Source organism: Bradyrhizobium sp. Kon58 (assembly GCF_055807455.1).
On record NZ_JBVVOT010000046.1, the window covers coordinates 1 to 43929 of the forward strand.

Genomic DNA, 43929 nt, shown 5'->3' on the forward strand with positions numbered 1-43929 from the left:
ACCCCGGCAGAGGCCTTCTCCTCTCAACTGTTGCACTTCGAGTGTGAATCCACCTCCTGGCTTTCGCCAGGACGACGGCGGAGAATTCGTTGGGCCCCTGCGCTCGCAATGACGAAGGTCAATCCTTCCGAAACACGATCGACGCCATCCAGCCCGTCATCAGCGCCATGGCAGCGGTGACGAGGCCGTAGATCAGCCCGTTCTGCCGCGCGGTGGTGGCGACGAACTGCTCGAAACCAACCTTGACGATCTCGAACGCGGTCTCGGTCTTGCCGATGAACGCGCCGTCGGCGAACAGCTTGATCTCGACCTCATAGGTGCCGATCGGCACCTCCGCCGGCAGTGGAATGCCGGTGCGGAACAAGGTCGGCGTCAGGAATGTCACCGCGCTCGGATCCTCGCGGTAGAGACCGCGCTGGGTGCGCAGGCGGATGAAGGCGGAGCGGAACGCGTCGTTCGGCACCACGTCGGCATAGTCGCCGCTGACGCGTTGGGTCAGCAGCACGTTGTTGAGCCCGATCTGCTGGCGCCGCGCGATCTCGGGCGAGGTGATGACATCGAAGGAGCGGTTGGCGAATAGCGCGAGATAGCTCGGCACCTCCAGGAACTGGCGGTAGTCGGTGTTGATCCAGATCCCGAAAGTGCGCTCCTTGCGCCGCGTCACCATGTCGGCGCGCGGGCCCATCACGGTGACGACGAGATCGTAGGTCTTGCGATCGACGGGCGTGGAGGCGTCCTTCTCGACCGAGCCGAACAGCACCAGCTCCTCGCCGGAATAGTTCGGCGTCACCGTGACGCGATGGTTGGAGACCGACACGATCAGCCGCTCGGCGCGTGCGGCGGAGCCGAGCAGCAGGAAGAGCAGGACCGCGAGAGCTATACGCATCATCCATTCACCCCCAGCTCGCGGATGGTGAAGAGGTCTTCGGGCCGGATCACCAGCTCGATGGCGAAGCGGACGCCGACCGAGAGGATCAGCAGGCCCAGCAGCAGCCGCAGCTGCTCGCCGCGGATCTTCTGGCCCGCGCGGGCGCCGAATTGGGCGCCGGTGACGCCGCCGACCATCAGGATCAGCGCCAGCACGGCGTCGACCAAATGATTGGTCACCGCATGGAGCAGGGTCGCGAACAGCATCGTGACCAGCGTCAGGACCATCGAGGTGCCGATCACCGTCGAGGTCGGCACCCGCAGCAGGTAGATCATGATCGGCACCAGGATGAAGCCGCCCCCGATGCCCATGATGGCGCCGATGAAGCCGATCAGGATGCCGACGATCACGACCGGAATGACCGAGAGGTAGATCTTGGAGCGCTTGAACCGCATCTTCAGCGGCAGGCCATGGATCCAGTTATGGGTCCGGCGCGGCGGCACCGCGCCGCGCCGGGTCCGCATCAAAGCGCGCAGGCCTTCGGAGAACATCAGGCTGCCGACGGTGGTGAGCAGCACGACGTAGGAGAGTGCGATCATCAGATCGAGCTGGCCGAGCGCGCGCAGCTGCGTGAAGGTCCACACGCCGAGCGCGGTCCCGGTCACGCCGCCGCACAACAGCACGCTCGCCAGCGCGGGGTCGATGGCGCGGCGCCGCCAATAGGCGAGCGCGCCGGAAAAGGACGAAGCGGCGATGTGGCTCGCGACGGAGGCGACCGCGACCGCCGGCGTGATGCCGATGAAGATCAAAAGCGGCGTCATCAGGAAGCCGCCGCCGATTCCGAACATGCCGGAGACGAAGCCGACCGCGGCGCCCATCGCCAGCACGAGGAAGACGTTGACCGGAAGATCGGCGATCGGGAGATAGAGCTGCATCGAGGGACCACGCTTCCGGCGAGACGGATCGATTGCGCGGAATGCTCGCAGAAGGGCAGAACGATTGCCGCGCCCCTCAATAGCGGAATTCGGCGGCAGGCGGGACCAGGAATTTCGGGCGTGGTGAATGGCTGCGGTGAGGAGGGTGATCGAGGAAACCGTGGCTCCTCCCATGTCGTCCTGGCGAAAGCCAGGACCCATTATCCCGGCTGGTTGCTATCGCAGCAGGCTGTGGCCACAGCGTCCTTCAACTACGATCGCTTGTGGTAATGGGTCCTGGCTTTCGCCAGGACGACCAGGCGAGATTTTTCGTCAGAGACGATTGAGCGACCGCTCTCAGCGCACCGCCGACGCCGCGCGCTTGGCGGCAACCGGCTTCGGCGCAGGCTTCGCGTTGGCCTGCGGGGCGCTGTCCCAGCCGCCGTTCGGGGCCGCAACGTTGACGGCGTCGTCGGGCTGCGGCTCGGCGCTGAAGGTCTGGATCGCGAGCTTGGCGGCGGCGAGCGATTGCGGGTCGAGCCGCTTGGCGACGTCGTCGCGCTTGGTTGCTGCGTCCGCGTCGCCCTGGGCGGCGGCGAGGGTGAACCATTTGTAGGATTCGGCGAGGTTCTGTTCGACGCCGATGCCGCGGGCATAGAGGATGCCGAGGTTGAACTGGCTGTCGGCGACGCCGCGGTCGGCGGCCTTCCGGAACCACAGTGCCGCGCTCTTGTAGTTGGCGCCGCGTCCGCCGCCATCGGCGTCGAGCACCGCGAGATTGTGCATCGCCTTGGCGTTGCCGCGCTCGGCGGCTTGCGTGTAGTAGCGGCGGGCGATGTCGGCGTCCTTCTTCACGCCGAGACCCTTTTCGTAGAGCGTCCCGAGGCGGAAGGTCGCGGGCACCACGCCGGCCTGCGCCGCGCGGTCGTACCATTTGGCGGCTTCGTCGTAATTCGCGGCCACGCCCTTGCCCTCGGCAAAGCGCACGCCGATCTCGTAGGCCGCGGTCGCATCGCCCTTCATCGCGGCGGTGCGCAAGCCGGGGCCACCGATGCCGTCAGGCAGCTTTTCGGCCGGCGGCACCTGGATCATCGCGAGTTTCGCGCGGCTCGTGCCCGACAGCGCGCCGGTGACGTCGCTGGAGGCCGGCTGCGGCGCTGCGGCAGGCACCGGCGGAATTTCGACCGAGGCCGAGTTGCCGGAATTGGCGGCAGCAGCCGGCGCGGCATTGTTCTGGGATTGCCGCCCGATCGGGGTCGGCGAGGTCATCGACGGCGTGACCTGCTCCGGCGTGGTGGGCTTGTTCTCGACCGGCGGCGGCGCCTGCGGCGCGGGTGCGGGCGACGAATTCTCCATCGCCTGCGGCGACGGCGACGGGCTGCTGCCATCGAGCAGGTTCATCGCCATCTTGAAGGTGCCGAGCACGATCACGACCACGCTCGCGCCGACCAGCAGCGAGCGGATCTTCGAGGTGATGGTCGAACCGCCGTCCTTGTCGCTGGCCTTGCCCTTGTCCTTGGAGCGATCGGCTCCTGCCTTGGCGCCACGAGCCGGCTTTTCCGGCTGCGCGGCGGCGGCCTGAGCGGCGCGGCGCGCGGCAGCGATGAAGCTCGACGACGACACCGGCTCCTTGGGCGCGGCCGGGATTTCGCTGATTGCGCTTTCGGACGCGGCAATGCGCTCCGACGGCGTGGCGATGCGTGCACCCGGCCTTGTGCCCGGCTCGAGCGGATGATCCGGCGGCAGTTCCGGCGCAAGCGCGGTGCGCGTGAGCGCCGTATGCGGCTCCAGGATTTCGCTGATCGCGCGTGGCGGAAGCGGCGGCGCCATCGGCATCGGCGGCGGCGCTGCCGGCGCGGCGGCATGGAATTCGCGCGGCGCGGCGGCGAAGGCGGCGTGCGCCGCCTGCGCGGCCGCAGGATTGGGCAGCTCGGGCTTCGGATCGTATTTCGGGTGCTGCTGTTGCTGCGGCCGCGGCTCGTGCGCCATCGGCGCGGGTGCCATGGGAGCGGCCATCGGCATCGGCATCGGCTGCGCCGCAGGGGCGGGCGGCGCGGTGCGCACATTGCGAAGATCGCCCTCGATCATCGAGAGACGATCGACGACGTGGCCAAGGGCGTTGTGGACGGCCTCCAGCGAATCCTGGGTGGTCCGGTTGGTCTCGGCCTGGCTGAAGCGGATGTCGGAGAGCTCGCGCTTGACGAGATCGACCATGCCGGAATCGGCAGGCGGCGCGGAGTTGCGGCTCTCGGCGAGCGCGGAATAGGTCGCCTGCTGCCGCTCCAGGTGCCGCAGGATGTCATGCAGCCCGTCCTCGACGCGGCTGAAATTGCCGTTGCGCGGATCGGAGGCGGCCTCAAGCCGCTCCAGCAGATACGAGACCCGCTGTTCAAGATGAGCAAAGGTCGAAGCCGAGTCGTTGCCGACCTGCATGCGATCGAAACGGTCCGACAGGGCGCGGATCGCGCTTTCGAGCTGCTCGCTGCTCTCGGATGGCTGAGGACGCTCGCGCGTTTCCAGAGCGGCGGTGAGCGCCGCGATGCGCTGCTCCAGCACCGCAAAACTGTCGCCTTGGCCGGACGAACGGGTGACCTGGTCGACCTTGGACGACAGCAGCTGCACATCGTCGGAGAGCCGTGCCAGCGCTTCGTTGGAGGCGACGTTGGAGACGATGCCGCGCAGCGCCGAGATCGCGCCTTCGAGCTGGCGGACCGTCGAGGGATCGTCATTGGCGCGCAGGATCAGATCGAGCTTGGCGCCGAGATTGCGGATCGCCTCGTCATAGCCGGTGAGCTGCTCGGCCGGCGTCAGCGTGCGGAGCACCTGCTTGATCTCGGACAGCGCGTGCTCGATGCCGGACAGGACCTGACCATCGGTGCCGTTGGAGCGGGTCTCGTCGATGCGCCGATGCAGCGAGCGGATCTCGTTCTCGATCGATTCGATCGCGCGGCGCGGCATCGCCTCGGTGATGGCGTTGCGGATCTCCGCAAGCTCGCTGCGGAAGGTGTTGATCGCCTGCTCGGTATTGTCGGGTCGCTGCAGCGATTCGATCTGACTCGTGATCTTGAGCAGATGGCGCTCGAGCGCAGAGAAATCCGGCCCCGGCTGCGGTGGCGGCGGGGCGTAGGCAGGCGGCGCGGGGGGTGCGTAAGGAGCTGCCGCAGGCGCGATCGAGGGTGCTGCGCGCGGCGGCATCTGCCTGGGTGTGAAGCCGTCGAGCTCGCTCTGCCGTGCGGTGATCTCGGCGACCGCGACGTCGAACGAAGCGGGGCTCAGGGGCGGTGAGCTGCGATAGACCTGCGCTGCCGCGCGCTCGACCGCATCGGCCTGGCGCTGGCGCGTTTCAACGGGGGCCTGCCGCGGTGCCGGAGCCTGCTGCGGCTTTGAGATTTGCGACAGCCTTGCATCGAGCCGCGAGATCGCGTCGTTGAGCTGGCGCGCAACGCCTTGCTCGCGCGAGACGTCCGGTCGCGAAGTGTCTTGTCGCGAAGGATCTTGGCGCGAAGAATCTTGCCGCGGCGCCGGCTTTGAAATTCGTTCGATCTGCTGGGTGATGGCGTCGAGCCGCTGGTGGATGTCGGCGACTTCGCGGCTTTCCTGGCTCGGCACGTGACTTGGCACGTGACTTGGTACGTGACTCGGGACTTGGCTCGGAACGTGCTGGGCTTGCGGACGCTGGTCGTAAAGTCCGCGAAAGTTCGGCGGAGCGGTCTCGCCGAGCGTGGAGTTGAGCCAATCGTTGAGTGACATTCCGGCGCGACGCGCAGCAGCTTCGGCCCGCTCCCGGACGGATGGATCGATGCCGTCAACACTCCACGATACGCGCGAATTCATGACTCTGTCCGGTTCCGACTCCGGCGCCCCACCCGGCGCCTCCAGTCTCCCCTCGCGTGCCGGTTGAAAGACAATCGGATTTGGCGCGGGTCGTCTGCCTCGAAAACCGACTTTTGTCTGTTACGGTAAATAACGGGTTAAGGAACCCGTTGACGGTGTCTTAAAGTTGGGCGGGGGCGCTGTGCTCCCCAGTCCGTCGGATGCGATCGGAATCTCGCATTGCCAGGAACTCTCCGGGTGCTAGCAGCTCGGAACTTCAGCGACCAAAGGATGGCTCAGAATGGCTGGTCTGACCGAAGAAGAAGTTCGCAAACGCGCTTATGAGATCTGGAGGGTGCCGGCGAGCCCAGCGGGAAAATGGACACCTTCTGGTACGAGGCCGAAAGCAACTTCTGGCCGAACGCTCGGAGCAAGGCGAGGTGCCGCCCGGAATGACTGACAATTTGCCGAGCTAGGTGCTGTACCCAAACCGTCAATGGCATTGGACTTAGATCCCGATCGGCGTCCAAGGACACGCGGCAGGAGTTTGTGGCACTCTTGTCGGTTCTCGCATCGGGCCTTAATTCCTGCCCAGACGACACCGGCGAAGGAGATCAGTCCATGCAGCGGAAAAGTTGGGCCTCGTACGAGTGCCCCATGGCCCGCTCCGTTGACGTCATCGGCGACTGGGGCAGTTTGATGATCCTGCGCCAGGCCTTCGGGGGCACGACCCGATTCGACGATTTCCAGAAGGAGCTGGAGATGTCGCGGAATCTACTGACCGCCCGCCTGAAGAAACTCGTCGCCTCTGGCATTCTCGAACGCCGGCCCATCACCGAGGAAGCGCGGCGGCACGAGTACGTTCTGACCGAGATGGGCGAGGATCTCTTTGCGACCATCATCGCACTTCGCCAATGGGGCGACCGATGGCTATTCCGGCCCGATCCGCCCCCCATTCGAATGCTTGACGGCATCGACGGCAGCGAACTGGAGCCGATGAAGGTCCGCTCCTCCCTTGGGCGCGAGATCACGCTTGCCGATATTCGCTTGCACCGGCGCGCCGCGGGCAAGCCGAAGGCTCGGGCCGGCAACCTCTAGAGCTTTATCGGTTCTAGAGTCTCGTTTGACGCGTTTTCTTCACGCAAACCGGCCTCCATTTCGCTCGAAAACGCTCTGGTTCACGCCGGCGCCGCGACGAGGGCTTGCCAACGATCATTCATGTCAGTAAAAGTTCAATAATGAGACTAACAGGTCAGGCGACCTAGCGCGAGGAGTATGAAATGCGGGCAGCGTACATCAACGGCTACGGCGACAATTCGGTGGTCACCTACGGGGAGGTCAGCGACCCCGTTGCGGGCGCCGACGAGGCAATGATCGAGGTTCGGGCCGCCGGTGCGAATCCCGTCGAGGTCGCCATGCGCCAGGGTCTGTTCCATGCCGCCTTTCCATTCAACTTTCCGCAGGTGATGGGCTACGACGTCGCGGGCGTTGTTGTCTCCGCGCCCTCGGGCGCGGCGTTCAAGGCAGGTGACGAGGTTTACGCCCGCCTGCCTAACCGGCGTCCCGGCGCCTATGCCGAGCGCGCAGCCGTTCCACTGAATCTCCTGGCCCACAAGCCGCGCACCCTTTCGTTCGAGGAGGCGGCGAGCCTGCCGACCGTCGCCTTGACCACCTGGCAGGCATTTGTGGAGCGCGCCCGGCTCAAGGCCGGCGAAAGCATCTTGATCCAGGCAGGGGCGGGTGGCGTCGGCGCCTTCGCCATCCAGCTCGCCAAGCACCTCGGGGCCTACGTCGTTGCGACGGGCGGACCGAACAGCCAGACGTTCATGGCCGGGCTCGGAGCGGACCGCACGATCGACTACACAACCGAAAGCTTCGAGGCTGCCGGCCCGTTCGATGTGGTCTATGACGGTGTGTGCGGTCCACTGACCGAGCGTGGCATCGACACCCTGCGCGAAGGCGGCCGCTATGTCGGTCTCGTGCGCACCGCCGACGCCCAGAGCTATCGCGAAATCGGCTTCCCGCCTCCCGTGGCCGAGCAAGCTTCGGCGGCCGTTCGACCGTTCATCGCGCGCGCCGCTGCCCGAAAGGCGGAGTTCCACGGCCCTCTCACCCGGCCGGACGGCGCTCAACTGGCGGAGATCGCGGCCCTGATCGACACCGGCGCCATCCGCGCTTCCGTGAGCGCGGCCTATGGCTTCGACCAGCTCGCCGCCGCCTACGAGCTTCTGGCCGGCCGACATACGCGCGGGAAGCTCGTCATCGTCCCCTGAGGCAAGGCTCCTTCAACAAGTCCGCGGAACGGAGGCAACCATGAGCGACATCCCCGCTAGGATCAGCATCGACAAGTCCACGCCGGGGTATTGGCGCGTGACCTTCAACAACCCGCCGATCAACGCGATCGACGATCGCACCTACGACGAGTTCTACGACCTGGTGGAGGAGATCGAAGCGGACGATGCGTTGAAGGTCGTGACCTTCGAGAGCGCCAACCCGGACTTCTTCATCGCTCACTACAGCACAGCCGAGCCCCACAGCCGGTTCGGCGCGCCACGCTGGATCGAACCGGCCACCAAGCTGGCTCAGAGTAACGTCCTCAGCATTGCAGTGATCCGCGGCCGGGCGCGCGGCGGTGGAAGCGAGTTTACCCTGGCCTGCGACATTCGCTTCGCCAGCAGGGAAAAGGCGATCTTCGGCCAGCCAGAGGTCGGATGCGGCCTCATCCCAGGCGGCGGGGCGCTTCAACGCCTGCCGATCCTGGTGGGCCGCTCTCGCGCCATGGAGATCATCCTCGGCAGCGACGATTTCGATGCGGAAACCGCCGAACGATACGGCTGGATCAACCGCGCCATCCCCGAGGCCCAGCTTGATGAGTTCGTCGCGAATTTCGTGCGGCGCATCCTGTCGTTCGACAAGCAGGCGCTGAGCACCTGTAAAGCGACGATCAACCAGCACGGGCTGCCGGACCCCGCTCAGCTGCAGGCGACGCAGGACACCTTCTTCACGACGTTCGGCTGGCCAGGCGCAGCAGAGCGCATGGCGAAGCTGCGCGCGCGAGGCATTGGATCCGCCGGCGACTTTGAGCTGAACCTCGGCCGCGAAGTCGGGAATCTTTAGCCGACAGCGGTCTCAGCCCTTGCCTTCCCGCTTGCCTTCCTCCAGCGGCACCACGGTGCCGTTTGCGCTCATCGCCGACAGCGCCTCGAGCGCCTCTTCGCAGAAATCGGCCACCATCTGCTCGTGCCGGGCGCCGAGCTGAAGCAGCAGCAGGTTACCGAGGTCGAGCACGCCGGAGGCCGCGCCTTCCGGAAAGCGCTTCTTCAGGATGCGCTCGTAATTCTCGTGGCGATCGCGGTGGTGCTCGAGCCGGGCCATCAGGTCGGTGCGCATGGGCTCGAGGCCGATGCTGTCCAGCGCATGCAGCCGCACCAGGAGGTCGTCCTTGATGGAGGGGGGCGTGCTTGGCCGCGCGGCCCAGTGCCGCAGCGCTGTTCGGCCCTCCGGAGTCAGCGTATAGATCAGCTTATTGGGTTTGCCGGTTTGTACGACCTCGCGGCCCTGGATGTAGCCGCGGTCCCGCAGCTTGGAGAGCTCGCGGTAGATCTGCTGGTGGTCGGCCTTCCAGAAGAAGCCGATCGAGGAATCGAATGTCTTGGCGAGCTCGTAGCCCGTCATCGGACGTTCCGTCAGGCATGCGAGGATTGCGTCGCCCAAAGCCATGACCCGGTCCTCCTGTTCTCGACCTTAACCATTTGCTTGACTTTATGCGCATCGGCGCATATGCGTCAATGTGCATATGAGGCGACCCAACAACGAGGGCAAACACCGCCCCGAAAACCCCAATGGAATCAACCTTCGCGCTACTGTGCATGGGGTTGTTTTCGCGTTTTTTTACGCAAGCCTTTAGGGAGGCACCCGAATGACCGGCCTCGAGTCCTGGTACGGCTACATGAAGTCGCATGATCAGGCAGCGCTCTGGGACCTGCTCCATCCCGACGCAATCTTCGAAAGCCCCGTCGTGCACGCGCCGCAGCGCGGCCGCGACATCACCTTCAAATATCTGGCCAGCGCCGAGAAGGTGCTCGGCGGCCCCGGCTTCACCTATGTCGGTGAATGGAAGAGTGAGAGCGGCGCCGTGCTCGAATTCAAGACCATCATCGACGGCATCGAGATCAACGGCGTCGACATCATCAGCTTCGACAGCGAGGGACGCATCACGCATTTCAAGGTGATGGTGCGGCCGCTCAAGGCGATCAACATGCTGCATCGCCTGATGGCGGAGCAGTTGGCCGCCGCCCAATCCTAATCCAGCATCATCACTTCAAGGCCTGCCGGGAGACCACCATGCCGATCTACAAAGCCCCCGTCGAAGACGTGAACTTCCTGCTCAACGACGTCTTCCAGATCGACCGCTACGACAATCTGGCCGGCTTCTCCGATGCGTCGAGCGACGTGCGCGAAGCCATTCTCGGCGAAGCTGCCAAGCTCGCCGAAGAGGTGCTGCAGCCGCTCAACCGCGTGGGCGATCTCGAAGGCTGCAAGCGGGCCGATGACGGCAGCGTCACTACGCCGAAGGGATTCAAGGAGGCGTTCAAGCAGGTCGCCGAGGGCGGCTGGCTCGGCCTGTCGGCGCCGACCGAGTATGGCGGCCAGGGTCTGCCGGTGACGCTCTCCCAGGCCGTCAACGAATTCCAGATCTCCGCCAACATGGCGTTCTCGATGTATGGCGGCCTCACCATGGGCGCGACCGCAGCGCTGATCGTCCACGGCACGCCGGAGCAGAAGCAGACCTATGTGCCGAAGATGGTGGCGGGCGAGTGGACCGGCACCATGAACTTGACCGAGCCGCATTGCGGCACCGACCTCGGCATGCTCCGCACCAAGGCGGTGCGGCAGGCCGACGGCAGCTTCAAGATCACGGGCACCAAGATCTTCATTTCGGCCGGCGAGCACGACCTCGCGCCCAACATCATCCACCTCGTGCTTGCCCGCGTCGAGGGCGCGCCCGCCGGCATCAAGGGCGTGTCGCTGTTCGTGGTGCCGAAATTCCTCGTCAATGCCGATGGGTCGGTCGGCGCACGCAACGGCGTGGTCTGCGGCTCGATCGAGCACAAGATGGGCATCCACGGCAATTCCACCTGCGTGATGAACTACGACAACGCCGTCGGCTGGCTGATCGGCGAAGAGAACAAGGGCATGCAGGGCATGTTCGTGATGATGAACGAGGCCCGCCTCGGCGTCGCCGTGCAGGGTCTCGCGCAGTCGGAGGTCGCCTATCAGAACGCGGTCGCCTATGCCCGGGATCGCATCCAGGGCCGCTCGCTCACCGGTGCCAAGGCGCCGGACAAGCCGGCCGATCCGATCATCGTCCATCCCGACGTGCGCCGCACGCTGCTGTCGATCCGCGCCTTCAACGAGGCCGCACGCGCTTTCGTAATGTGGACCGCGCTGAAGAGCGACGTCGCCCATCGCTCCGAGGATCCCAAGGACCGCCAGGCCGCCGACGATCACATGGGCCTGATGACGCCGGTGCTGAAAGGTTTCCTTACTGACTATGGCTTCGCCAACGCGGTGCAGGCGCAGCAGATGTATGGCGGCCACGGCTACATCGCCGAGCAGGGCATGGAGCAGTTCGTGCGCGATGCCCGCATCGCCATGATCTACGAAGGCGCCAACGGCATCCAGGCGCTCGACCTCGTCGGCCGCAAGCTGCCGCGCGACGGCGGCCGCGCCATCATGGCGTTCTTCGGCGAGGTCATGGCCTTCGCCAAGGAGAACGGCGGCGACGAGGCGATGAAGCCCTACGTTACTCCGCTGTCGGCCTCGCTCGGCCACCTCCAGCAGGCCACGACGTGGCTGATGCAGAACGCGATGGCCAAGCCCGACAATGCCGGTGCCGCCGCGACCGATTACCTGAATCTCTTCGGTTTCGTCGCGCTCGGCTATATGTGGGCGAAGATGGCGAAGGTGACGCAAGCCAAGATTGCCGAGAGCGGGACGACCCCCTATCTCTCGACCAAGCTCGTCACCGGCCGCTTCTTCATGGAGCGGATGCTGCCGGAGACCGCCGCCAATCTCGCGCGCATCCAGGCCGGCTGCGCCACCATCATGGAACTGCCCGCGGAAGCGTTCTGAGGATTCCGCCCACGAATGATAGCGACCGCGCAGCGGTCGTAACCAATAACTGCAATCAGGAGGCTCCCATGGCAGATGCCTATATTTACGACCACGTCCGCACCCCGCGCGGCCGCGGCAAGGCGGACGGCGCACTGCACGAAGTCACTGCGCTCGCGCTTGCGACCGTGCCGCTCAAGGCGCTCAAGGACCGCAATAACCTCCCGGAAGATTGCGTCGATGACGTCATTCTCGGCGTGGTCGATCCCGTCGGCGAAGCCGGCTCCGACATCGCGCGCTTTGCCGCGCTGAAGGCGGGCCTCGGCGAAGCCGTGCCGGGCGTGCAGATCAGCCGCTTCTGCGCTTCCGGCCTCGATGCCGTGAATTTTGCCGCAGCCCAGGTGATGAGCGGCCAGCACGAGCTGGTGATCGGCGGCGGCGCCGAATCGATGAGCCGCGTCGGCATCGGTGCCTCCGGCGGCGCCTGGCCGATGGACCCGTCGATGGCGGTGCCCTCATATTTCATGCCGCAAGGTGTCTCGGCCGATCTGATCGCGACCAAATACGGCTTCTCGCGTGACGACGTCGATGCCTATGCGGTGCAGAGCCAGCAGCGTGCGGCGAAGTCCTGGGATGAAGGCCGCTTCGACAAATCGGTCGTCCCGGTGAAGGATATCAACGGCCTCACCATCCTCGCCAAGGACGAGCATATGCGTCCATCGACGACGATGCAGTCGCTGGCGCAGCTGCAGCCGGCGTTCACGATGATGGCACAGATGGGCGGCTTCGATGGCGTCGCGGTGCAGTCGCATCCGGAAATCGAACGCGTCAATTACGTGCACCATGCCGGCAATTCGTCGGGCATCGTTGATGGCGCCGGCGCGGTCCTGCTCGGCAGCAAGGAAGCCGGCGGCAAGTACGGCCTGAAGCCGCGCGCAAAGATCCGCGCCTTCGCCAATATCGGCTCCGAACCCGCGATGATGCTGACCGGCCCGGTCGACGTCACCGAAAAGCTGTTTGCGCGCTCCGGCATGAAGAAGTCGGACATCGACCTGTTCGAGCTCAACGAGGCCTTCGCCTCCGTCGTGCTGCGCTACATCCAGGCCTTCGACATCGACAACGCCAAGATCAACGTCAATGGCGGTGCGATCGCGCTTGGCCATCCGCTGGGCGCGACCGGCGCCATGATCCTCGGGACCGTGCTCGACGAGCTCGAGCGCACCAACAAGGCGACAGCACTGGTGACGCTGTGCATCGGCGGCGGCATGGGCACCGCGACCATCATCGAACGCGTCTAAGGATAGCTGCCGTAGGGTGGGCAAAGCGAAGCGTGCCCACCACTGCTGTCTTCGCGAATGATGGTGGGCACGGCGCAAGAGCGCCTTTGCCCACCCTACGAGATCACCGTCAACCGCCGCGCCTGAGATCGGCTGCGGCACCGAGGAGCAACCAGCATGGCTTACAAGAATTTCAAGGTTGAGACCGATTCCGACGGCATCGCGCTCGTGACCTGGGACATCCCGGGCCGTTCGATGAACGTGCTCGACGAGACCTCGACCGCCGAACTCGACGCGATCGTCAAGGCAACCACGGCGGATGCCGCGGTGAAGGGCGTCGTCATCACCTCCGCCAAGGAAGCGTTCTGCGCCGGCGCGGACCTGTCGATGCTCGAAGGCATGAATCAGGCCTACGCAAAGGTCTTCAAGGAGCAGGGCGAGACGGCCGCGAACCAGATGTTGTTCGAGCAGAGCCGGCGCTTTTCGCAGGTGCTGCGCTCGATCGAGACCTCCGGCAAGCCGTGGGCGGCGGCGATCAACGGCCTCGCGCTCGGCGGCGGTTTCGAGATCACGCTGTGCTGCCACTATCGCGTGGCGGCGGAGAATCCCAAGACACGTCTCGGCTTGCCCGAGGTCAAGGTCGGACTGTTCCCGGGCGCCGGCGGCACGCAGCGCGTGCCGCGCCTGGTGCCGCCGCAGGACGCGATGACGATCCTGCTCAAGGGCGATCCGGTTACGATCGAGAAAGCCAAGGCGCTGAATCTGATCCACGCCATCGTTCCCGCCGCCGATCTGATCAAGGCGGCAAAGGACTGGATCAAGGGCGGCGGCAAGGCCGTCGCGCCCTGGGACGAGAAGGGCTTCAAGCTGCCGGGCGGCCCGGTGTTCTCCAAGGCCGGCATGATGATGTTCCCGGCCGGCAACGCGATCTATCGCCGCGAGACCTACGACAATTATCCGGCCGCACGCGCGATCATGAGCTGCGTCTATGAGGGTCTGCAGCTGCCGATCGACGCCGCGCTCCGCGTCGAGTCGCGTTACTTCACCTCGGTGCTGCGCTCGAAGGAAGCGGCCGCGATGATCCGCAGCCTGTTCCTGTCGATGCAGGAATTGAACAAGGGTGCGCGCCGTCCGAAGGATGTGCCGCCGACCAAGGTGAAGAAGATCGCCGTGATCGGCGCCGGCTTCATGGGCGCGAGCGTCGGCTATGTCTCGGCCCGTGCCGGCCTCGACGTCGTCCTGATCGATCGCGACCAGGAGAGCGCCGACAAGGGCAAGGCGCATGCGCAAAAGGTGATCGAGGAGCAGATCAAGAAGGGCCGCGCCAAACCCGGCGACGCAGAAGCCCTGCTCGCGCGCATCACGCCGACCGCGGACTATTCCGCATTGAAGGACGTCGATCTCGTCATCGAAGCCGTGTTCGAGGACCGCAAGGTCAAGGCCGATACCTTTGCCAAGGCGCAGGAGCATATGAAGCCGGACGTGATCTTCGCGTCCAACACCTCGACCCTTCCGATCACCTCGCTGGCGGAATCCTTCAAGGACCAGGGCAGGTTCGTCGGCATCCACTTCTTCTCGCCGGTCGAGAAGATGATGCTGGTCGAGATCATCCAGGGCAAGAACACCGGTGATCTCGCGATCGCGACCGCGCTCGACTACGTCCGGCAGATCGGCAAGACGCCGATCGTCGTCAACGACAGCCGCGGCTTCTTCGCCAATCGCTGCGTCGGCCGCTACGTCGCCGAAGGCAACGAGATGTTCCTCGAAGGCGTGCCGCCCGCGATGATCGAGAACTGCGCCAAGATGGCCGGGATGCCGGTCGGTCCGCTCTCGCTGTCGGACGAGGTCGCGCTCGACCTCGGGCTCAAGATCATGAAGGCGACGGAAGCCGACCTCGGCCCCAACGCCATCAATCCCGACCAGAAGAAGCTGATGGTGGAGCTGGTCGAGAAGCAGGGCCGTCTGGGCCGCAAGAACAGCAAGGGTTTTTACGACTACCCCGAGAAGGGCAAGGGTCAGAAGAGCCTCTGGCCGGGTCTCTCCGCGCTGCAGCCCAAGCAGCTCGATCCTGATACGCTCGACGTCGAGGAGCTGAAGCAGCGCTTCCTGGTGGTGCAGGCGGTGGAAGCCGCGCGCACTGTGGAGGACCACGTCATCACCGATCCGCGCGAGGCGGATGTCGGCTCGATCCTCGGCTTCGGCTTCGCGCCGTTCACTGGTGGCACGCTGTCCTACATCGACTTCATGGGTCCCAAGAAGTTCGTCGAACTTTGCCACAAGCTGGAGGCGAAATACGGCTCGCGCTTCACCCCGCCGAAATTGCTCGAAGAGATGGCGGCGAAGGGGGAAACCTTCTACGGCCGCTTCGCGCCGAAGAAGGCGGCGGCGTGATTCTCTGAACCCCTACCCGGGATGAAAAATACGAAAGGCCGGATCCTCGATCCGGCCTTTCGCATGTGCCTCAGGCCGCCTGGATCAGCCCTTCCTTCTTCATCGCTTCCTGCACCTGCGGCCGCGCCGCGACGCGGGTCTTGTAGGCGGCAAGGTTCGGCATCGCCGAGAGGTCGAACTTCATCCGGTCGCCCCAGGTCAGCATCGTGAAGAGATAACCGTCGGCGACCGTGAACTGCTTGCCCATGAGGTAGTCGCGGCCGGCGAGCTGGCTGTCGATGTATTTCAGCTTGCCCATGACCCGGTCCTTGAAGAAGGCCTTGGCCTCGTCGTTCAGGGCCGGCGCGAACATCGGGCCGAAGCTCTTGTGGACCTCCGAGGTGAGGAAGTTCAGCCATTCGAGCAGCTTGTAGCGCTCGGCGCTGCCGTGGGCCGGCGCCAGCGCCTTGGCTGAGGCCTGATCGGCGATCATCTGGACAATCACCGGGCCTTCGGTCACGATCTCTCCGCTATCGAGGCCCAGCGCAGGGACCTGGCCCTTGGGGTTCAGCTTCAGATAATCCTCACCGTTTTCGAGCTTCTTGGCCCGGATATCGACCTTGACCAGTTCATAGGGCAGGCCGGCTTCCAGGAGCGCGATATGGGGGGATAGCGAGCAGGCACCGGGCGAATAGTACAATTTCATGGAATTTCCTCCTCTTGTTGCTTGGCTCAGGCGAAAGAACGACTACATGCATCTGCTTGAAATAGTCAAGATTGATGCAGGTGCATCGAATAGGGTAAGAAGCGGGCGACGAGCTTGAGCGGGACCATGAAACGCAAACCATCGACCGAGGCGACCTCCGCCTGGATCCGCTTGATGCGGGTGCAGAGCCGCGTGCTCAATTGTGTCGAGCAGGACCTGAAGAAGGCCGGCTTCCCACCGCTGGCATGGTATGACGCGCTGCTCGAACTGTCACGGGCGCCTTCGGGCGAGCTCCGGCCGGTCGAGCTCGAACGGCAGATGCTGATCCCGCAATATTCGACATCGCGGCTGATCGACCGCCTGGTCGACGAGGGCCTCGCCTCGCGGCGTGAATGCAAGATCGACAAGCGTGGCCAGTTCGTGGAGATCACGGAAGCCGGGCGCGAATTGCAGAAGCGGATGTGGGGCGCCTATTCGGCCGCGATCGAGAAATATGTCGGTTCGAAGCTGTCCGATGCGGATGCCGTGAAGCTCAGCGGTCTGCTCGACCGTCTGGGCTGCTCGTGCGGCGAGATGAAACTGCCGCCTGCCCACGTCAACGAAACCACGCCGTTGCGATGATCGCGCGGCACACCAGCTCGTCCGTGCAGCCGGTGGCTGCGCGGACCATTCCTGTCACCCACGCGCGTTCGATCGAAGCGCTTTTGATTAGAGTCTGATATGGCGCGAGACCAGATCGATATGACGCCGTTGCAATCGCGTGACGAACTCGTCAAGTGGTTCGAGGAAGGCTGCAAGGACCCGTCCGAATTCCGCATGGGCACCGAGCATGAGAAGACGCCGTTCACGCTCGAAGGCCACCGCCCGGTGCCCTACGAAGGACCGCGCGGTATCGGCGCGCTGCTCGAAGGCATGAAGCTCCTGCTCGGCTGGGAGCCGATCATGGAGAAGGGCAACATCATCGGCCTCTACGACGTCACCGGCGGCGGCGCGATCTCGCTGGAGCCCGGGGGGCAGTTCGAGCTTTCGGGCGCCCCTGTCGAGAACGTGCACCAGACCCAGAGCGAGCTGATGGCGCATCTGGCGCAGGTGCGCGAGATCGCAACGCCGCTCGGCATTGGCTTCCTCGGGCTCGGCATGACGCCGTCCTGGTCGCGCGCCGACATCCCGGTGATGCCCAAGGGCCGCTACAAGATCATGACCAATTACATGCCGAAGGTCGGCCAGTACGGCCTCGACATGATGTACCGGACCTGCACGGTACAGACCAATCTCGACTTCTCCTCCGAAGCCGACATGGTCAAGAAGCTGCGTGTCTCGCTTGCGCTGCAGCCGGCCGCAACCGCCTTGTTCGCCAATTCGCCGTTCACCGAGGGCAAGCCGAACGGCTTCCTCTCCTTCCGGTCCGAGATCTGGCGCGACACCGACAATGCGCGCGCCGGCATGATGCCGTGGGCATTCGAGGACGGCATGGGTTTCGAGCGCTATGTCGACTACGCGCTCGACGTGCCCATGTATTTCGTCAAACGTGACGAGGACTACATCGACGTCTCCGGCTCCTCGTTCCGCGCCTTCTTCGATGGCCGCAACAACAATTTACCCGGGGAACGTCCGACGTTGTCGGATTGGGCCAACCATCTTTCGACGATTTTCCCGGAGGTGCGGCTCAAGCGCTATCTCGAGATGCGCGGCTCCGACGGTGGTCCGTGGGGCCGTCTGCCGGCGCTATCGGCGTTCTGGGCCGGGCTGCTCTACGACGATGTGTCGCTGGATGCCGCCTGGGACCTTGTGAAGCACTGGAGCGCGCATGAGCGTCAGGCCCTGCGCGACGACGTGCCGCGCTTCGGCTTCAAGTCGCGGATCAAGGACCGCTATCTGTTCGAGATCGCCAAGGAGTGCCTCGTTCTGGCACATGCCGGCTTGCGCCGGCGCGGCCGGATCGACCAGCTCGGCCGCGACGAGACCAGGCATCTGGAGCCGCTCGATCGCATCATCGATTCCGGCCGCACGCCGGCTGAGGAGATGCTCGACAAATTCAACGGTCCCTGGAACGGCTCGGTGGAACCAGCCTACGCGGAATACGCGTTCTAGACCAAGGGCCCAACGATCGGGACCCGAGCCGTTCATCGCCCGTACAGGTTTGCGGCGATCAAATGGCCGGCTGAAAAACCCGAGCGTCGTCAATAACTCGAAAGCTGTTCCGATGGGGAAGGGCCGCCTGGCCGCAATGGCAAGCGTCGTGGCCTGCGCCGCGCTGCTTTCGCTCGTGTTTGCGAGCTGGCCTGCGCGCGCCCAGACGGCGTTCGACCGGCCCGGCGGAGACTATTTCAGCACCCCGGTCACGTCGGGCGATCCGGAGGATTGCGCGCTGCTGTGCGAGCGCGACCGCCGTTGCCGCTCGTGGAGCTTCAGCTATCCTGACGTCGAAGGCGGCTCGGCGGTGTGCTGGCTGAAGAACACGGTGCCTGCGCGGGTGCCGGGAAGCTGCTGCATCTCCGGTGTGCGCGGCGCCGGCGTGATCGAGCCGCGTGTCGAAGGCGTGGAGACCTCGATCGACCGCCCCGGCGGCGATTTACGCAATTTCGAGATGAAGGACGGCGAAGGCGAAGAAGCCTGCAAGGCCGCCTGCACCGCCGACAACAAATGCCGCGCCTTCACCTATGCGCGCCCCGGTTACACCGGACGCGAAGCGCGCTGCTTCCTGAAAAAGGAAATCAAGCCGCCGCGGCGGAAGGCGGGCTTCACGTCGGGCGTGGTGCGGTAGGCACGCAGCTCTCACCACCGTCATTGCTTCGTCGCTTCGCTCCTCGCAATGACGAGGAGGGTAAAGCGGGCATGTCACTCGGCCGCGATCACCGTGATCTCGGGCCACAGCGCCTTCCAGCGTGCCGCCTTCGCCGCGTAACTGGCGGCTGAAAAATTCCGCGCCCGATTGGGGCGCACGATCAGCTTCGCGATGTCGTCGAACCCGTGCGGCGCGTAGACGTCGAAATCCCCACCGACAGGGCGAATGCCCAATTGCGTATTCTCCGTGAGGAAGCGGTCGATACCGTCGGTCGCGCGCATCAAGGGCGGATAGGGCAGACCGTGCTTGCCGGGATACCAAAGGTGCACGCGCGCCTGGTTGCGGATTTCGACCCTGGGACCGAGATGTGCGAGCTGCGCGTGCAGCTTGCGGATCACCGCGTCTTCCGCCTCCCATGAGATGTCGGAATCGAAATAGAACACGTCGTAATCGGCGATGCCATGATCGATCGGGCGGCCTGTGAGCACGTTCCACACCGTCTGCACCAGGCAGCCCGCGACGAGCCACGCATCCGGCAGCGCGAGGCGATCGATTTCATCGAGGATCGCTGCGTTGAACGGATTTCGCAGGGCGAGAGCCAGAAATTCGTCACGGATCATCGATGTCGCCCTCCCTCTCCCGCGTGCAGGAGAGAGGTGAGGACATTCCGGCCTTCAATGCACGGCGGTGAAAAACCGTGCCATGCGAAATCCGGACAGCCAGGTCCACACCGGCTGGCCCCGGATACCGAGATCCCAGGATCCGAGCACGGCATCCGCGCGGCCGACCAGATTGTCGATCGGCAGCATGCCGACGCCGCCGGAGCGCAAGGGCACGCGGCTGTCGGCGGAGTTGTCGCGGTTGTCGCCGAGCACGAAGAGATGGCCTGCCGGCACCGTCACTTCCTGCGTGTTGTCGAGCGGACCGTTGTCGCGCATCTTGAAGATCAGATGCGAGACGCCGTTCGGCAGCGTCTCGACATAGCGATAGGCGGGTTCGCTGCCGCCATTGTCGTCCTCGGCGGCGCCAACGCCGTCCGGCTTCAGCTCGGCGGGGCGGTCGTTGACGAAGAGCTGGCCCTGGCGCAGCTGGATGCGGTCGCCGGGCAGACCCACGACGCGTTTGACCCAGGCCTGCGAGCGGTCGCCGGGCCAGCGGAAGACCACGACGTCGCCCTGCTTCGGCGTCTCCGCGAACACGCGGCCGCTCTCGGGCAGGTTGATCTGGATCGGCAGCGACGAGGTGCCGTAGCCGTAGGGGAATTTCGAGGCGATCAAGGCGTCGCCGATCAACAGCGTCGGCTCCATCGAGCCCGACGGCACGTAGAACGGCTCGGCCAGCGCACCCTTGGCGATGAACACCGCGGCGACGATGCCGGCGAGCTGCACGAGCTGCCCGGCCCAACCGCTGCCGTTCCGCTTCGTGGTGACAGTTATCTTCTCGACGCTCATCCGCCTGTTCCACCCACCGTAATGCGTTCCATCAACAGCGACGGCTGGCCGACGCCGACCGGCACGCCCTGACCGTTCTTGCCGCAGGTGCCGATGCCGGTATCGAGCGCGAGGTCGTTGCCGATCATGCGGATGCGATGCAGGTCGGTCGGCCCGTTGCCGATCAGCATGGCGCCCTTCAGGGGCGCACCGATCTTGCCGTTCTCGATCTTGTAGGCCTCGGTGCATTGAAACACGTATTTGCCCGAGGTGATGTCGACCTGGCCGCCGCCGAAATTCGCGGCGAAGACGCCGTTCTTCACCGAGGCGAGGATCTCGGCCGGATCGCGGTCGCCCGCGAGCATGTAAGTGTTGGTCATGCGCGGCATCGGCACATGGGCATAGCCCTGGCGGCGGCCGTTGCCGGTCGGCTTCATGTTCATTAGCCGCGCGTTCTGGCGGTCCTGCATGTAGCCGACCAGGACGCCGTCCTCGATCAGCACAGTGCGGTTGGTCGGCGTGCCCTCGTCGTCGATCGACAGCGAGCCGCGGCGCGAGGCAATGGTGCCGTCGTCGACCACGGTCACGCCCTTGGCCGCGACCTGCTGGCCCATCAGGCCGGCAAACGCCGACGTCTTCTTGCGGTTGAAGTCACCTTCGAGGCCATGGCCGACCGCCTCATGCAGCATAACGCCGGGCCAACCGGCTCCGAGCACGACATCCATCTCGCCGGCGGGGGCGGGAATCGATTCCAGATTGACGAGGGCCTCGCGCAGTGCGCCGTCGGCGGCGTCGCGCCAGGACTTAGCTTCGATGAATTCGGCGTAGCCGGCGCGGCCGCCATAGCCCTTGCTGCCGCTCTCCTGGCGGTCGCCCTGACCGGCGACGACGGAGACGTTGACGCGCACGAGCGGGCGGATGTCGCGATAGCTCTCGCCGTCGGGCCGCAGGATCTCGACCACCTGCCAGGTCGCGCCCAGGCTGACGCTGACCTGCCGCACCCGCGGATCCTTGTCGCGCAGATAGGCGTCGATCTCGGCGAGCAGCTTGACCTTGGTCTCGAAGCCGGGGGCATCGAGCGGATTGTCGTCACTGTAAAGCCGCACGTTGGTATGCGCTGGAGGCGCGGCGAAGCTGCCGGAATAGCCACCGCGCACGGCCGCGACCGCGTCCGCGGCGCGAATCAGCGCCGGCAGCGACACGTCGGAGGAATGCGCGTAGCCGACCGCGTCGTCCTTGACGGCGCGCAGGCCAAAACCTTGCGAGGTGTCGTAGGTCGCCTGCTTCAGCCGCCCATTGTCGAACATCAGCGCTTCGGTCTGGCTGTATTCCAGGAACAATTCGCCGTCGTCGGCACCGGCAAGCCCGCGCGCGAGCTCGTGGCGCACCTGGTCGCGATCGAGATTGGCGCGGTCGAGCAGGGAGGTTGTGGCAGGGTTTGTCATGCGTCCGTCCATTATCGGGGGATGTGAGGCAAGATAATGGTTTCCCGGCAGTTCCGCGAGGGCGCCAAGTCTCACATTACGGAAACAATAGATTCGCGGGTCTAACCGCCTTCGCCCTACGGCAGCTTGTCATATCCCTCACCGAGCCCGTTGAGGCTGAGCGGGAAGCCGATGCCTTCTTCCGGGGTCTCGAAGATGATGAAGGTCGCGGTCTTGGCGGTGCGGAGCTGGCCGAGCAGCTTGTCGTCCATGACGACCTCGGCGACGCAGCCATTGGGCAGGCAGCGGACAAAGCCGGCGCGGCCGACATCCTGGTTGTCGAGCTTGAGGCCGAGGCCGGAGGGCAGGAGAACGCCGAGGGGGGCGACGACCCGCATCAGGCGGCTCTTCTGGTCGGCGGTCTTGAGAACGATCACGGTCAGGCCGGCGTTGGAGCGGTCTTCGGCCACCACGCTCTGGATCAGGGCACATTGCTCGGACTGGGCGCCCGGCGGGGTGTCGCAGCGGATCTGCCAGTCGCCATGGACGGAGCGCACCGCGCCCTGCGCATGGGCGAGGCCCGGAAGCGCAAGGACGACGACCGCCGCCAGCAGGGCGGCCAGCATCGTGGGGCCGCCAGCCTGGCTTTTAGCCCGCCTTGCCATGGATCTCGAAAACCCCATCGGGTCGGTCCCTCTGCTCGCCTGGGTCGCTCGCGTCAGGCGGACTGATACGGGAATGACGGCGTCTTGAAGGCGATTCGCAAGCAAATTCCACGCCGCCACGGCCGCCGTCGCCCGCACGAATCAGGTTCCTGTGCGGCTGTCTGCCAGTGCCTACCGCGGGCAATTCCGCTGTCAAGCGGCAGCATCCCGGGAAATGGTATTTTTGTCTGATGTTACTGGGAAATATCTTGCGGGTGATGGCTGACAGACGAGGCTCAAGACTGCATTGCGATAGATCAAGAATTATGGTTTGAGAGGCTTGATTTCGGCGTTCTAGCGATCTGGCCCCAATTCCTCTTAGAGGTATTCTTGCGCGGCGGTTTGTCAGACGGGGGATCGAATAAAGCGTTTCCCGAAAATAGGGGAATGCACTTGGGGTGATTTCGTTAGGGGAGCGCGAACGGCATGAAGATGTCGATGGGCCCGGTGGGCCGGCACTTGCTGGGATTGGCCGTAGCGGGTCTGACGCTGGCGACGGGCGGTGCGGCATTTGCCGAGCTCGGGCAACCGGCTGCGTGGGAGTGGACGCTTCAGCAGTCCGCTTCCCCGGTGATGGACAACATCGTCTGGTTCCACAATTTCCTGTTCGTGCTGATCACGCTGATCACGCTCTTCGTTCTGGCGCTGCTCGTGATCGTGGTCGTCAAATTCAACGCGCGAGCCAATCCGGTGCCGTCGCGGACCACGCACAACACGCTGATCGAGGTGGCGTGGACGCTCGTTCCGGTGCTGATTCTGGTCGGTATCTCGGTGCCGTCCTTCCGCCTCCTGTTCCTCGAGCTCGATGTGCCGAAGGCGGATCTGACCATCAAGGCGACCGGCAAGCAGTGGTACTGGTCCTACGCCTACCCGGATAACGGCAAGTTCGAGTTCGACTCGCTGATGGCCCAGGACAAGCAGCCTCGTCTGCTCGGCGTCGACAACGAGATGGTGGTGCCCGTCAACAAGGTGGTCCGGGTTCAGGTCACCGGCGCCGACGTGATTCATGCCTTTGCGTTGCCGGCCTTCGGCGTCAAGATCGACGCCATTCCGGGCCGGCTCAACGAGACCTGGTTCAAGGCCACCAAGACCGGCATGTTCTACGGCCAGTGCTCGGAATTGTGCGGCAAGGATCACGCCTTCATGCCGATCGCCATCCGCGTAGTGAGCGACCAGGAGTTCGCCTCCTGGGTCGAGACGGCGAAGAAGAAATACGCGAGCGGCGGCACCAGCACCTACGCCTCCACGGCCGGCCCGACGCAGTAAGCGCCGGGTGACGGGGTCGAGGAAACTGAAAGCGACATAAGGCGGGACCTCCAGAGGTCCGATCGGGACGCAAGGCAGGATTAGAAAATGGCAACGAGCGCAGCGGCACACGGCGATCACGCGCAAGACCACGGACATGACGAGCACGCCCATCCGACCGGATGGCGGCGCTACGTCTATTCGACCAACCACAAGGACATCGGCACGATGTACCTGATCTTCGCGGTCATCGCCGGCGTCATCGGCGCCGCGATGTCGATCGCGATCCGTGCCGAGCTGATGTATCCGGGCGTGCAGATCTTCCACGAGACGCACACCTACAATGTGTTCGTGACCTCCCATGGCCTGATCATGATCTTCTTCATGGTCATGCCCGCGATGATCGGCGGCTTCGGCAACTGGTTCGTGCCGCTGATGATCGGCGCGCCCGACATGGCGTTCCCGCGCATGAACAACATCTCGTTCTGGCTGCTGCCGGCCTCGTTTGCGCTGCTGCTGATGTCGACCTTCGTCGAGGGCGAGCCGGGCGCCAACGGCGTCGGCGCCGGCTGGACCATGTACGCGCCGCTCTCGAGCTCGGGCCATCCGGGCCCGGCCGTCGACTTCGCGATCCTGTCGCTGCATCTGGCGGGCGCCTCGTCGATCCTCGGCGCCATCAACTTCATCACCACCATCTTCAACATGCGCGCGCCGGGCATGACCCTGCACAAGATGCCGCTGTTCGTGTGGTCGATCCTGGTGACGGTGTTCCTGCTGCTGTTGTCGCTGCCGGTGCTCGCCGGTGCGATCACGATGCTGCTCACCGACCGCAATTTCGGCACGACGTTCTTCAACCCCGAAGGCGGCGGCGATCCCGTGCTGTTCCAGCATCTGTTCTGGTTCTTCGGCCACCCCGAAGTGTACATCCTGATCCTGCCCGCCTTCGGCATGGTCAGCCAGATCGTCTCGACCTTCTCGCGCAAGCCCGTGTTCGGCTATCTCGGCATGGCCTACGCCATGGTCGCGATCGGCGGGATCGGCTTCGTGGTGTGGGCGCACCACATGTACACGGTCGGCATGTCCTCGGCGACGCAGGCCTATTTCGTCGCCGCCACGATGGTCATCGCGGTCCCGACCGGCGTGAAGATCTTCTCGTGGATCGCCACGATGTGGGGCGGCTCGATCGAGTTCCGCGCGCCGATGATCTGGGCGGTGGGATTCATCTTCCTGTTCACCGTCGGCGGCGTCACCGGCGTGGTGCTGGCCAATGCCGGCGTCGATCGCGTGCTGCAGGAGACCTACTACGTCGTCGCGCACTTCCACTACGTGCTGTCGCTCGGCGCGGTGTTCGGAATCTTCGCCGGCTGGTACTACTGGTTCCCGAAGATGTCGGGCTACATGTACAATGAAGGGCTCGCCAAGGCGCACTTCTGGGTCACCTTCATCGGCGTGAACCTGGTGTTCTTCCCGCAGCACTTCCTCGGTCTGTCGGGCATGCCGCGCCGCTATGTCGATTATCCCGACGCGTTCGCGGGCTGGAACTTGGTCTCGTCGGTCGGCTCCTACATCTCCGGCTTCGGCGTGCTGATCTTCCTCTATTGCGTGATCGACGCCTTCGCGAAGAAGGTGCCGGCTGGCGACAATCCGTGGGGTGCAGGTGCGACCACGCTGGAATGGACGCTGCCCTCGCCGCCGCCCTTCCATCAGTTCGAAGTGCTGCCCCGCGTGCAGTAAACCAATACTCGCGGCGCCCGTGACGGGCGCCGCGGCTCGACAACGAAGCGAGTCAATCCAGTGTCCGTCCTCGACCATAACGCCATCGACATCAATCCCCGCATCTCCGAAGCGGAGGTTGGCGATTACATCGCGCTGCTGAAGCCGCGGGTGATGTCGCTGGTGATCTTCACCGCGCTGGTCGGAATGGCGATGGCGCCCGGGCATTTCCACCCGGTGCTGGCCTTCACCTCGCTGCTCTGCATCGCCGTCGGCGCCGGCGCGTCCGGCGCGCTCAACATGGCGCTCGAAGGCGACATCGACGCCAAGATGTCGCGCACGGCGAACCGGCCGATTCCGCGCGGCCGCATCACCCGTCCCGAGGCGATGACCTTCGGCATGACGCTCGCCTTCTTCTCGGTGATGACGCTCGGCATCCTCGTCAATTGGATCGCGGGCGCGCTGCTCGCCTTCACCATCTTCTTCTATGTCGTGATTTACACGATCGGCCTGAAGCGCTGGACCGCGCAGAACATCGTGATCGGCGGTGCCGCCGGCGCGCTGCCGCCGGTGGTGGCCTGGGCTGCGGTCACGGGCACGGTCGATGTCGAGCCGTTGCTGCTGTTCGCCATCATCTTCTTCTGGACGCCGCCGCACTTCTGGGCGTTGGCGCTGTTCCGCTCCGACGACTACGCCCGCGCCGGCATCCCGATGCTGCCCAACGTCGTCGGTCCCGACGCGACGCGGCTTCAGATCCTGCTCTACACCATCGTGCTGATCGCGGTCGCGGCCGCGCCCTGGGCGCTCGGCTATTTCGATGCCATCTACGGCATCGTCTCGCTGATCCTCGGCGCCGGCATGCTCGGGTTCGCCATCAACGTCTATGTCCGCCGCGAGCGCAGCCAATCGCTGCGGGCGACCCGCAAGCTGTTCGCGTTCTCCATCCTTTATCTGTTCGCGCTGTTTGCGACCTTGCTGGCCGAGGTCGTGTTCCGGGCGCTTGCGCCGATGGTAGGGGGCGCATGATCGCAGGAATGGCCGACAAACCCGAGAGAGATGGAATCGTCCTCACCGAGGCGCAGAAGAAGAGCCGTCGTCAGCGCTCGATCGCGATTGCACTCGCGCTCGGCGTGCTCGTGGTGCTGTTCTTCGCCGTGACCATGGTCAAGGGGCCGGCCGTGCTCGTCCGGCCGATGTAGGAAACATGGATCAGAAGCCGATCATATCGCGGGATCAGAGCCGGACGGCCACCAAGGGGCGCAGGCCTGCCAAGGGGGTTGGCCGCGATGTGGTGGTCGCCTCGATCTGCGGCGGCGTGGTCGCGCTGATGGTCGGCGCCTCCTACGCGGCGGTGCCGTTCTACAACTGGTTCTGCCGCGCCACCGGCTTCAACGGCACGACCCAGGTCGCGACCTCGGCGCCGGCCAGCGGCCCGATCGCACGGAAGATCGCGGTGCGTTTCGATTCCAACGTTGCGCCCGGCCTGCCCTGGAAGTTCGTACCGGAGCAGAGCGAGATCGAGGTCAATATCGGCCAGGTCGTGACCGTCTTTTACACTGTGACCAACCAGGCCGCGCGGACCACCGCAGGCCAGGCCGCCTACAATGTCGCGCCGCTGACGGTCGGGTCCTATTTCCAGAAGATCAACTGCTTCTGCTTCACCGAGCAGACCATGGCGCCCGGCGAGAAGCGCGAGATGCCGGTCGTGTTCTACGTCGATCCGTCGATTGCCGACGACCACGAGAACGACGGTCTCAACACGATCACGCTGTCCTACACGTTCTATCCGGTGAAGGATCCGGTGGTGAAGCCGCTCGCGGCCAGCGAAGACGACAAACGCAAGGGAAATCTCTGATCTCCGGGCTCACGCGCCGGGGTTGGACATAAGGGGATAAGTGCCTGACAGGCACGGGATTGAGGAGCGAGACCGCAAATGGCAACGGCGCACACCAAGCATCACGACTACCACCTGGTCGATCCCTCGCCATGGCCCGTCGTCGGCTCCATCTCCGCCTTCATCATGGCGGTCGGCGCGATCACCTGGATGCACCACATGTTCTCGGCTGCGCCGATCATCTTCGGTGTCGGCACCGTCGGTGTGCTCTACACCATGGCGAGCTGGTGGGGCGATGTGATCAGGGAAGCCCAGTACAAGGGCGACCACACCCGCGTGGTGCAGCTGCATCACCGCTACGGCATGATCCTGTTCATCGCCTCGGAGGTGATGTTCTTCGTCGCCTGGTTCTGGGCCTATTTCAACGCAGCGCTCTTCCCGGCCGACGCCGTCCACGCCACCCGCGATGCGGTGTTCGGCTGTGGTCTCGGGACCGCGGCCGGCGCCTGCGCCGTGCCGGGCACCTGGCCGCCGCACGGCATCGAGACCTTCGATCCCTGGCATCTTCCGCTCCTGAACACGCTGATCCTGCTCACCTCCGGCACCACGGTGACCTGGGCCCACCATGCGCTGCTCGAGAACGATCGCCAGGGCCTGAAATATGGCCTGATCCTCACTGTCGTGCTCGGCGCGCTCTTCACCTGCGTGCAGGCCTACGAGTACGGCCACGCGGCCTTCTCCTTCGGCGGCAACGTCTATGGCGCGACCTTCTTCATGGCGACCGGCTTCCACGGTTTCCATGTGCTGGTCGGCACCATCTTCCTGCTGGTGTGCCTGTTCCGCGCCTATGCCGGCCACTTCACGCCGACCCAGCATCTCGGCTTCGAGTTCGCCGCCTGGTACTGGCACTTCGTCGACGTGGTCTGGCTGTTCCTGTTCCTCTGCATCTATGTCTGGGGACACGGCGCCGAGACCATGGCCCACGGCGCGCACTAAGCAGCGTTGGATCGATCAGAAGGGCGGCCGCAGGGCCGCCCTTTCGCTTTTCTGCCGCCGGAGGTTGGCGGAAACCGTGCTAGAGTCCGCATCATGAACAACGCCGCCGGTCCACCCGAGTCCGAGACCACCGTCCTGCAGAGCGCGTTGCGCGGGCTTGCCTGCAAATGCCCGCGCTGCGGCCAGGGCAAGCTCTATGCGGGCTTCCTGACGCTGGCGCCGTCCTGCGAGAGTTGCGGCCTCGACTACGCCTTCATCGATTCCGGTGACGGTCCGGCGATCTTCATCATCATGCTGGCCGGCGCGATCGTGGTCGGCTGCGCGCTCGTCGTCGAGGTCAAGTACCAGCCGCCGTACTGGCTGCACGCGGTGTTGTGGCTGCCGCTGATCCTCGCGACCACCCTGCTGCCGTTGCGCGCGATGAAGTCGCTGCTGATCGCGCTGCAATTCCATCATAAGGCGGCGCCGGGCCGGCTGGTCGACCGCGCGAAATGAACGAGACCGCGCGCAAGCCCCGCGTGGCCGGCTTCGCGCTGTTCACGCTGTTCCTGACCGCGGTCTGTATCGTGCTCGGTGTCTGGCAATTGCAGCGCCGCATCGCCAAGCACGAGCTGATCGCCGCACTCACCGAGCGGCTTGCGGAGGCACCGGTTGCTCTGCCGGCGCCAGCACGATGGGCCACGTTAAGTCCCGCGCGCGATGAATTCCGCCGTGTCAGCTTTACCGCGACCTATGCGCAATTGCCCGACGCGATGGTCTATTCCCCCGGATCCGCCGTGCGCAAGGACGCGTCGGGCCCCGGCACCTGGGCGTTCCTGCCGGCGCGGCTGCCGAGCGGCGAGACGGTGGTGATCGATGCGGGCTTCATCGAAAACACCATGCAGGATCGCAGCGTCGAGGATCGCGCGGTCAAGAAGCTCGTCACGGGGCAGGAGGTTTCGTTCACCGGCTATCTGCGCTTCCCCGAGGCACCTGGCTGGCTGACCCCGGCGGAGAACCGCGACAAGCGGTTGTGGTTCGTGCGCGATCACGTGGCGATCGCGCGCACGCTGGGCTGGGGCGCGGTTGCGCCGTTCTATGTCGACCTCGAGCAGCCGGCGCCCGAGAACGGCATTCCGCGGCCGGGGCCGCTCGACGTGCATCTCAAGGACGATCACCTCCAATACGCCATCACCTGGTTCACGCTTGCGGGCGCCGTGCTCATCGCCTTCGCCGTGTGGGCAAGAGGGCGGCGGCGGGGCTAAGCTCCGTAGATCCACCTAGGGAACCCGGTATCGCCCGGGGTTTACCATTCAGCGCACATTCACGAGTGTGGTCCTAAGCCGCCATCGTTTTTTCGCGGCAGACAGGATTGCAGCGTGAGCGATTTCGACCAGATGGGAATTGTCGTCGACTGGGTGGATGCCTGCAGGAAGGGCGACCTGGCGACGCTTCTCGACCTCTATGCGGACGATGCTCAGGTCGAATGCACGTGCAACGGCACGCAGCACTATCGCGGCCGGAGCGAGCTCGAAGCCTATTGGCAGCCCCGGCTCAGCGCTTTCTCGTCAGCGGGTTTCGGGCTGGAGGAAATCCATCCTGCGCCCCACGGCGTCGATCTCGAATATTCCGTCGCCGGCGCGCTACGCTTCCGCGCCTCGTTTTGTTTTAGTCCGGACGGCAAGATCCGCACCACGTTATGCGAGCCGGCGCGACAAAACGCGCAGCTTGGCTGGGCGTGCTAGAGACTCTAGATTCTTGCTTTGACGCGTTTTCTTCACGCGAACCCGTATCCACCTCGCGAAAACGCTAGCCAGTGACCGGCGCCTCGCGTGCCGGTTCGGCGGGAAGGCGGCAGCGCACATAGGTTCTGTCGTCCAAGCGCAGCAGTGACAGCGATCCGCTGAGTGCGCGCACGCGCTCATGCATGCCGGTCAGGCCGCGGCCGAACACATTCCCTTCGGGAAAGCCGCCGCCGTCGTCGGAAATCTCGATGACGAGCGTCTCGCCGGCGAAGGTCGCCTGCACATGGGCATTGCTGGCGCCGGCATGGCGCAGCACGTTGGTCAGCGCCTCCTGAATCACGCGATAGACGGTTTGAGCCAGCGGCCCGTCAATCGCGTTGAGATCCGGGTCGATCGTGTCCGTCAGGTCAATAGACGGCGCTTGCTTGCGAAAATTCCGGAGCAGCGTCTGCACGCTGGTCTCCAGACCCAATTCCTCGATGTAGAGCGGTCGCAACCGGTCGAGGATGCGGCGGTTGGTCTGCTGGAGCGCTTCCACCGATTGCAGTACCTCCTGCGCCGAACTGCCGAGATTTCCCGCCGGAGGCGAGGCATCGACCAATGCGATCGTGCCGACGCGGATGCCGAACAGCAGCGGACCCAGTTCGTCGTGCAGTTCGCGCGCGAGATCGCGCCGCTCGTCGTCCTGAAGCGACACCAGGCGGTGCAGCAGGTCGCGATTGTCCTGGCTCAATTGCACCAGCGTTTCGGCCAGCGCATTAGCCTCCTCACAGCTTTGCCGGATTTCCGGCGGTCCCCCAACCGGGATCGGCGTTGCGTAGTCGCCGCGCCGTAGCCGCGTGAGCCCTGCGCCAAGGTCCTGGAGGGGGCGCAGGGCTGATCCCGCAAACACATAGGCGACGACCCCTGTCAGTCCCGTGAGCCCGACGACGAAGCCGGCCAAGGCGAGGAAGCCTACCCAGGTCTCGAACAGCGCTGCGGACAGGTCGGGGACAAACACGATGTCGCCGAAATGATCGCCATTGACGGATACGGGAAATGCAATGTGCAAGTCCGGAATGGACAGGAGATCGACGAACCATTTTGGCGGGCCATGCGAACCTTGCAGGCCTCTCGACGCAAAGGGAGGAGCAACCGCTCCTGCAGGAAGGAATTGAATATCCGAGGACCCGTCCAGCATCCGGACGAAGTCATCGAGCGTCCTTCGCGGATGGTCGGATGAACGCAGAGCGTTGTTGAGGGCCTCGGCCACGGCTTTGGTCGATCGTTGGGCCGGCAGGTTCTCCTCGGCGAGCTGACCGGTCGTGAAGACGTGCAGCAGGACGCCACCCATGATCAGCGCCGCCATGAACAGCAGGCCGAGCGGCAGAAACAATTGTGTACTGAAGGACAGCCGGTGCCACATTAGGTCAATTCTAACGCGCATCAGGGGATTTTGCTCTTTCCATTTGTTCCCGTCGGTTTATGAGTCGAAAAACTAGAGAGTTACAATGCAAGATACTGCCAAGCCGGCGACCCGCGTCCTGATTGTCGACGACCATCCCGTGGTGCTGTCCGGTTGCCGCACCCTGTTCGCCTCCGACCATTCGATCCGGATCGACGAGGCGACCGACGCCAAATCCGGGCATCGCGCCTATGTCAGCAAGCGGCCCGACGTCACTGTGATCGACATCAGCCTGCCCGATGTCTCCGGCTTTGAACTGATGCGACGCATTCGCAAGGACGATCCCGACGCCAAGATCATCATGTTCAGCATGAACGACGATCCGGCCTTCGTGGTGCGGGCGGTCGAGCTGGGCGCGCAGGGCTACGTCTCCAAGGGTGACGATCCCCGGATCCTGCTCAAGGCGGTGCGCAAGGTCGTTGCAGGTGACAATTTCATCTCACCGCAGCTGGCGGAAGCCGTGACGTTTTCCGGCGCGGCGATCAAGGCCAATCCTGCCTCGCAGATGACGCCGCGGGAGCTCGAGATTCTCCGCCTGCTGGGGCGAGGCGACAAGATCGTCGAGGTCGCCGAGGCGCTCGGTATCTCCTACAAGACCGTCGCCAACACCACCTCCCTGCTCAAGCAGAAGCTCGGTGCCAAGAACCATTCCGACCTGATCCGGATCGCGGTGGAAATCGGGATGAACTGACGCCCGGGGCGCCGAACCGGCTGCTCCAGGATGCTGCCGGTTCGGCGGGCGGACGGGTCTCGGCGCTCAGCCGGGCAATGCATGGATAGCGCCGACACCATCCGCCGACACAATGAGCGCAGCCGTCGTTCGTTCCTGAACCGTCCGGTCGCTTGGGATATAATGGCAATGCGTGGCGCATGGCCGCTGGCGAACGCTTGTCCGAGCCGAAACCGATCGGGAAAAACAGGAACATTTTCTCACACATCCCGTTTTGTCCCTTGACGATGTCGTGACAGCCGACGAAAGCTTGCGCGAACAGTTTTTGCGGGTCGGTGACCCCAAGAGGCCAAACCGGTCTGCACACAACGACAGACCTTCCAAGAGAGGGCTGCGGCATTGCCGCAGCCCTTTTCGTTGGCAGCCTTTTTCCTTGGATGGCCCCAGCCGCGAAGCGGTTTCCTGATGCCGCAAAACACTTTATGGTGGCCCAAAGCCTCTGGCTGTTAACAAGTAATTTCGTGAAATCAAAGGCTTGCGGATCGAGCTCCGGCTCGGCCGGCCTTTGGAGGGCAGTTTGACTCGTTATATCTCGACCCGGGGCGAGGCCCCCGAACTCGGCTTCTGCGACGTGATGCTGACCGGGCTCGCCCGCGATGGCGGCCTGTATGTGCCGGCTACCTGGCCGCAACTCTCGACTGACGCCATGGCCGGCTTCTTCGGTCGTCCCTATTGGGAGGTCGCGGTCGAGGTGATCCGCCCCTTCGTCGCCGGCGAGATCTCGGACGCCGAGCTCGGCCGCATGGCGAACGAGGCCTACGCCACCTTCCGCCATCCGGCGGTGGTGCCGCTGCGCCAGATGGCGCCGCACCAGTTCGTGCTGGAGCTGTTCCACGGTCCGACGCTCGCCTTCAAGGACGTGGCGATGCAGCTGATCTCGCGGCTGATGGACCACGTGCTCGCCAAGCGCGGCCAGCGCACCACCATCGTGGTCGCGACCTCGGGCGACACCGGCGGTGCTGCGGTCGACGCGTTCGCGGGGCTCGAAAATGTCGATCTCATCGTGCTGTTCCCGCATGGCCGCATCTCCGAGGTGCAGCGGCGGATGATGACGACAACGGGCGCGGCCAACGTCCATGCGCTCGCCGTCGAGGGCAATTTCGACGATTGCCAGGCCCTCGTGAAGGCGATGTTCAACAACCATCGCTTCCGCGATGCGACCTCGCTGTCCGGCGTCAATTCCATCAATTGGGCGCGCATCGTCGCCCAAGTGGTCTACTATTTCACCTCCGCGGTTGCCGTCGGCGCACCCGCGCGCGCGGTGGATTTCGTCGTGCCGACCGGCAATTTCGGCGATATCTTTGCCGGCTATGTCGCCAAGCGGATGGGTCTTCCGGTGCGGACCCTGGGCATCGCTGCCAACGTCAACGACATCCTGGCGCGCACGCTGAAGACCGGGATCTACGAGGTGCGCGAGGTCCACGCGACGGCGTCGCCGTCGATGGACATCCAGATCTCCTCGAATTTCGAGCGGCTGCTGTTCGAGGCCGGCGGGCGCGATGCCGCCGGCGTGCGCCGTCTGATGGATTCGCTGAAGCAGTCCGGCCGATTCGTGCTGCCCGATGCGATGCTGGCTGCGATCCGGGAGCAATTCGACGCAGGCCGGGCCGACGAGACCGAGACCGCGGCCGCGATCCGCGCCGCCTGGCGCGAGGCGGGCGAACTGGTCGACCCCCACACCGCGGTCGCGCTTGCGGTCGCCGACCGCGACACCACTGACACGACGGTTCCCAGCATCGTGCTGTCCACCGCGCATCCGGCCAAATTCCCCGATGCGGTCGAAGCGGCCTGCGGCCAGCGGCCGCAACTGCCGGCCTGGCTCGATGGTCTGATGACCCAATCCGAACACATGAAGGTGATGAAGAACGACCAGGCCGAGGTCGAGCGGTTCGTGCTGTCGGTTAGCCGCGCCGCGAAACAGGGAGTTGCCGGATGAGCGTCGAGATTTCCAAGCTTGCGTCCGGCCTGACTGTCGTGACCGACAAGATGCCGCATCTCGAGACCGCGGCGCTCGGCGTCTGGGCCGGCGTCGGCGGGCGCGACGAGAAGCCCAACGAGCACGGCATCTCGCATCTCCTGGAACACATGGCGTTCAAGGGCACGACGAAGCGCTCCTCGCGCGAGATCGTCGAGGAGATCGAGGCCGTCGGCGGCGACCTCAACGCCGGCACCTCGACCGAGACCACGTCCTATTATGCGCGGGTGCTGAAGGCCGACGTGCCGCTCGCGCTCGACGTGCTTGCCGACATCCTGGCCAACCCGGCCTTCGAGCCCGACGAGCTCGAGCGCGAGAAGAACGTCATCGTCCAGGAGATCGGCGCAGCGCAGGACACGCCTGACGACGTCGTGTTCGAGCACCTCAACGAGCTCTGCTATCCCGACCAGCCGATGGGCCGTTCGCTGCTCGGCACTGCCAAGACCTTGCGCGCCTTCAGCCGCGACTCGCTGCGCGACTATCTGTCGACCCACTACCGCGGGCCGGACATGGTGGTGGCGGCAGCCGGGGCGGTCGATCACAAGCAGGTGGTCGCCGAGGTCGAGCAGCGCTTTGCCAGTTTTGAGGGGACAGCGGGTCCCAAACCGCAACCCGCACAGTTCGGCAAGGGCGGCACCAAGGTGGTGCATCGCGAGCTCGAGCAGGCGCATCTGACCTTGGCGCTGGAGGGCGTGCCGCAGACCGATCTGTCGCTGTTCTCGCTGCAGGTCTTCACCAATATCCTCGGCGGCGGGATGTCGTCGCGGCTGTTCCAGGAGGTGCGCGAGAAGCGCGGCCTCTGTTACTCGATCTACTCGTTCCACGCCCCCTATACCGACACCGGCTTCTTCGGCCTCTACACCGGCACCGATCCGGCCGACGCGCCCGAGATGATGGAGGTCGTGGTCGACATCATGAATGATTCGGTCGAGACCCTGACCGAGGTCGAGATCGCGCGGGCCAAGGCGCAGATGAAGGCGGGTCTGCTGATGGCACTGGAGAGCTGCTCGTCCCGCGCCGAGCAGCTCGCCCGGCATGTGCTGGCCTATGGCCGGCCGCAGACCGCCGAGGAGCTGGTGGCCCGGATCGACGCCGTCAGCGTCGAATCCACCCGGGACGCGGCGCGTGCGCTGCTTTCGCGCAGCCGCCCTGCGGTTGTCGCATTGGGCAGTGGCAGGGGTCTGGACACGGCGGTGTCTTTTGCGGAAGGATTGACCCGGGCACGCGCCAAGGCGCGGCTGCATTAGGAGCCGCGCACGGGTTGATCCGCCCCGGGAAGCATCACCATGGCCCTCTTCCGCCTGCCATCCAGTGGACCCGCCGCTCTCGCGCCGCGCGGCAACGGCCTGTTGCTACGCGCGCCGCAGATGTCGGACTTCCTGCAGTGGGCCCATCTGCGCGAGTCCAGCCGCGATTACCTGACGCCCTGGGAGCCGATCTGGCCGTCGGACGATCTCACGCGCTCCGGTTTTCGCCGTCGCCTGCGCCGCTATTCCGAGGACATCGCCGCAGACCGGTCCTATCCCTTTCTGATCTTCCGGGAGCTCGACGGCGCCATGGTCGGCGGCATCACGCTCGCCAATGTCCGCCGCGGCATCGTCCAGGCCGGCACCATCGGCTATTGGGTCGGCAAGCCCCATGCCCAGCGCGGCTACATGACGGCCGCGCTGCGGGTGCTGCTGCCGACGCTGTTCGGCGAGCTCAATCTGCACCGGGTCGAGGCCGCCTGCATCCCGACCAATGCGCCGTCGATCCGGGTGCTGGAGAAATGCGGTTTCTCCCGCGAGGGGCTGGCGCGCCGCTATCTCTGCATCAACGGGATCTGGCAGGACCATTTGCTGTTCGGCCTGCTGCACGAGGATTTCCGCGGCTGAGCCGTTCGTTGATGTGACCAAAGTCTCCTGTGTGCCTGCCTTGGGTTCGCCGGTTTTGACGATATAACGGCGCAACCCGGCCGGTAATCGGCCGTGATGTCGTCATGGAGTATGGGTGTTGATGGTGCAGGAGCTTCGGTCATCGCGGAATGCGTTGCGGCGGGGGGCAGCGGTCGCGCTGGCATTGTCAGTTGCGCTGGTCTCCATTTCGCCGGTCGCGGCGCAGTCGCTGACCGATCGGTTCAAGGGCCTGTTCGGCGGCAAGTCGGACGAGCCGGCCCAACCCAAGCCGGCGCCTGCGCCGGGCCAGCCGGCGGCTGATGACGATCTTGATTGCCCGCAGGTCACGGTGCGTGCCGGAGCCTCCACCTACGCGGTCGGTGCCACCGGCAAGCCGGCCGTCGGCAACGAGATCCGCTTCCAAGCCACCATCACCAAGATGGCGCGCGAATGCGCCCGCAATGGCGGCGATATCACGGCCCGGATCGGCATCCAGGGCCGCGTCATTGCCGGTCCCGCCGGCGCGCCTGCCACCGTCGAGGTGCCGCTGCGCGTCGCCGTGGTGCAGGGCGGCGTCGGCGAGAAGGTGATCGCTTCCAAGGCCTACCGGACCACGGTCGGAATGTCGGAGGGCGGCAGCGTCCCCTTCACCTTCGTGGCCGAGGATCTGGTCTATCCGATGCCTTCGGCCAAGGACGCCGATAGCTACATCTTCTATGTCGGCTTCGATCCGCAGGCGCTGTCGCCCGAGCCGAAGGCGCGGGTGAAGAAGAAGTAGCGAATGATTTTGCAAGTAACCGTCATGGCCGGGACAAGCCCGGCCATGACGACGAGAACGCAAACTATCAAACAAAAAAGCCGGCGCTCATCGCGCCGGCTTTTTGATGGGTGAAGGCGAGGCCCTCAGTTCAGCTTCTGCCTGACTTCGGTGATGCCCTTGGCGAGTAGGTCGTCGGCGACCTGGCCCCTGACCGACTGCGACAGGATCGTGGAGGCGGCCTGGACGGCGGCTTCCGCGGCTGCGGCGCGAACATCGGCCACCGCCTGGGCCTCGGCGAGCGCGATCTTGCCCTCCGCGGTCTTGGTGCGGCGAGCGACGAAATCTTCCACCTTGGCCTTGGCCTCGATTGCGATGCGCTCGGCTTCGCTCTTCGCGTTCGCGATGATGTCGGCGGCCTCGCGTTCGGCCGAGGCGGTGCGCGCCTTGTAGTCGGCGAGCACCTTGGCGGCTTCCTGCTTGAGGCGCGTCGCGTCGTCGAGCTCGGCCTTGATGCGATCGGCGCGATGGTCGAGCGCAGTCATGGCCTTCTTGAAGACCCCGAGATAGCCGAACACGACCATCAGGATCACGAAGGCGATGGCGACCCAGGTTTCAGGATCGAAGAACATACCGATTAACCCTTCAAGGACGCATCAACGGCGGCATTGACCAATGCCGCGTCCGGAACCACGCCGGTGAGCTGCTGCACGATGGTGCCTGCCGCATCGGCCGCGATGCCGCGGACGTTGCTCATGGCGGTCGCACGGGTCGAGGCGATGGTCTTCTCCGCCTCGGCGAGCTTGGCCGCCAGTTGCTCTTCCAGCGCCTTGCGCTCGGCGTCCGCCTGCGCATTCGCCTTGTCGCGGGATTCGTTGCCGATGGCCTGCGCGCGCGAGCGCGCCGAAGCAAGCTCGCTTTCATAGGCCTTCAGCGCCGCTTCGGACTGGTCCTTCAGCTTCTGCGCTTCGGCGAGGTCGCCCTCGATCTTGTTCTGGCGCGCCTCGATCGCACCGCCGACGCGCGGCAGAGCGAGCTTGGACACGATCACGTAAAGCGCGACGAAGAAGATCGCGAGCGACACCAGCTGCGAAGCATAGGTGCCGCTCTCGAACGGCGGAAAACCGCCACCGTGACCGCCTTCGGCCCCGGTGTGGGCGCCCGCCGCCGGACTTTTCGCCCCGCCATGACTTTCAGCCATGGATTACTCCTGTTGCAGCCATGCGCGTCGCTTCGGTCGAAGCGGCGCGAAAAATCGTCCTCAGAGCGGAACGAACAGCAGCAGCAGCGCGATCAGCAGCGAGAAAATGCCGAGCGCTTCGGTCACGGCGAAGCCGAAGATCAGATTGCCGAACTGCCCCTGAGCGGCCGAGGGGTTGCGAACGGCTGCGGCGAGGTAGTTGCCGAAGATCACGCCGACGCCGACGCCCGCGCCGCCCATGCCGATGCATGCGATGCCCGCGCCGATAAGTTTTGCTGCTGCCGGATCCATTTTAGACTCCTTGGAAGAAAGATTGGGTTTTGGGTGGAAATTCCCCGGACCGCTCAGTGTCCCGGATGAATGGCGTCGTTGAGGTAGATGCAGGTCAGGATCGCAAACACATAGGCTTGCAGGAACGCGACCAGAATTTCGAGAGCGTACAGCGCGACCGTGAGCGCCAGCGGCAGCACGCCGCCGAGCCAGCCAAGGGCGCCGAGCGAGAAGCCGAGCATGGCGACGAAGCCCGCGAACACCTTCAGCGCGATGTGGCCGGCCAGCATGTTGGCGAACAGACGGACGCTGTGGGAGACCGGCCGCAGGAAGAACGACAGAATCTCGATGAACATCACCAGCGGCAGGATGTAGCCGGGGACGCCGTGCGGCACGAAGATCGAGAAGAATTTCAGGCCGTTCTTGGCAATGCCGTAGATCAGGACCGTGAAGAAGACCAGCAGCGCGAGTGCTGCGGTGACGATCAGATGGCTCGAGATCGTGAAGGTGTAGGGGATGATGCCGACCAGGTTCGAAACGCAGATGAACATGAACAGCGAGAAGATCAGCGGAAAGAACTTCATGCCTTCCGCGCCGGCCGTCGAGCGGATGGTCGAGGCCACGAACTCGTAGGAGATTTCGGCGACCGACTGCAGGCGCCCGGGAACCAGCTGCGTGCCGCTGGCAAGCATCAGGATCGAGATGATCGCGACCGCCACCAGCATGTAGAGCGACGAATTGGTGAAGGCGATCGTGTGGTTGCCGATATGGCCCAGGGTGAAGAGAGGCTCGATGTTGAACTGGTGGATCGGATCGATTTTCATCAGCGCGGCATCTCTTGGTCTGCCGGGCGATGCCGGCGGGTCTCGGTCTGCCGGTCGGGCCCGGCCCGTACCGGCGCGAGCCGGCACGATCATTCCTCTCCTGGTGTGGATCGCTTAAGAACCACCGCGCCTGTTTTGACCCGCGCCTGCCGTTCTCACCACATTCACCACGCCGGCGACGAAGCCCAGCAGCAGGAACACGATAAATCCGAAAGGCGACGTCGACAGCAAGCGGTCGAACCCCCAGCCAATCCCCGCTCCGACAACGACCCCGGCGACCAACTCGGAGGATAACCGGAAACCAAGCGCCATCGCCGAGGCTCTGGCCGCTCTGTCCTCACCGTCACCTGCGGGTTGCTCGGTCTTGACGTGGCGGCCGCGAAATTCGGACAACCGCTGATCAAGATTTCCGAGCCGATCGGAAAGCGCAGCTTCCTCGGGCGATCTATCGCGATCTCCATTCTCGCCGTGTCCCGTGCCCTGTGTCATGCAACGAAGACCCGAAACGCCGCGGCTGAATGGAAATTACGCCCGCCACCCTCAAAAGCCGCGCGGACCATACTGATGGCCCATAATCAAGTCAAGCCAAGTCACGATTGTGTCCATTCCATTTATGTATTTGATTTGTTTGACAATATCGGCGCGAGCGGCAGCGCTGCACACAGCGTGACGCCGCACCGCAGCAGGTCTCCGCTGGATCGGTGGACGCAGTCGCCATTTCGCCCGGCTGCTGGGATCAAAGGGGGCGCCGTGATCGTTCATGTCAGAGGCGCGTTTTGAGCGGCGGATCGCCTCGCCGGGGTGTAGAATGTGCAAGAAGTGCCACCTTGATGAGCGCCATCTTTGGACGTGCTACCGGCCCGTCGTGGCGGAGAACGCGATGAGACCAGCGAATTCATCTACAGCATCATGGCTCGCGGCGGCGGCATTCGCGGCGGTGATGGCGGTCAGCGCCGGCGGCCTCGCCGCGCAATCCGCGCCCGACAGCGAAAACGGCCGCTACAGCATGACCCCCATCCCCGAGGGCGTGCTGCGGCTCGACAGCCGCACCGGCACCGTGTCGACCTGCACCAAGAGCGGCGCCGGCTGGGCCTGCTACGCGGTGCCCGATGAACGTGCCGCGCTCGATGCCGAGATCGGCAGGCTCCAGGCCGAAGTCGAGACGCTGAAGGGACGGCTTGCGGCGGGGCCGACCGTGTCGGGCAAGATCGACGAGGCGCTGCCGAAAACCGATCCGCTCAAGAAGGCGGAGCCGCAAGCACGGGAACCAAAGGCTGCCGAGGGCGAGCGCAGGATCGAGATCCCGCTGCCGAGCGACCAGGACGTCGATCGCGTGATGTCGTTCCTGGAAAGGGCCTGGCGCCGGCTGATCGACATGGCCAATCGCGTGCAGAAGGACGTGTCGGGGAAGATTTAGCGCATGGCGAGATCCGGTAGGGTGGGCAAAGGCGCGACGCGCCGTGCCCACCATCTATCCAACTACGCAGAGCGAATGGTGGGCACGCTTCGCTTTGCCCACCCTACGGCAGCTTTCGATCAGGCGAGACCCTCATGACATCAGCCAAATCCATCTCGCGCTCGGCGCCGTCGTCAGGGCAGGCCACCACCGTCGCATCGTCGCTGCTCACCGTGCAGACCTCAGGCTGCGGCTTCATCGACCTCACGACCGAAGCTGCGAAGTTCATCGAGGACGTTCATGCGCGGGACGGCGCGCTGACGCTGTTTATCCGCCACACCTCTGCATCGCTGACCATCCAGGAGAATGCCGATCCTTCCGTGCTCGTCGATCTCACGACGGTGCTGGCGCGGCTCGCGCCGGACGATGAAGATGCAGGCTGGACTCACGACACCGAAGGGCCGGACGATATGCCGGCGCACATCAAAACCATGCTGACAGGGACCTCGTTGCAGATACCGGTCCTGGGTGGCGCGCTTGCGCTGGGCACCTGGCAGGCGATCTATCTGATCGAGCATCGCACCCGCCCGCATCGGCGCGAAATCGTGCTGCAATTCATCGGCAGCAATCAGTAGGGCCAAAACAAAACCGGCCGCGGAGACCGCGGCCGGCTGGTGTTGATCTGGATCTGCCGTCGATCAGGTCGATTTGATATCGACGTCCTTGGTCTCCGGCAGGAAGAACAAGCCGATCACGACGGTAATCGATGCGAAGATGACCGGATACCAGAGGCCCGCATAGATATCGCCGGTCGAGGCCACGATGGCGAAGGCGGTCGCCGGCAGCAGGCCGCCGAACCAGCCGTTACCAATGTGGTAGGGCAGCGACATCGAGGTGTAGCGGATGCGGGTCGGGAACAGTTCGACCAGCATCGCGGCGATCGGGCCGTACACCATGGTGACGAAGAGCACCAGGACGAACAGCAGTCCGACGACCGCGGCCACCTGCGGACGGAAGATGTCGAACGGATGCGCCATCTTCACGATGCCCGCATCGCCGGGCTTCGGATAGCCGGCTCCCTGCACGGCGGCGAGGACTGCCGGGTTGCCGTCCTTGGCGTTGGCGTAGGCAACTTCCTTGCCGTTGACCATCACCTTCACGCCGGAGCCTGCCGCACCCGGCGTGGTCGAGTACTTGACCGACGACTGCGACAGATAGGCACGTGCGGTGTCGCAAGGCGAGGTGAAGACGCGGGTGCCGACCGGGTTGAACAGGTCGCCGCAACCTACGGGATCCGCCACCACGTCGACCTTGACCGTCTCGATCGCTTTTTCCAGCGCCGGGTTGGCGTTGGTGGTGATCATCTTGAAGATCGGGAAGAAGGTCAGCGCCGCGATCAGGCAGCCGCCGAGGATGATCGGCTTGCGGCCGATCCTGTCGGAGAGCATGCCGAACACGATGAAGAAGCCGGTCCCGAGCAGGAGCGACCAGGCGATCAGCAGGTTGGCAGTGTAGCCGTCGACCTTGAGGATCGATTGCAGGAAGAACAGCGCGTAGAACTGGCCGGTGTACCAGACCACGCCCTGGCCCATCACGCCGCCAAGCAGCGCCAGCAGCACGAGCTTGCCGTTCTGCCAGTTGCCGAAGGCTTCCGTCAGCGGGGCCTTCGAGCTCTTCCCCTCGTCCTTCATCTTCTGGAAGATCGGGGATTCGTTGAGGCGAAGCCGGATCCAGACCGAGACGCCGAGCAGCAGCACCGAGACCAGGAACGGAATGCGCCAGCCCCATGCCGCGAAGTCGGGTTCGCCGAGGGCGGAGCGCGTGAACAGGATCACCAGCAGCGACAGGAACAGGCCGAGCGTCGCCGTGGTCTGGATGAAGGAGGTGTAGTATCCGCGCTTGCCGTTTGGAGCATGCTCCGCGACGTAGGTGGCCGCACCGCCATATTCACCGCCGAGCGCCAGGCCCTGGGCGAGACGCAGCGCGATCAGGATGATCGGGGCCGCGATGCCGATGGTCGCCGCATTGGGCAGCAGGCCGACGATGAAGGTCGACAGACCCATGATCAGGATGGTGACGAGGAAGGTATATTTGCGGCCGACGATGTCGCCGACACGGCCGAACACGATCGCGCCGAACGGGCGCACCAGGAAGCCCGCCGCGAAGGCCAGCAGCGCGAAGATGTCGCGGGTTGCCGGCGGATAGGCCGAGAAGAACTGCGCGCCGATGATGCCGGCCAGCGAACCGTAGAGATAGAAGTCGTACCACTCGAAGACGGTACCGAGCGAGGAGGCGAGAATGACGAACCGTTCGTCCTTCGTCATCCCTCCCGCGCCTGCTTGAGACACAGCCATTGTCGACATGTTGAGTCGCTCCCCGAAAAATCGTTTCCTCGCGCCTTGGATGTTCGGTCATGCCGGATCAACCCAAGCCTTGCCCCCAAGGTAACATTGGCGTGAAACCCGCCCCAATACGACTTTCGGCCTTTCGCACTGACGCGCACCTGACGTCGCGGGCGGTCCATTCGGCAACATAGTGCCGGCCTGTGGATTAACCCCGTTGCCGCAAAGGGATAATGTCCGCTTGCATGCCACGGCTGGTCGGGAAACAATTGACCAAGGCCCCGCGCCGGCCTACTGGCCCGGTGCGATTGCCAGCAAGAGAACGATGAACGCTCCCTCGACCCATCTCGTCATTGCCGATGACCATCCATTGTTCCGCGCCGCGCTGCGGCAGGCGGTGGCGGGCGTCCTGAGCTCGGCCAAGATCGACGAGGCTGGATCGTTCGAGGATCTGACCAAGCTCTTGGAACAGACCTCCGACGTCGACCTGATCCTGCTCGACCTCTCGATGCCCGGGATCTCCGGTTTTTCAGGCCTGATCTATCTGCGCGCGCAGTATCCGGCGATCCCGGTGGTGATCGTCTCGGCGTCCGACGACAGCGCCACGATCCGCCGCTCGCTCGATTTCGGCGCCTCCGGTTTCATTCCGAAGCGGTTCGGCGTCGAGACCTTGCGCGACGCCATCCTCAAGGTGATGGAGGGCGACGTCTGGGTTCCGGCCGATACCGATCTGTCGGCGGTCGCCGATCCCGACATGACGCGCCTGCGCGACCGGCTGGTGACGCTGACGCCGCAGCAGGTCCGGGTCCTGATGATGCTGTCGGAGGGGTTGCTCAACAAGCAGATCGCCTATGAGCTCGGCGTCTCCGAGGCCACCATCAAGGCGCATGTCTCGGCCATCCTGCAAAAGCTCGGCGTCGAAAGCCGGACCCAAGCCGTGATCGCCGCCGCAAAGATCGCCGGCGGCCAGTGGAAGCAGGGCACCCCGACGGGGTGAGCATGGAGCGAGGGCCTCCTGCAGCCTGTAGCCCGGATGAGCGAAGCGACATCCGGGACTGCTAGTGCGGCTAGCTAGCAAAAACCCCGGATATCGCTTCGCTCATCCGGGCTACGGGACCGCATCTGTGTCGCGCGTCTGTCAATCCATACGTGCAAAAATATTCCACTTTACCGAAATTCGGTTTTGGCGTATGTGTCGC

Annotated in this window: 43 protein-coding genes; 27 read left to right on the top strand and 16 right to left on the bottom strand. The window is 64.7% G+C overall.

Going from position 1 to position 43929, the window contains the following annotated elements; translation table 11 throughout:
• Positions 1-118 precede the first annotated feature (118 nt).
• From AC0L20_RS37240 to AC0L20_RS37250, 3 genes are all read right to left on the bottom strand, one after another.
• On the bottom strand, positions 119-889 hold the full coding sequence (locus AC0L20_RS37240) for a TIGR02186 family protein (RefSeq protein ID WP_473295297.1): 771 nt from the start codon (positions 887-889) through the stop codon (positions 119-121).
• Positions 886-1803, bottom strand: coding sequence for a sulfite exporter TauE/SafE family protein (locus tag AC0L20_RS37245; RefSeq protein WP_275174587.1), 918 nt, complete (start codon positions 1801-1803; stop codon positions 886-888). Before AC0L20_RS37245 ends, AC0L20_RS37240 begins: the two co-directional genes overlap by 4 nt.
• Positions 1804-2139: 336 nt before the next feature.
• Entirely contained in the window at positions 2140-5616 is a 3477-nt protein-coding gene (locus AC0L20_RS37250; RefSeq protein ID WP_473295298.1) for a tetratricopeptide repeat protein, read from the bottom strand.
• Positions 5617-6252: 636 nt separating this feature from the next.
• Between AC0L20_RS37250 and AC0L20_RS37255 the strand changes: the two genes are divergently transcribed.
• The 3 genes from AC0L20_RS37255 (at position 6253) to AC0L20_RS37265 (ending at position 8712) form a co-directional block, all read left to right on the top strand.
• Entirely contained in the window at positions 6253-6693 is a 441-nt protein-coding gene (locus AC0L20_RS37255; RefSeq protein ID WP_473295299.1) for a winged helix-turn-helix transcriptional regulator, read from the top strand.
• Between the two features lie 182 nt (positions 6694-6875).
• Entirely contained in the window at positions 6876-7868 is a 993-nt protein-coding gene (locus tag AC0L20_RS37260; protein ID WP_473295300.1) for an NADP-dependent oxidoreductase, read from the top strand.
• Between the two features lie 40 nt (positions 7869-7908).
• Positions 7909-8712, top strand: a complete 804-nt coding sequence (locus tag AC0L20_RS37265; RefSeq protein WP_456766482.1) for an enoyl-CoA hydratase/isomerase family protein — start codon at positions 7909-7911, stop codon at positions 8710-8712.
• Positions 8713-8724: 12 nt separating this feature from the next.
• Here AC0L20_RS37265 and AC0L20_RS37270 read toward each other — a convergent pair whose 3' ends face one another.
• Complete coding sequence (locus AC0L20_RS37270) at positions 8725-9315, bottom strand: PadR family transcriptional regulator (RefSeq protein WP_456766481.1); 591 nt, start codon at positions 9313-9315, stop codon at positions 8725-8727.
• Between the two features lie 199 nt (positions 9316-9514).
• Between AC0L20_RS37270 and AC0L20_RS37275 the strand changes: the two genes are divergently transcribed.
• The 4 genes from AC0L20_RS37275 to AC0L20_RS37290 all read left to right on the top strand — a co-directional run bounded on the left by AC0L20_RS37275 (position 9515) and on the right by AC0L20_RS37290 (position 15377).
• Positions 9515-9901 carry a nuclear transport factor 2 family protein gene (locus tag AC0L20_RS37275; protein ID WP_473295301.1) on the top strand — a complete coding sequence of 129 codons (387 nt, stop codon included), beginning with the start codon at positions 9515-9517 and terminating at the stop codon, positions 9899-9901.
• Positions 9902-9939: 38 nt separating this feature from the next.
• Positions 9940-11730 (top strand): acyl-CoA dehydrogenase C-terminal domain-containing protein, encoded by a 1791-nt coding sequence (locus tag AC0L20_RS37280; RefSeq protein ID WP_473295302.1) that lies wholly within the window; start codon positions 9940-9942, stop codon positions 11728-11730.
• Positions 11731-11798: 68 nt separating this feature from the next.
• Positions 11799-13007: an acetyl-CoA C-acetyltransferase gene (locus AC0L20_RS37285; RefSeq protein WP_473295303.1), complete on the top strand. Its 1209-nt coding sequence runs from the start codon at positions 11799-11801 to the stop codon at positions 13005-13007.
• A 156-nt stretch (positions 13008-13163) separates the two neighbouring features.
• Positions 13164-15377, top strand: a complete 2214-nt coding sequence (locus AC0L20_RS37290; protein WP_473295304.1) for an FAD-dependent oxidoreductase — start codon at positions 13164-13166, stop codon at positions 15375-15377.
• Positions 15378-15447: 70 nt separating this feature from the next.
• On the opposite strand, the gene gstA is transcribed toward AC0L20_RS37290, so the two are convergent.
• The gene (gstA, locus tag AC0L20_RS37295; protein WP_007605052.1) at positions 15448-16062 is read right to left on the bottom strand and encodes a glutathione transferase GstA; all 615 of its coding nucleotides are present in this window, start codon (positions 16060-16062) and stop codon (positions 15448-15450) included.
• Positions 16063-16188: 126 nt separating this feature from the next.
• On the opposite strand from gstA, the gene AC0L20_RS37300 reads away from it, so the two are divergent.
• From AC0L20_RS37300 to AC0L20_RS37310, 3 genes are all read left to right on the top strand, one after another.
• Entirely contained in the window at positions 16189-16683 is a 495-nt protein-coding gene (locus AC0L20_RS37300; RefSeq protein ID WP_007599417.1) for a MarR family winged helix-turn-helix transcriptional regulator, read from the top strand.
• A gap of 99 nt (positions 16684-16782) precedes the next feature.
• Positions 16783-18153: a glutamate--cysteine ligase gene (locus AC0L20_RS37305; protein WP_473283167.1), complete on the top strand. Its 1371-nt coding sequence runs from the start codon at positions 16783-16785 to the stop codon at positions 18151-18153.
• A gap of 112 nt (positions 18154-18265) precedes the next feature.
• Complete coding sequence (locus AC0L20_RS37310; protein WP_473295305.1) at positions 18266-18826, top strand: PAN domain-containing protein; 561 nt, start codon at positions 18266-18268, stop codon at positions 18824-18826.
• Positions 18827-18900: 74 nt separating this feature from the next.
• On the opposite strand, the gene AC0L20_RS37315 is transcribed toward AC0L20_RS37310, so the two are convergent.
• The 4 genes from AC0L20_RS37315 to AC0L20_RS37330 form a co-directional block, all read right to left on the bottom strand.
• Positions 18901-19467, bottom strand: a complete 567-nt coding sequence (locus AC0L20_RS37315; protein ID WP_473295306.1) for a nucleotidyltransferase family protein — start codon at positions 19465-19467, stop codon at positions 18901-18903.
• Positions 19468-19521: 54 nt separating this feature from the next.
• Complete coding sequence (lepB, locus tag AC0L20_RS37320; protein ID WP_473295307.1) at positions 19522-20298, bottom strand: signal peptidase I; 777 nt, start codon at positions 20296-20298, stop codon at positions 19522-19524.
• On the bottom strand, positions 20295-21722 hold the full coding sequence (tldD, locus tag AC0L20_RS37325) for a metalloprotease TldD (RefSeq protein ID WP_473295308.1): 1428 nt from the start codon (positions 21720-21722) through the stop codon (positions 20295-20297). The genes lepB and tldD overlap by 4 nt, the downstream gene beginning before the upstream one ends.
• Before the next feature lie 116 nt (positions 21723-21838).
• Positions 21839-22384 (bottom strand): invasion associated locus B family protein, encoded by a 546-nt coding sequence (locus AC0L20_RS37330; protein ID WP_027515272.1) that lies wholly within the window; start codon positions 22382-22384, stop codon positions 21839-21841.
• 447 nt (positions 22385-22831) lie between these two features.
• Here AC0L20_RS37330 and coxB point away from each other — a divergent pair, with 447 nt between their 5' ends.
• From coxB to AC0L20_RS37375, 9 genes are all read left to right on the top strand, one after another.
• Positions 22832-23671, top strand: a complete 840-nt coding sequence (coxB, locus tag AC0L20_RS37335) for a cytochrome c oxidase subunit II (RefSeq protein WP_247362964.1) — start codon at positions 22832-22834, stop codon at positions 23669-23671.
• 87 nt (positions 23672-23758) lie between these two features.
• Positions 23759-25384, top strand: a complete 1626-nt coding sequence (gene ctaD / locus AC0L20_RS37340) for a cytochrome c oxidase subunit I (protein WP_007605061.1) — start codon at positions 23759-23761, stop codon at positions 25382-25384.
• Positions 25385-25444: 60 nt separating this feature from the next.
• Positions 25445-26389, top strand: a complete 945-nt coding sequence (locus AC0L20_RS37345; protein WP_473295309.1) for a heme o synthase — start codon at positions 25445-25447, stop codon at positions 26387-26389.
• Positions 26386-26562 (top strand): CoxF protein, encoded by a 177-nt coding sequence (locus AC0L20_RS37350; protein WP_456766473.1) that lies wholly within the window; start codon positions 26386-26388, stop codon positions 26560-26562. Before AC0L20_RS37345 ends, AC0L20_RS37350 begins: the two co-directional genes overlap by 4 nt.
• A 5-nt stretch (positions 26563-26567) precedes the next feature.
• Complete coding sequence (locus AC0L20_RS37355; RefSeq protein ID WP_473295310.1) at positions 26568-27218, top strand: cytochrome c oxidase assembly protein; 651 nt, start codon at positions 26568-26570, stop codon at positions 27216-27218.
• Between the two features lie 78 nt (positions 27219-27296).
• Positions 27297-28193 carry a cytochrome c oxidase subunit 3 gene (locus AC0L20_RS37360; protein ID WP_456766471.1) on the top strand — a complete coding sequence of 299 codons (897 nt, stop codon included), beginning with the start codon at positions 27297-27299 and terminating at the stop codon, positions 28191-28193.
• Positions 28194-28286: 93 nt separating this feature from the next.
• On the top strand, positions 28287-28688 hold the full coding sequence (locus AC0L20_RS37365) for a DUF983 domain-containing protein (protein ID WP_473295311.1): 402 nt from the start codon (positions 28287-28289) through the stop codon (positions 28686-28688).
• Positions 28685-29437 carry an SURF1 family protein gene (locus AC0L20_RS37370; RefSeq protein ID WP_473295312.1) on the top strand — a complete coding sequence of 251 codons (753 nt, stop codon included), beginning with the start codon at positions 28685-28687 and terminating at the stop codon, positions 29435-29437. The genes AC0L20_RS37365 and AC0L20_RS37370 overlap by 4 nt, the downstream gene beginning before the upstream one ends.
• Before the next feature lie 114 nt (positions 29438-29551).
• Entirely contained in the window at positions 29552-29917 is a 366-nt protein-coding gene (locus AC0L20_RS37375; protein WP_473295313.1) for a nuclear transport factor 2 family protein, read from the top strand.
• A gap of 64 nt (positions 29918-29981) precedes the next feature.
• On the opposite strand, the gene AC0L20_RS37380 is transcribed toward AC0L20_RS37375, so the two are convergent.
• Positions 29982-31322 carry a histidine kinase gene (locus AC0L20_RS37380; RefSeq protein WP_456769743.1) on the bottom strand — a complete coding sequence of 447 codons (1341 nt, stop codon included), beginning with the start codon at positions 31320-31322 and terminating at the stop codon, positions 29982-29984.
• 85 nt (positions 31323-31407) lie between these two features.
• On the opposite strand from AC0L20_RS37380, the gene AC0L20_RS37385 reads away from it, so the two are divergent.
• The 5 genes from AC0L20_RS37385 (at position 31408) to AC0L20_RS37405 (ending at position 36718) form a co-directional block, all read left to right on the top strand.
• Positions 31408-32052, top strand: coding sequence for a response regulator transcription factor (locus AC0L20_RS37385; protein WP_008541266.1), 645 nt, complete (start codon positions 31408-31410; stop codon positions 32050-32052).
• Positions 32053-32608: 556 nt separating this feature from the next.
• Positions 32609-34027: a threonine synthase gene (gene thrC / locus AC0L20_RS37390; RefSeq protein WP_473295314.1), complete on the top strand. Its 1419-nt coding sequence runs from the start codon at positions 32609-32611 to the stop codon at positions 34025-34027.
• Positions 34024-35313 carry a M16 family metallopeptidase gene (locus tag AC0L20_RS37395; protein WP_007599446.1) on the top strand — a complete coding sequence of 430 codons (1290 nt, stop codon included), beginning with the start codon at positions 34024-34026 and terminating at the stop codon, positions 35311-35313. Before thrC ends, AC0L20_RS37395 begins: the two co-directional genes overlap by 4 nt.
• Positions 35314-35352: 39 nt before the next feature.
• Positions 35353-35940 (top strand): GNAT family N-acetyltransferase, encoded by a 588-nt coding sequence (locus AC0L20_RS37400; RefSeq protein ID WP_007605081.1) that lies wholly within the window; start codon positions 35353-35355, stop codon positions 35938-35940.
• A gap of 121 nt (positions 35941-36061) precedes the next feature.
• The gene (locus AC0L20_RS37405) at positions 36062-36718 is read left to right on the top strand and encodes a hypothetical protein (RefSeq protein ID WP_473295319.1); all 657 of its coding nucleotides are present in this window, start codon (positions 36062-36064) and stop codon (positions 36716-36718) included.
• 125 nt (positions 36719-36843) lie between these two features.
• Here AC0L20_RS37405 and AC0L20_RS37410 read toward each other — a convergent pair whose 3' ends face one another.
• From AC0L20_RS37410 to AC0L20_RS37430, 5 genes are all read right to left on the bottom strand, one after another.
• A complete protein-coding gene (locus AC0L20_RS37410; RefSeq protein ID WP_027570043.1) occupies positions 36844-37329 on the bottom strand; it encodes a F0F1 ATP synthase subunit B family protein in 486 nt (161 codons plus the stop codon).
• 5 nt (positions 37330-37334) lie between these two features.
• Complete coding sequence (locus tag AC0L20_RS37415) at positions 37335-37898, bottom strand: F0F1 ATP synthase subunit B family protein (protein ID WP_456766464.1); 564 nt, start codon at positions 37896-37898, stop codon at positions 37335-37337.
• A 60-nt stretch (positions 37899-37958) separates the two neighbouring features.
• Positions 37959-38189: a F0F1 ATP synthase subunit C gene (locus AC0L20_RS37420; protein ID WP_007599451.1), complete on the bottom strand. Its 231-nt coding sequence runs from the start codon at positions 38187-38189 to the stop codon at positions 37959-37961.
• Positions 38190-38242: 53 nt separating this feature from the next.
• Complete coding sequence (locus AC0L20_RS37425; protein WP_473295315.1) at positions 38243-38992, bottom strand: F0F1 ATP synthase subunit A; 750 nt, start codon at positions 38990-38992, stop codon at positions 38243-38245.
• 114 nt (positions 38993-39106) lie between these two features.
• Positions 39107-39481: an AtpZ/AtpI family protein gene (locus AC0L20_RS37430; protein ID WP_007599457.1), complete on the bottom strand. Its 375-nt coding sequence runs from the start codon at positions 39479-39481 to the stop codon at positions 39107-39109.
• A gap of 391 nt (positions 39482-39872) precedes the next feature.
• Here AC0L20_RS37430 and AC0L20_RS37435 point away from each other — a divergent pair, with 391 nt between their 5' ends.
• Together AC0L20_RS37435 and AC0L20_RS37440 are read left to right on the top strand one after the other, a co-directional pair.
• Positions 39873-40409, top strand: a complete 537-nt coding sequence (locus AC0L20_RS37435; RefSeq protein ID WP_473295316.1) for a hypothetical protein — start codon at positions 39873-39875, stop codon at positions 40407-40409.
• 134 nt (positions 40410-40543) lie between these two features.
• Positions 40544-41023, top strand: a complete 480-nt coding sequence (locus AC0L20_RS37440; RefSeq protein ID WP_473295317.1) for a secondary thiamine-phosphate synthase enzyme YjbQ — start codon at positions 40544-40546, stop codon at positions 41021-41023.
• Between the two features lie 63 nt (positions 41024-41086).
• On the opposite strand, the gene AC0L20_RS37445 is transcribed toward AC0L20_RS37440, so the two are convergent.
• Positions 41087-42712, bottom strand: coding sequence for an MFS transporter (locus AC0L20_RS37445; protein WP_473295318.1), 1626 nt, complete (start codon positions 42710-42712; stop codon positions 41087-41089).
• A 343-nt stretch (positions 42713-43055) separates the two neighbouring features.
• Between AC0L20_RS37445 and AC0L20_RS37450 the strand changes: the two genes are divergently transcribed.
• Positions 43056-43727: a response regulator gene (locus AC0L20_RS37450; protein WP_027515287.1), complete on the top strand. Its 672-nt coding sequence runs from the start codon at positions 43056-43058 to the stop codon at positions 43725-43727.
• The last annotated feature ends 202 nt before the right edge of the window (positions 43728-43929 follow it).

What these genes read in the sequence shown, in the direction of transcription:
- AC0L20_RS37240 (WP_473295297.1), bottom strand. Translation starts at nt 889, where the DNA reads ATGATGCGTATAGCTCTCGCGGTCCTGCTCTTCCTGCTGCTCGGCTCC.
- AC0L20_RS37245 (WP_275174587.1), bottom strand. Translation starts at nt 1,803, where the DNA reads ATGCAGCTCTATCTCCCGATCGCCGATCTTCCGGTCAACGTCTTCCTC.
- AC0L20_RS37250 (WP_473295298.1), bottom strand. Translation starts at nt 5,616, where the DNA reads ATGAATTCGCGCGTATCGTGGAGTGTTGACGGCATCGATCCATCCGTC.
- AC0L20_RS37255 (WP_473295299.1), top strand. Translation starts at nt 6,253, where the DNA reads ATGGCCCGCTCCGTTGACGTCATCGGCGACTGGGGCAGTTTGATGATC.
- AC0L20_RS37260 (WP_473295300.1), top strand. Translation starts at nt 6,876, where the DNA reads ATGCGGGCAGCGTACATCAACGGCTACGGCGACAATTCGGTGGTCACC.
- AC0L20_RS37265 (WP_456766482.1), top strand. Translation starts at nt 7,909, where the DNA reads ATGAGCGACATCCCCGCTAGGATCAGCATCGACAAGTCCACGCCGGGG.
- AC0L20_RS37270 (WP_456766481.1), bottom strand. Translation starts at nt 9,315, where the DNA reads ATGGCTTTGGGCGACGCAATCCTCGCATGCCTGACGGAACGTCCGATG.
- AC0L20_RS37275 (WP_473295301.1), top strand. Translation starts at nt 9,515, where the DNA reads ATGACCGGCCTCGAGTCCTGGTACGGCTACATGAAGTCGCATGATCAG.
- AC0L20_RS37280 (WP_473295302.1), top strand. Translation starts at nt 9,940, where the DNA reads ATGCCGATCTACAAAGCCCCCGTCGAAGACGTGAACTTCCTGCTCAAC.
- AC0L20_RS37285 (WP_473295303.1), top strand. Translation starts at nt 11,799, where the DNA reads ATGGCAGATGCCTATATTTACGACCACGTCCGCACCCCGCGCGGCCGC.
- AC0L20_RS37290 (WP_473295304.1), top strand. Translation starts at nt 13,164, where the DNA reads ATGGCTTACAAGAATTTCAAGGTTGAGACCGATTCCGACGGCATCGCG.
- gstA (WP_007605052.1), bottom strand. Translation starts at nt 16,062, where the DNA reads ATGAAATTGTACTATTCGCCCGGTGCCTGCTCGCTATCCCCCCATATC.
- AC0L20_RS37300 (WP_007599417.1), top strand. Translation starts at nt 16,189, where the DNA reads ATGAAACGCAAACCATCGACCGAGGCGACCTCCGCCTGGATCCGCTTG.
- AC0L20_RS37305 (WP_473283167.1), top strand. Translation starts at nt 16,783, where the DNA reads ATGGCGCGAGACCAGATCGATATGACGCCGTTGCAATCGCGTGACGAA.
- AC0L20_RS37310 (WP_473295305.1), top strand. Translation starts at nt 18,266, where the DNA reads ATGGGGAAGGGCCGCCTGGCCGCAATGGCAAGCGTCGTGGCCTGCGCC.
- AC0L20_RS37315 (WP_473295306.1), bottom strand. Translation starts at nt 19,467, where the DNA reads ATGATCCGTGACGAATTTCTGGCTCTCGCCCTGCGAAATCCGTTCAAC.
- lepB (WP_473295307.1), bottom strand. Translation starts at nt 20,298, where the DNA reads ATGAGCGTCGAGAAGATAACTGTCACCACGAAGCGGAACGGCAGCGGT.
- tldD (WP_473295308.1), bottom strand. Translation starts at nt 21,722, where the DNA reads ATGACAAACCCTGCCACAACCTCCCTGCTCGACCGCGCCAATCTCGAT.
- AC0L20_RS37330 (WP_027515272.1), bottom strand. Translation starts at nt 22,384, where the DNA reads ATGGGGTTTTCGAGATCCATGGCAAGGCGGGCTAAAAGCCAGGCTGGC.
- coxB (WP_247362964.1), top strand. Translation starts at nt 22,832, where the DNA reads ATGAAGATGTCGATGGGCCCGGTGGGCCGGCACTTGCTGGGATTGGCC.
- ctaD (WP_007605061.1), top strand. Translation starts at nt 23,759, where the DNA reads ATGGCAACGAGCGCAGCGGCACACGGCGATCACGCGCAAGACCACGGA.
- AC0L20_RS37350 (WP_456766473.1), top strand. Translation starts at nt 26,386, where the DNA reads ATGATCGCAGGAATGGCCGACAAACCCGAGAGAGATGGAATCGTCCTC.
- AC0L20_RS37355 (WP_473295310.1), top strand. Translation starts at nt 26,568, where the DNA reads ATGGATCAGAAGCCGATCATATCGCGGGATCAGAGCCGGACGGCCACC.
- AC0L20_RS37360 (WP_456766471.1), top strand. Translation starts at nt 27,297, where the DNA reads ATGGCAACGGCGCACACCAAGCATCACGACTACCACCTGGTCGATCCC.
- AC0L20_RS37365 (WP_473295311.1), top strand. Translation starts at nt 28,287, where the DNA reads ATGAACAACGCCGCCGGTCCACCCGAGTCCGAGACCACCGTCCTGCAG.
- AC0L20_RS37370 (WP_473295312.1), top strand. Translation starts at nt 28,685, where the DNA reads ATGAACGAGACCGCGCGCAAGCCCCGCGTGGCCGGCTTCGCGCTGTTC.
- AC0L20_RS37380 (WP_456769743.1), bottom strand. Translation starts at nt 31,322, where the DNA reads ATGTGGCACCGGCTGTCCTTCAGTACACAATTGTTTCTGCCGCTCGGC.
- AC0L20_RS37385 (WP_008541266.1), top strand. Translation starts at nt 31,408, where the DNA reads ATGCAAGATACTGCCAAGCCGGCGACCCGCGTCCTGATTGTCGACGAC.
- AC0L20_RS37395 (WP_007599446.1), top strand. Translation starts at nt 34,024, where the DNA reads ATGAGCGTCGAGATTTCCAAGCTTGCGTCCGGCCTGACTGTCGTGACC.
- AC0L20_RS37400 (WP_007605081.1), top strand. Translation starts at nt 35,353, where the DNA reads ATGGCCCTCTTCCGCCTGCCATCCAGTGGACCCGCCGCTCTCGCGCCG.
- AC0L20_RS37405 (WP_473295319.1), top strand. Translation starts at nt 36,062, where the DNA reads ATGGTGCAGGAGCTTCGGTCATCGCGGAATGCGTTGCGGCGGGGGGCA.
- AC0L20_RS37410 (WP_027570043.1), bottom strand. Translation starts at nt 37,329, where the DNA reads ATGTTCTTCGATCCTGAAACCTGGGTCGCCATCGCCTTCGTGATCCTG.
- AC0L20_RS37415 (WP_456766464.1), bottom strand. Translation starts at nt 37,898, where the DNA reads ATGGCTGAAAGTCATGGCGGGGCGAAAAGTCCGGCGGCGGGCGCCCAC.
- AC0L20_RS37420 (WP_007599451.1), bottom strand. Translation starts at nt 38,189, where the DNA reads ATGGATCCGGCAGCAGCAAAACTTATCGGCGCGGGCATCGCATGCATC.
- AC0L20_RS37425 (WP_473295315.1), bottom strand. Translation starts at nt 38,992, where the DNA reads ATGAAAATCGATCCGATCCACCAGTTCAACATCGAGCCTCTCTTCACC.
- AC0L20_RS37430 (WP_007599457.1), bottom strand. Translation starts at nt 39,481, where the DNA reads ATGACACAGGGCACGGGACACGGCGAGAATGGAGATCGCGATAGATCG.
- AC0L20_RS37435 (WP_473295316.1), top strand. Translation starts at nt 39,873, where the DNA reads ATGAGACCAGCGAATTCATCTACAGCATCATGGCTCGCGGCGGCGGCA.
- AC0L20_RS37440 (WP_473295317.1), top strand. Translation starts at nt 40,544, where the DNA reads ATGACATCAGCCAAATCCATCTCGCGCTCGGCGCCGTCGTCAGGGCAG.
- AC0L20_RS37445 (WP_473295318.1), bottom strand. Translation starts at nt 42,712, where the DNA reads ATGACGAAGGACGAACGGTTCGTCATTCTCGCCTCCTCGCTCGGTACC.
- AC0L20_RS37450 (WP_027515287.1), top strand. Translation starts at nt 43,056, where the DNA reads ATGAACGCTCCCTCGACCCATCTCGTCATTGCCGATGACCATCCATTG.